At 56.1% G+C, this 41,557-nt stretch carries 42 protein-coding genes; 24 read left to right on the forward strand and 18 right to left on the reverse strand.

Annotation, left to right across the window (positions count from 1 at the left end; translation table 11 throughout):
• The 3 genes from KCR01S_RS19555 to KCR01S_RS19565 form a co-directional block, all read left to right on the forward strand.
• The coding region (locus tag KCR01S_RS19555; RefSeq protein WP_156478793.1) for an oligosaccharide MFS transporter at window positions 1-738 on the forward strand (738 nt) is incomplete at its 5' end.
• A gap of 22 nt (window positions 739-760) precedes the next feature.
• Complete coding sequence (gene lacA, locus KCR01S_RS19560) at window positions 761-1,372, forward strand: galactoside O-acetyltransferase (RefSeq protein ID WP_061284722.1); 612 nt, start codon at window positions 761-763, stop codon at window positions 1,370-1,372.
• Window positions 1,373-1,642 (forward strand): nucleotidyltransferase domain-containing protein, encoded by a 270-nt coding sequence (locus KCR01S_RS19565; protein WP_061284723.1) that lies wholly within the window; start codon window positions 1,373-1,375, stop codon window positions 1,640-1,642.
• Between the two features lie 322 nt (window positions 1,643-1,964).
• On the opposite strand, the gene hycI is transcribed toward KCR01S_RS19565, so the two are convergent.
• The 9 genes from hycI to hycA form a co-directional block, all read right to left on the reverse strand.
• On the reverse strand, window positions 1,965-2,438 hold the full coding sequence (gene hycI / locus KCR01S_RS19570; protein WP_061284724.1) for a hydrogenase maturation peptidase HycI: 474 nt from the start codon (window positions 2,436-2,438) through the stop codon (window positions 1,965-1,967).
• A 23-nt stretch (window positions 2,439-2,461) separates the two neighbouring features.
• Window positions 2,462-2,872 (reverse strand): formate hydrogenlyase maturation HycH family protein, encoded by a 411-nt coding sequence (locus KCR01S_RS19575; protein WP_061284725.1) that lies wholly within the window; start codon window positions 2,870-2,872, stop codon window positions 2,462-2,464.
• Window positions 2,869-3,636 (reverse strand): NADH-quinone oxidoreductase subunit B family protein, encoded by a 768-nt coding sequence (locus KCR01S_RS19580; protein WP_061284726.1) that lies wholly within the window; start codon window positions 3,634-3,636, stop codon window positions 2,869-2,871. The genes KCR01S_RS19575 and KCR01S_RS19580 overlap by 4 nt, the downstream gene beginning before the upstream one ends.
• A complete protein-coding gene (locus tag KCR01S_RS19585; protein WP_061284727.1) occupies window positions 3,636-4,178 on the reverse strand; it encodes a formate hydrogenlyase complex iron-sulfur subunit in 543 nt (180 codons plus the stop codon). Before KCR01S_RS19585 ends, KCR01S_RS19580 begins: the two co-directional genes overlap by 1 nt.
• Window positions 4,179-4,341: 163 nt before the next feature.
• On the reverse strand, window positions 4,342-6,051 hold the full coding sequence (hycE, locus tag KCR01S_RS19590; RefSeq protein WP_061284728.1) for a formate hydrogenlyase subunit HycE: 1,710 nt from the start codon (window positions 6,049-6,051) through the stop codon (window positions 4,342-4,344).
• 16 nt (window positions 6,052-6,067) lie between these two features.
• On the reverse strand, window positions 6,068-6,991 hold the full coding sequence (locus KCR01S_RS19595; protein ID WP_061284729.1) for a respiratory chain complex I subunit 1 family protein: 924 nt from the start codon (window positions 6,989-6,991) through the stop codon (window positions 6,068-6,070).
• Between the two features lie 2 nt (window positions 6,992-6,993).
• Window positions 6,994-8,820 (reverse strand): formate hydrogenlyase subunit 3, encoded by a 1,827-nt coding sequence (gene hycC, locus KCR01S_RS19600; protein WP_061284730.1) that lies wholly within the window; start codon window positions 8,818-8,820, stop codon window positions 6,994-6,996.
• The gene (locus KCR01S_RS19605; protein ID WP_061284731.1) at window positions 8,817-9,425 is read right to left on the reverse strand and encodes a 4Fe-4S dicluster domain-containing protein; all 609 of its coding nucleotides are present in this window, start codon (window positions 9,423-9,425) and stop codon (window positions 8,817-8,819) included. Before KCR01S_RS19605 ends, hycC begins: the two co-directional genes overlap by 4 nt.
• Before the next feature lie 83 nt (window positions 9,426-9,508).
• Entirely contained in the window at window positions 9,509-9,976 is a 468-nt protein-coding gene (gene hycA, locus KCR01S_RS19610) for a formate hydrogenlyase regulator HycA (protein WP_061284732.1), read from the reverse strand.
• A gap of 214 nt (window positions 9,977-10,190) precedes the next feature.
• Here hycA and hypA point away from each other — a divergent pair, with 214 nt between their 5' ends.
• From hypA to KCR01S_RS19660, 10 genes are all read left to right on the forward strand, one after another.
• The gene (gene hypA, locus KCR01S_RS19615) at window positions 10,191-10,541 is read left to right on the forward strand and encodes a hydrogenase maturation nickel metallochaperone HypA (protein WP_061284733.1); all 351 of its coding nucleotides are present in this window, start codon (window positions 10,191-10,193) and stop codon (window positions 10,539-10,541) included.
• A gap of 3 nt (window positions 10,542-10,544) precedes the next feature.
• Window positions 10,545-11,417: a hydrogenase nickel incorporation protein HypB gene (gene hypB, locus KCR01S_RS19620; RefSeq protein ID WP_061284734.1), complete on the forward strand. Its 873-nt coding sequence runs from the start codon at window positions 10,545-10,547 to the stop codon at window positions 11,415-11,417.
• The gene (locus tag KCR01S_RS19625) at window positions 11,408-11,680 is read left to right on the forward strand and encodes a HypC/HybG/HupF family hydrogenase formation chaperone (protein ID WP_035892574.1); all 273 of its coding nucleotides are present in this window, start codon (window positions 11,408-11,410) and stop codon (window positions 11,678-11,680) included. Before hypB ends, KCR01S_RS19625 begins: the two co-directional genes overlap by 10 nt.
• Window positions 11,680-12,801 (forward strand): hydrogenase formation protein HypD, encoded by a 1,122-nt coding sequence (gene hypD / locus KCR01S_RS19630; protein WP_061284735.1) that lies wholly within the window; start codon window positions 11,680-11,682, stop codon window positions 12,799-12,801. Before KCR01S_RS19625 ends, hypD begins: the two co-directional genes overlap by 1 nt.
• Window positions 12,798-13,808 carry a hydrogenase expression/formation protein HypE gene (hypE, locus tag KCR01S_RS19635; RefSeq protein ID WP_061284736.1) on the forward strand — a complete coding sequence of 337 codons (1,011 nt, stop codon included), beginning with the start codon at window positions 12,798-12,800 and terminating at the stop codon, window positions 13,806-13,808. Before hypD ends, hypE begins: the two co-directional genes overlap by 4 nt.
• A gap of 167 nt (window positions 13,809-13,975) precedes the next feature.
• A complete protein-coding gene (flhA, locus tag KCR01S_RS19640) occupies window positions 13,976-16,057 on the forward strand; it encodes a formate hydrogenlyase transcriptional activator FlhA (RefSeq protein ID WP_061284737.1) in 2,082 nt (693 codons plus the stop codon).
• Between the two features lie 56 nt (window positions 16,058-16,113).
• Window positions 16,114-16,542, forward strand: a complete 429-nt coding sequence (locus tag KCR01S_RS19645) for a TOBE domain-containing protein (RefSeq protein WP_061284738.1) — start codon at window positions 16,114-16,116, stop codon at window positions 16,540-16,542.
• A gap of 220 nt (window positions 16,543-16,762) precedes the next feature.
• On the forward strand, window positions 16,763-17,713 hold the full coding sequence (locus KCR01S_RS19650) for an alpha/beta hydrolase (RefSeq protein ID WP_061284739.1): 951 nt from the start codon (window positions 16,763-16,765) through the stop codon (window positions 17,711-17,713).
• A gap of 189 nt (window positions 17,714-17,902) precedes the next feature.
• Window positions 17,903-20,200 (forward strand): formate C-acetyltransferase, encoded by a 2,298-nt coding sequence (locus KCR01S_RS19655; RefSeq protein ID WP_061284740.1) that lies wholly within the window; start codon window positions 17,903-17,905, stop codon window positions 20,198-20,200.
• Window positions 20,166-21,041, forward strand: coding sequence for a [formate-C-acetyltransferase]-activating enzyme (locus KCR01S_RS19660; RefSeq protein WP_061284741.1), 876 nt, complete (start codon window positions 20,166-20,168; stop codon window positions 21,039-21,041). Before KCR01S_RS19655 ends, KCR01S_RS19660 begins: the two co-directional genes overlap by 35 nt.
• A gap of 82 nt (window positions 21,042-21,123) precedes the next feature.
• On the opposite strand, the gene KCR01S_RS19665 is transcribed toward KCR01S_RS19660, so the two are convergent.
• A complete protein-coding gene (locus KCR01S_RS19665) occupies window positions 21,124-21,891 on the reverse strand; it encodes a phytanoyl-CoA dioxygenase family protein (RefSeq protein ID WP_061284742.1) in 768 nt (255 codons plus the stop codon).
• A 160-nt stretch (window positions 21,892-22,051) separates the two neighbouring features.
• Here KCR01S_RS19665 and KCR01S_RS19670 point away from each other — a divergent pair, with 160 nt between their 5' ends.
• Window positions 22,052-22,873 (forward strand): helix-turn-helix transcriptional regulator, encoded by an 822-nt coding sequence (locus KCR01S_RS19670; protein ID WP_061284743.1) that lies wholly within the window; start codon window positions 22,052-22,054, stop codon window positions 22,871-22,873.
• A 3-nt stretch (window positions 22,874-22,876) separates the two neighbouring features.
• On the opposite strand, the gene KCR01S_RS19675 is transcribed toward KCR01S_RS19670, so the two are convergent.
• Together KCR01S_RS19675 and KCR01S_RS19680 are read right to left on the reverse strand one after the other, a co-directional pair.
• Window positions 22,877-23,221 (reverse strand): nitrous oxide-stimulated promoter family protein, encoded by a 345-nt coding sequence (locus KCR01S_RS19675; RefSeq protein WP_061284744.1) that lies wholly within the window; start codon window positions 23,219-23,221, stop codon window positions 22,877-22,879.
• A 64-nt stretch (window positions 23,222-23,285) separates the two neighbouring features.
• On the reverse strand, window positions 23,286-23,573 hold the full coding sequence (locus tag KCR01S_RS19680) for an Rdx family protein (RefSeq protein ID WP_061284745.1): 288 nt from the start codon (window positions 23,571-23,573) through the stop codon (window positions 23,286-23,288).
• A gap of 208 nt (window positions 23,574-23,781) precedes the next feature.
• Here KCR01S_RS19680 and KCR01S_RS19685 point away from each other — a divergent pair, with 208 nt between their 5' ends.
• The 8 genes from KCR01S_RS19685 (at window position 23,782) to tnaB (ending at window position 33,128) form a co-directional block, all read left to right on the forward strand.
• A complete protein-coding gene (locus KCR01S_RS19685; protein WP_061284746.1) occupies window positions 23,782-26,139 on the forward strand; it encodes a TonB-dependent receptor domain-containing protein in 2,358 nt (785 codons plus the stop codon).
• A 61-nt stretch (window positions 26,140-26,200) separates the two neighbouring features.
• Window positions 26,201-27,244, forward strand: coding sequence for a hemin-degrading factor (locus KCR01S_RS19690; RefSeq protein ID WP_082767974.1), 1,044 nt, complete (start codon window positions 26,201-26,203; stop codon window positions 27,242-27,244).
• Entirely contained in the window at window positions 27,241-28,062 is an 822-nt protein-coding gene (locus KCR01S_RS19695) for a heme/hemin ABC transporter substrate-binding protein (RefSeq protein ID WP_061284747.1), read from the forward strand. Before KCR01S_RS19690 ends, KCR01S_RS19695 begins: the two co-directional genes overlap by 4 nt.
• Window positions 28,062-29,057, forward strand: a complete 996-nt coding sequence (locus KCR01S_RS19700; RefSeq protein WP_061284748.1) for a FecCD family ABC transporter permease — start codon at window positions 28,062-28,064, stop codon at window positions 29,055-29,057. Before KCR01S_RS19695 ends, KCR01S_RS19700 begins: the two co-directional genes overlap by 1 nt.
• Window positions 29,050-29,829, forward strand: a complete 780-nt coding sequence (locus tag KCR01S_RS19705; RefSeq protein WP_061284749.1) for a heme ABC transporter ATP-binding protein — start codon at window positions 29,050-29,052, stop codon at window positions 29,827-29,829. Before KCR01S_RS19700 ends, KCR01S_RS19705 begins: the two co-directional genes overlap by 8 nt.
• A 198-nt stretch (window positions 29,830-30,027) precedes the next feature.
• Window positions 30,028-30,105 (forward strand): tryptophanase leader peptide, encoded by a 78-nt coding sequence (gene tnaC / locus KCR01S_RS25845; RefSeq protein ID WP_072277192.1) that lies wholly within the window; start codon window positions 30,028-30,030, stop codon window positions 30,103-30,105.
• A gap of 245 nt (window positions 30,106-30,350) precedes the next feature.
• A complete protein-coding gene (gene tnaA / locus KCR01S_RS19710) occupies window positions 30,351-31,766 on the forward strand; it encodes a tryptophanase (RefSeq protein WP_061284750.1) in 1,416 nt (471 codons plus the stop codon).
• A 114-nt stretch (window positions 31,767-31,880) separates the two neighbouring features.
• Window positions 31,881-33,128: a low affinity tryptophan permease TnaB gene (gene tnaB / locus KCR01S_RS19715; RefSeq protein WP_061284751.1), complete on the forward strand. Its 1,248-nt coding sequence runs from the start codon at window positions 31,881-31,883 to the stop codon at window positions 33,126-33,128.
• Window positions 33,129-33,162: 34 nt separating this feature from the next.
• Here tnaB and yedF read toward each other — a convergent pair whose 3' ends face one another.
• Together yedF and yedE are read right to left on the reverse strand one after the other, a co-directional pair.
• Window positions 33,163-33,396 (reverse strand): sulfurtransferase-like selenium metabolism protein YedF, encoded by a 234-nt coding sequence (gene yedF, locus KCR01S_RS19720; protein ID WP_052282163.1) that lies wholly within the window; start codon window positions 33,394-33,396, stop codon window positions 33,163-33,165.
• On the reverse strand, window positions 33,393-34,604 hold the full coding sequence (yedE, locus tag KCR01S_RS19725; RefSeq protein WP_061284752.1) for a selenium metabolism membrane protein YedE/FdhT: 1,212 nt from the start codon (window positions 34,602-34,604) through the stop codon (window positions 33,393-33,395). Before yedE ends, yedF begins: the two co-directional genes overlap by 4 nt.
• Window positions 34,605-34,914: 310 nt before the next feature.
• Here yedE and mutS point away from each other — a divergent pair, with 310 nt between their 5' ends.
• On the forward strand, window positions 34,915-37,476 hold the full coding sequence (gene mutS / locus KCR01S_RS19730) for a DNA mismatch repair protein MutS (RefSeq protein ID WP_061284753.1): 2,562 nt from the start codon (window positions 34,915-34,917) through the stop codon (window positions 37,474-37,476).
• A 153-nt stretch (window positions 37,477-37,629) separates the two neighbouring features.
• On the opposite strand, the gene KCR01S_RS19735 is transcribed toward mutS, so the two are convergent.
• The 3 genes from KCR01S_RS19735 to KCR01S_RS19745 are packed head-to-tail and all read right to left on the reverse strand — an operon-like array spanning window position 37,630 to window position 39,894.
• On the reverse strand, window positions 37,630-37,866 hold the full coding sequence (locus KCR01S_RS19735; RefSeq protein ID WP_061284754.1) for a non-oxidative hydroxyarylic acid decarboxylases subunit D: 237 nt from the start codon (window positions 37,864-37,866) through the stop codon (window positions 37,630-37,632).
• Window positions 37,867-37,876: 10 nt separating this feature from the next.
• Window positions 37,877-39,304, reverse strand: a complete 1,428-nt coding sequence (locus KCR01S_RS19740; protein ID WP_061284755.1) for a non-oxidative hydroxyarylic acid decarboxylases subunit C — start codon at window positions 39,302-39,304, stop codon at window positions 37,877-37,879.
• Window positions 39,304-39,894 (reverse strand): non-oxidative hydroxyarylic acid decarboxylases subunit B, encoded by a 591-nt coding sequence (locus KCR01S_RS19745; RefSeq protein ID WP_061284756.1) that lies wholly within the window; start codon window positions 39,892-39,894, stop codon window positions 39,304-39,306. The genes KCR01S_RS19740 and KCR01S_RS19745 overlap by 1 nt, the downstream gene beginning before the upstream one ends.
• Window positions 39,895-40,065: 171 nt before the next feature.
• On the opposite strand from KCR01S_RS19745, the gene KCR01S_RS19750 reads away from it, so the two are divergent.
• Window positions 40,066-40,470, forward strand: coding sequence for a MarR family winged helix-turn-helix transcriptional regulator (locus KCR01S_RS19750; protein ID WP_061284757.1), 405 nt, complete (start codon window positions 40,066-40,068; stop codon window positions 40,468-40,470).
• 102 nt (window positions 40,471-40,572) lie between these two features.
• Here KCR01S_RS19750 and rpoS read toward each other — a convergent pair.
• Window positions 40,573-41,557 (reverse strand): RNA polymerase sigma factor RpoS (rpoS, locus tag KCR01S_RS19755; protein WP_061284758.1); only part of this gene is annotated, 985 nt, incomplete at its 5' end.

The following is a 41,557-nucleotide window of genomic DNA, read 5'->3' on the forward strand; positions in this document are numbered from 1 at the left end:
GGCTCGGGCTGCGCGGTCATTCTGGCCTTGTTATTGTTCTTTTCAAAAACAGAAATCCCTTCTTCTGCACAGGTCGCGGACGCGGTAGGCGCCAACCACTCGGCCTTCAGTCTTAAGCTAGCTCTGGAACTGTTCAAACAACCAAAACTCTGGTTTCTTTCACTTTACGTCGTCGGCGTCTCCTGTACTTATGACGTGTTTGACCAACAGTTTGCCAACTTCTTCACTTCGTTCTTCGCCACGGGTGAACAGGGCACCCGCGTGTTTGGCTACGTCACAACCATGGGAGAGTTGCTCAACGCCTCCATCATGTTCTTTGCGCCATTAATTGTGAATCGCATCGGGGGCAAGAACGCCCTGCTGCTGGCAGGGACGATTATGTCGGTGCGAATTATCGGCTCTTCATTTGCCACCTCTGCGCTAGAAGTCGTTATCCTCAAAACGCTGCATATGTTTGAGATACCGTTCCTGATTGTCGGCTGCTTCAAATACATAACCAGCCAGTTTGAGGTGCGTTTCTCTGCGACGATTTATCTGGTGTGCTTCTGTTTCTTCAAACAGCTCGCGATGATTTTTATGTCGGTACTGGCTGGCAACATGTATGAAAGCATTGGTTTCCAGGGCGCTTATCTGGTTCTAGGGATGATTGCGCTGACCTTCACAGCCATTTCGGTGTTCACGCTTAGTGGCACAAAACCTTTTTCCCAGCAGATCGCGAAAAACAGTCAACACATTTAAAACCAAGGATGAAACAAGGCCAATGAAAATATCTATGAGAGATCGAATAAAATCAGGCATGTTATACACCGATATGTGTGAGGGATTGCCAGAAGAAAGATTGCGTGGCAAGGAGTTGATGCATGACTTTAATAACACACGCCCATCCGAAGATAAAAAGAGAATTGAACTCATTTACCAAATGTTCGGTAAAGTGGGGAAAAACCCCTGGATTGAACCACCAATACACTTTGCCTACGGCAGTAATATTTTTATTGGTGACAGCTTTTATGCCAATTTCAATTTTACCATTGTTGATGATCACACGGTAACGATTGGAGATAATGTCCTGATTGCGCCTAACGTCACGATTTCTGTCACCGGACACCCCGTCCACCATGAATTAAGAGAACATGGCGAGATGTTTTCTTTCCCCGTCACAATAGAAAACAATGTGTGGATCGGTAGTCATGTTGTTATCAACCCGGGGGTTACGATTGGAGAGAATACCGTTATCGGCGCGGGCAGCGTCGTCACGAAAGATATCCCCGCCAATGTCGTGGCGGCAGGTGCTCCATGTAAAGTCATCAGGGAGATTACCGACCGGGATAAAGAGTATTACTATAAAGACTTTAAAGTCGAAACGGCGAATTAAATGTATCAGCACCATAGAGATACCATTGAAAAAGCCATCAAGAAGCTCAGCAAGGATAAGAAGATTCTCACAGCCCTTCCTGGCGGATCTGTTGCTCATGGCTTTGCCGCTAAATCTTCCGATATCGACTTAATGCTTATATTGTCTGAGGAAGATTACCCGCAGGCACGTCATCATGGAGACCTGCACTATGTCGATAAGGAATCTGCCAACTATCCAGGAGGGTATTGGAAACCGCTCCCGATAGACCCAGAGATATCATTAAAATAATAAATTCGGCCTTAATAACAAAAAGCGAAAGCGATGTGAGTCATTTATACCATTCAGTCAAAAACTTTCAGGACTGGCCGCAATATCAATATGGTTGGGTCGCTAAGTTTGTTACAGATAGTGAGATAAACTGGCTCAATGGGCCAGTTCCCATTGCTGATTTATAATGATGATGTATGTGCTGACCCCTTCAGGTAACCCGGATATTCACCCGCAGCCCTATTGCTTGAAGAGTTTTGTGTACAACTTATTTCCCCACGGTCTCTTGAGGTGGCGATAGGCTCAAGAGACCATTTATCCTGAGAGGGAGAGCGAAGGAAAACTACTCTTCTTCTTCAACCGCTAACGGTTCAAAACCGCCATTCCCTTCCCAGCCTTCAAGGCGCTGATAAACCACCTCCACCGCCTCTTTAATCGCTTGGGTCATCGGGTAATAAAAACCGACGATATCCGGCTGAATGCCGAGGAAAATCACCTCGCCCACATCCTCTTTAAGCTGGTCGATAAGGTAGTTCAGCGGCATGTTGTGGGTGGTCATCATAAACATCTCGGCGATGTCATCCGGGTCGATGATCCTTATCTCGCCGGGATTTAGCCCCATATCGGTGGCATCCACAAGCAGCAGACGCGACGGGTTCAGTTCGCGAATAGCGACAATATCATTCTCCGGCGCGCTGCCGCCGTCGATCACAACCCACGCCCCTTTCGGCTGGGCCGCGCACATTTCTGCCAGCAGCGGGCCCGCGCCGTCATCGCCCATCATGCTGTTGCCGACACAGAGTAAAACGTCAGTCATGGTCATTCCTCAATCGTTAAAATTCAGTCGCGCAGGCGACGCACCATCAAATAGATAGCGCTCTCCTGGTGGATGGCGTGCAGCATATTGAGCATCGACTGGCTCCACTCCTGCTGCGCTGGCGTTTGTGACGCACGCGCTTTATCAAACGCATTCGCCAGCATCGACACGTGGTTGCTGTCGATGACAATTTCGCCGTACTTCGGCACGCCTTCCATTTTGCGCCGCGCCGTACTGCCCGCCTCCAGCGTGCCAATCCACGCCAGATATTCATCCCACGGGCAGGTCAGCGCGGCTTCCAGGCAATCAATGACCCCGAGGTGGTGGCCAATCGCCAGGCTGTAATAAACGACCTGTTGCGCCTCGTCGGGCGTAGCATCGTTTTCATCAATAAATTTACGGCTCAGTTGACTGAACACCACCTGTTCGCTCATCGAATACGTGCCTCTTCTACTACGTGACTCAGTTGCGTGACGATTTCCGTCAGACGCGGATCATTTTCCGTGGCCAGCCATTGCTGTACCTGGGTTTCCCCCTGGTTCAAACGCAGCATATAGTCATCGGCAATTTGGCGACCATAGCGGTAACCGGCCAGACGGCGCGCAGCGCGGTCAATCTGCACGCGCAGCGGCTGGACCATATCCGGATGCAGAATTTCGGCCGGCTGTGCGTCCAGTTCACCCGGCGCACGGGCGTGGATTTTCTGCTCCAGCAGGCCCAGCGCCATGGCGAAACCGTACAGCGTTGCCGCAGGCGTTGGCGGGCAGCCCGGGATATACACGTCGACCGGCACGATTTTGTCAGTGCCGCCCCAGACGCAGTACAGATCGTGGAAGATACCGCCGCTGTTGCCGCAGGCCCCGTAGGAGATACAGATTTTTGGGTCTGGCGCGGATTGCCAGGCGCGCAGCGCCGGTGAACGCATGGCGCGGGTGACCGCACCAGTGAACAGCAGAATGTCGGCGTGACGCGGCGATGGCACCACTTTGATACCAAAGCGTTCGGCATCGAACAGCGGCGACAGCGTGGCGAAAATTTCGATTTCACAGCCGTTACAGCCGCCGCAGTCTACGCGGTAAACGTAGGCAGAACGTTTGATGTTTTTTAACAGCGACGCTTTCATGCTGGCGATAGACTCATCTACCGTCATCGGCACCGGCATGCCGTTGTCGTCGCGTGGCCCGATTAAGTTGCTCATCAGATAGCCCCTTTCATGTGGCGAGTCAGGTCAATACGGTCGGAAGGCACCAAACATTTCTGACGCTTACATTCCGGGCAGGTTTCAAAGCTCTCGCGGTGATGTTCCGCGCGGCTATCGCCATTGTGTTTGAGGAGCGCAATGGCGTAATCAATCTCTTTTTGCACCGCAAACGGACGCTGGCAGACGCGGCAGTTGCAGATATCAAAGCGCGACTGCTGGAGGAAATCCTCTTTCTTCCACACCGCCAGCTCATATTCCTGCGACAGCTTGATGGCCGCCGTCGGGCACACTTCTTCACAGCGGCCGCAGAAGATGCAGCGGCCGAGGTTGAACTGCCACGCCAGTTGGTTGGTCACGCGATCGGTTTCTACCGTCAGCGCATTCGACGGGCAGGCGTTAACGCACGCCGCACAGCCGATACACTGCTGCGGGTTGTGTTCCGGCTTACCGCGAAAGTTTTTATCAACCGGCATCGGCTCCAGCGGATAGGACGATGTCGTGACGCCGGTTTTTATGGCTTTTTTAATAAAAGTAAACATAGTTGCTCCCAGCTTGTGTGCGGTGTTTTACCCTCACCCAGGCCCTCGTCCTAAAGACAGAGGGGACAGAACCGCGTGACCAGTCAATTCGCACGCGTTCTACCCTTCCCCTTTCCCTTATGGGGAGAGGGGCGAAGTGAGGGGCCCTCACACAAAGGCCCAATTATTTCAGCGGCGAGTTCTTACGCTCGATGCTGTAGCGCTCAAGCTCTTTGTACGGCACGACCTTGCTCTTTTTCTTCCGTACATCAACCACCGTCATACGGTCGGTACAGGAGTAGCAAGGGTCGAGGCTACCGATAATCAGCGGCGCATCGGAGACGGTGTTCCCGCGCAGCATATAGCGCAGGGTCGGCCAGTTGGCGTAGGTCGCCGCGCGGCAGCGCCAGCGGTACAGCTTCTGGTTGTCACCGGTCATGCTCCAGTGGATATCGTCACCGCGCGGTGCTTCGGAGAAGCCCAGTGCAAAGCGATTTGGAATGTAGGTGAAACCTTCCACCGCCAGCGGGCCGCCCGGCAGGTTATCGAGACCGTAGTCAATCATGTTCAGCGCGGTGAACACTTCGTTGATACGCACTTTCAGGCGCGAGATAACGTCGCAGCCCTGCTCGCTGTGCACTTCCATCGGCAGCAGACCATAGCCAACAAACGGGTGATCGGCGCGGGTGTCGCGGGCGTGACCGCTGGCGCGAACCATCGGGCCGACATTGCTGAAGTCACGGGCAATTTGTGGATCCAGGCGGCCGATACCCACGGTGCGCTGCTCCATGTTTGGCGTGCTCAGGAGAATATCGACCAGTTCCTGCACGTCGCGGCGCATCTGCTGCGCCAGCTGGCGAGTCTGGATCATGTCATCTTTCAGGAAGTCACGACGGATACCGCCGATCAGGTTCAGGCCGTAGGTTTTACGCGCACCGGTGAGGATTTCCGCCATTTTCATGGAGGCTTCACGGACGCGGAAGAACTGCATAAAACCGGAGTCAAAACCGGTGAAGTGACAGGCCAGGCCGAGGTTCAACAAGTGCGAGTGCAGGCGTTCAACTTCCAGCAAAATGGCGCGGATCATCTGCGCGCGTTCCGGCACCACGATGCCCATCGCGTTCTCGACGGAAGTGGTATAGGCGGTGCTGTGGGCAAAGCCACAGATGCCGCACACGCGGTCGGATAGGAAGGTCACTTCGTTGTAACCCATACGGGTTTCCGCCAGTTTTTCCATGCCACGGTGAACGTAGAACAGACGGTAGTCGGCGTCGATAATATTTTCGCCGTCGACGAACAGCCGGAAGTGGCCCGGTTCATCAGAGGTTACGTGCAGCGGACCAATCGGTACCACGTTGTTTTTCTTGGTACCCAATTCATTGATGAATTCGTAGGTCTCGGCATCGGTAGTCGGTGCCGGGCGCTGACGATAGTCCATGCTGTCTTTACGCAGTGGATACAGCTCGTCCGGCCAATCGTCCGGCAGCACCAGGCGACGCTCGTCCGGCAGGCCGACCGGGATCAGACCATACATGTCGCGTACTTCACGCTCGCCCCAAACCGCCGCCGGTACGCGCGGCGTAACGGACGGATATTCGAGGGTGTTAGCGTCAACTTCTACGCGCACGGTAATCCAGCATTTGGTGCCACTTTCCATCGACAGCACGTAGTAGACGGCGTAATGGCCGTTCAACTTACGTTCATCGTTGCCGAATAACACCGACAGCCAGCCGCCTTGCTGGTAGTAAAGAAACTCGACGACTTCCGGCAGGTAGTTGACCTTCACGGTAATCGTTAACTGGTCTTTGGTCTGCCAGGCTTCATCCAGCACCACGCCAGGAAAGGCCTGGTGCAGCGCAGCGAGGTAGTGTTGACCCACTTTTTCTTCAGACATGCTCAAAACTCTCTTATCACGCCACCAGCAAGGAGACGAATGCTAAAAAGGCCAAACCGAACCCGGTCCAGGTGATGCGGCCGGTGATATCCAGACGCAGACGCGCCATGCTGTTTTCGAACAGCGCAATAATCAGCACGCCAACCACCAGCTTGACGATGGCGGCAATCACCGCCAGCACCAGACCACCAACGCTAAAGCTGGTCATCTGGCCCCACGGGATAAAGACGCCGACAAACATCTGCAGCACCACCAGCTGTTTCAGGCTGATGCCCCACTTCAGTACACCGAAGCCACTGCCGCTGTATTCAGACAGCGGGCCTTCCTGCAGCTCCTGCTCCGCTTCCGCCAGATCGAACGGCAGTTTGCCCATTTCGATAAAGGTGGCGAAGGCGCAGGCGCAGAACGCCAGCACCAGCGGAATGCTGCGGCTGGCCGGCCAGTGGTAGATAGCATCGGTGATATTGCTGATATGGGTTGAACCGGCGACCAGCGCCGCCACCCACAGACCCAGCAGCAGCATCGGCTCCACCAGCACACCGAGCATCGCTTCACGGCTGGCGCCGATGGCGGTGAACGGGCTACCGGTATCCAGCCCGGCAATGGCGAAGAAGAAGCGCGCCACGGCAAACAGGTAGATAAGCGTAATCAGATCGCCCAAACCCGGCAGCGGCGAAGCCACGGTCACCACCGGCAGCGCGGTGGCGATAGTCAGCATCACGCCAACCATCACAAACGGCGTCAGGCGGAAGACCCAGCCGGAAGCGTCCGGACCAATGCTCTGACGGCCCAGCAGTTTGATAATGTCGCGATACTCCTGCATCACGCCCGGGCCGCGACGGTTATGCAACCGTGCGCGCAGCACGCGAGTAATGCCGGAAAGCAGCGGCGCGACGGCAAACAGCACCAGCGCCTGCAATAAAGCAAATAAGACCGTCATGTTCAGGCTCCTTGAGAGATGACAATCACGACCAGCACCGCCAGTTCAACCAGCGCCAGACGGGCGAGCAGCGGTGCCGCCGCCGCGTTCTGCCAGCCCGGAACCAGGGAGACCGGGTTGAGCCACTGGCGCAATTTCAGTACCGGGGCAAAGGCCTGTTTCACCGGCATGGCAAAGCCGTGCGCGGTAATGACCATTGACTGCTCGTGGTCGTAACCACAGACCCAGGCTGCGCCGCGGGAACGGCTCGGCAGACGGTTGCCTTTGAGCAGAGCGAGAATGATGAACGGCAGCAGCGGACAGGCAATCAGCAGCAGCGTGATCATCGGCTGAGAGACCACGGTGTGAGCGGTTTCGATAGGCAGCGGTACGGCGGTACCCAGCAGCGGCAGCAGCCACGGCGCAGCAACACCGCCAACGATGCACAGCAGCGCCATAACCACCGTACTTGCCGCCATCAACAGCGGCGCGCAGCAGGCGTTTTCCGCCTCTTTAGTGCGCGGTGCGCCAAGGAAAGTCACGCCGTACACCTTCGCCATACACATCACCGCCAGTGCGCCGGTAATCGCCAGGCCAACGGCCAGCAGCGGCCCCAGCAGGCGGCCGACAAACGCGCCGCTATTGCTCAGCTTGAAGAAGGATTGATAGATAACCCACTCACCGGCAAAACCGTTCAGCGGTGGCAGTGCTGCCATCGCCATCAGGCCGATCAGCATCGCCAGTGAAATCATCGGCATACGTTTACCAATGCCGCCCAGCTTCTCGATATCGCGGTGGCCGGTACGGAACCAAACCGCCCCCGCGCCGAGGAACAGCGTGGTTTTAAATAGGCTGTGGTTGAGCAGATGATACAACCCCCCCACCAGACCTAGCGCCACCATCACCGGCTGTTGTAATGCCAAACCGGTGACGCCCACGCCTAAACCCAGCAGGATGATGCCGATATTTTCCAGGGTGTGATACGCCAGCAGACGCTGGATATTGTGTTCCATCAGCGCGTACAGACCGCCGACGAAAGCGGTGATCATGCCGAGAACCAGCAGCGCAATGCCCCACCACAGCGGCTGCGAGTTGCCCAGCAGCGAAATCGTCAGGATACCGAGCAGCCCGACTTTCATCACCACCGCGGAGAACAGTGCCGCCGCCGGTGCGCTGGCGTTGGCGTGCGCCTGTGGCACCCAGCCGTGCAGCGGGATAATCCCGGCCAGCAGGCCGAAGCCGAGTACGCACAGCACCCAGATATCAGAACCGATTGGCAGCATCTGCGCGCGTTCGGCCAGCATCGCCAGATCCAGCGTGCCGTAGCGCTGCCACAGCAACAGGCAGGCAATCGCCAGCAAAATAGTGCCCAGGCGACCGAGCGCAAACCACAGCTTGCCGGAGTTGACGCAGCCGGTCATGAAAGCACCGCACAGGGCCATGATTTCGGCCATCACCACCATGGAGCCAAAGCTTTCAGCCACAATCGCGCAAACGGCAGCCGCCAACAGGACGTTGACCAGCAGGCCATTGTTTTTCACGTTCGGGTGACGGTGCCAGTCAATGTTGTACAGGCTCACGAACAGCCCACACAGACCCAGCGCAATCAACCACACCGCGTTCAGCGGCGTGACCACCACGCTGTAGTGCACCAGCGACAATTGGCCGATGACCGGAAAGGCATGAATCAACACCTGAATGCCGGCTAGCGCGGCGCACAGACTGCCCAGCGCACCGCCAATCCCGGCCACAAAACCACTCAGGGATTTCTTGAACGACAGCAAAAAGGAGAGCACCGCAGTAAAAGCGAACCACGCTACCGCGCTATTGATTAAGGTCATCACGCTCATTTCACCTCTCCTTGTTGCGTCTGGAATAGCGACAGATCGCCTAAATCGGTGTGGAAGGTCAGCTCGCGTTTACGGCGGCTGGCGCGGGCGATGTCGGTGTTATTGACCAGGTGCAGCGCTTTCGTTGGGCAGGTTCGAACACAGGCCGGTCCTTGCTCATCGAAATGGCACAGGTCGCATTTCACCGCGATAGCGCGTACGCCTGGCACCCAATCCAGCAGCGTACTGACGCGTGCCGGAGCCGGCGGCGCGGGCAGCGCTTTCGGGGAGTTGGCATTCGCCGGGATGTCCAGCGGGCGACTGCCGGAAAATTCAATGGCACCAAACGGGCAGGCAATGCCGCAAAGTTTGCAGCTCACGCACAGGCTTTCATTAAGCTGTACGGCCCCATCAACGCGGGTAATGGCATTAACCGGGCACACCCCGGCGCAAGGCGCGTCTTCGCAGTGGTGACACATCTGCGGCGCGGATTCTTTTTCATTGAGCATTACTCTAAGCCGCGGCATCGATTGCAGGCCGTGATGGCGATGCGTTTCCGCGCAGGCCGCTTCACAGGTACGGCAGCCGATACAAACGGTAGAGTCAGCAATTACAAAACGATTCACCAGGTCTTCCTCAGGTGATAGTCATTTTTGACGAAATCATGCAGACCAGGTGTCATTTCGACACCCGTCGACACACCGATAATTCAGGCGAGATTTGCCCGTTGAGGTTCACGAGCCAACTGGCCGAAGTTGACCGGGCTATCGCTCTCCAGCGCGGCATACAAGGTGTTGTATACCGGAGAAATTTTATCCAGGTAGTGTTCCAGAACCTGCTCGCGGTCGCGGATATTGACGGTCCCGTCGATAAAGCCGCCGGCGTTGAGTTCAGCGCGCGCAACGCACTCTTTATTCAGGCCATCGCGGGTTTCCACGAAGTACTCAACGGTATGGCTGTTGAAACCATCAGACAGGCTTACGGACAGTACAAAGTGCTCAAACAGCACAAAGCTCAGCTCTTTCTCCGGCGCGCAGTTCATGGCGTGATGCAGACGCGCTTTGGACAACGTGATCCCCTGAACCAGAGAGTTACAGTACACACGCCATTGATCCTGATGGCGGCGGTGACGATCGGCGATAAAGTCGGCCTTTTCGCTAATTTCCCAAATAGTCATGTCGGTTACCCGGTTAATAGAAACAAGCCTCCTAAGCACTTTTCATGCCATATTTTTAACTTAATGATTTAAATGATTTTTATGTAAATGACATGTCTGCAGTGACATGTCATTTCGTCAAAGTGACATCGTCATCGACAGTCTTTAACGCACCACCTCAATCTCTGGCATCGTTATTGCATTACGTCTGCGAGTAATGAAAACAGGAGGCGTTATGCACGAAATTACGCTCTGCCAGCGCGCGCTGGAGATTGTCGAACAGCAGGCCATGCAGAACGGCGCAAAACGCGTTACCGGCGTCTGGATTAAGGTCGGTGCGTTTTCTTGCGTAGAGACCAGCGCGATGACCTTTTGTTTTGACCTGGTGTGCCGCGGCACGCTGGCTGAAGGCTGTGAACTGCACGTTGAAGAGCAAGAGGCGGAGTGCTGGTGTGAAGCCTGCCAGCAGTATGTCCAGCTGGTGTCGGTACATGTGCGGCGCTGCCCGCAGTGCAACAGTGACAACCTGCGCATCGTCGCCGACGACGGTTTACAGATTCAGCGAATTGAAATTGATCAGGAGTAAAGTATGTGTAGCACCTGTGGTTGTGCCGAAGGCAACCTCTATATAGAGGGCGATGAACGTAACCCGCATTCCCTGTTCCGCAGCGCCCCCTTCGCACCGGCAGGCCGTCCGGCCCTGTCGATTACCGGCGTTCGAACCCAGGAATTCCAGCCGCAGGCGGCCGATAATGGCGATCTGCACTACGGTCACGGCGAAGCCGGGACCCACGCGCCGGGCATGAGCCAGCGGCGGATGCTGGAAGTGGAAATCGACGTGCTGGATAAAAACAACCAGATTGCCGCCCGTAACCGCGCGCGCTTTGCTGCCCGCGAACAGCTGGTGCTAAACCTGGTTTCCAGCCCAGGCTCCGGTAAAACCACCCTGCTCACCGAAACGCTAATGCGCCTGAAAGACAGCGTGTCCTGCGCGGTCATCGAAGGCGACCAGCAGACGGTCAACGACGCCGCGCGCATTCGCGCCACCGGCACGCCGGCGATTCAGGTCAACACCGGTAAGGGCTGCCACCTCGATGCGCAGATGATTGCCGATGCCTCGCCGCGGCTGCCGCTTGAAAACAACGGCATTTTGTTTATCGAAAACGTCGGTAACCTGGTGTGCCCAGCGAGCTTTGACCTCGGCGAACGCCATAAAGTGGCAGTGCTGTCGGTCACCGAAGGCGAAGACAAGCCGCTGAAATACCCGCATATGTTTGCCGCCGCCTCGGTGATGCTGCTGAACAAGGTCGATCTGCTGCCATACCTAAACTTCGACGTCGAGCAGTGCATCGCCTGCGCCCGTGAAGTGAACCCGAATATTGAAATCATCCTTATCTCCGCCACCAGCGGCGAAGGGATGGAGACATGGCTTAACTGGCTGGAGACGCAGCGATGTGCATAGGCATTCCCGGACAAATCTCCGCCATTGACGGTGTGCAGGCGAAAGTTGACGTTTGCGGGATTAAGCGCGACGTCGATCTCACCCTGGTAGGCGCGGTGGACGAAAATGGCCAATCGCGCATTGGCCAATGGGTGCTGGTGCACGTGGGGTTCGCCATGAGCATCATTAACGAAGAAGAGGCGCGCGACACCCTGGCGGCGCTGGAAAATATGTTTGAAGTCGAGCCGGACGTCGGCGCGCTGTTGTTCGGTGAGGAACGGTAATGCGTTTTGTTGATGAATACCGGGCGCCAGAGCAGGTAATGCAGCTTATCGCCCACCTGAAATCCCGCGCGCAGCTGCTGTCTTATACCGCCGAGCGCCCGCTGCGCATTATGGAAGTGTGCGGCGGTCATACCCACGCAATTTTCAAATTCGGCCTCGACCAACTGCTGCCGGAGAATATCGAGTTTATCCACGGCCCAGGTTGCCCGGTGTGCGTGCTGCCGATGGGACGCATCGATACCTGTATTGAAATCGCCAGCCATTCCGAGGTGATTTTCTGCACCTTTGGCGATGCTATGCGCGTACCGGGGAAAAACGGGTCGCTGATGCAGGCCAAAGCGCGCGGCGCGGATATTCGTATCGTTTATTCGCCGATGGACGCTCTAAAACTGGCGCAGCAAAATCCGGATCGCAAAGTGGTGTTCTTCGGTTTAGGCTTTGAAACCACCATGCCGACCACCGCCATCACGCTGCAGCAGGCAAAAGCGCACAATGTCAGCAACTTCTTCTTTTTCTGCCAGCATATTACGCTCATCCCAACGCTGCGTAGCCTGCTCGATCAGCCGGATAACGGCATCGACGCGTTTCTCGCGCCGGGGCACGTCAGCATGGTTATCGGCACTCACGCCTACGGATTTATCGCCAGCGATTATCATCGTCCGCTGGTGGTAGCAGGCTTTGAGCCGGTCGATCTGCTGCAAGGGGTGAATATGCTGGTGGAGCAAAAAATTGCCGACCACAGCTGTGTTGAAAACCAATACCGCCGCGTGGTGCCGGACGATGGCAATCTGCTGGCACAACGGGCGATTGCCGAGGTCTTTGCGGTCAAAGGCGACAGCGAATGGCGCGGCCTGGGGTTAATTAATGACTCCGGCGTGCAGTTGACGCCAGCCTATCAATCCTTTGATGCCGAAGCGCATTTTAAACCGCAGCCGCAGCGCGTGTGCGATGACCCGCGCGCCCGCTGCGGTGACGTGCTTACCGGGCGCTGTAAACCGCATCAGTGCCCGCTGTTTGGCGCGACCTGCAATCCACAAAGCGCATTCGGCGCGCTGATGGTCTCCTCAGAAGGAGCCTGCGCCGCCTGGTATCAATATCGCAGTCAGGAAGCAGAAGTATGAAAAGCATTCAGTTAGCCCACGGCAGCGGCGGCCTGGCCATGCAGCAGTTGATCGACAGCCTGTTTATGAAGGCCTTTAATAACCCGTGGCTCGCCGAGCAAGAGGATCAGGCGCGGATTTCGCTGGCCACGCTTACCGCCCACGGCGATCGTCTAGCCTTTTCCACCGACAGCTACGTTATCGACCCGCTGTTTTTCCCGGGCGGTAATATCGGCAAACTGGCCGTTTGCGGCACCGCCAACGACGTGGCGGTCAGCGGCGCCGTTCCGCGCTACCTCTCCTGCGGCTTTATTATTGAAGAAGGGCTGGAGATGGCAACGCTGGAAGCGGTGGTCAACAGCATGGCGGCTACCGCTAAAGCTGCCGATATCGCTATCGTCACCGGCGACACCAAAGTGGTGGGGCGCGGTGCGGCGGACAAGCTATTCATCAATACCGCCGGGATGGGTGCAATTCCGTCAGATATTCACTGGGGCGCGGCAACCTTAACCCCCGGCGATGTGCTGATTGCCAGCGGTACGCTCGGCGACCACGGGGCCACTATCCTCAATCTGCGCGAACATTTGGGGCTCGATGGTGAGCTGCAAAGCGACTGCGCGGTACTCACGCCGCTGATTCAAAGCCTGCGCCCAATTGCTGGCGTCAAAGCGCTGCGCGACGCCACCCGCGGCGGCGTTAACGCGGTGGCCCACGAGTTTGCCGCCACCAGCGGATACGGGATTGAAATCCACGAACAGAATTTACCGCTTAAGGATTCCGTGCGCGGCGTGTGCGAATTATTAGGACTGGACGCGCTTAACTTCGCTAATGAAGGTAAACTGGTCATCGGCGTCAGCCGGGAAGCGGCCGATGAAGCGCTGGCAACACTGCGCGCCCATCCTTTGGGCTGTGATGCCGCTATCATTGGCGAAGTCACTGAACGTCGTGGAGTACGCGTTGCCGGGCTGTACGGCGTGAAACGGACATTAGACCTCCCTCATGCGGAGCCGCTTCCCCGAATTTGTTAACAGATCTCTCAAGGTCTGAATTTTATTATTATTATTAAACCTTATGGATTTCGCGCAGCAGGAGTTCGCCGCTCAACGAAACCCGGAGCAGCCAATCCTTGCCGCGTGAAATACGGCGGGTTTTATTATTTATTGCGCCCCATGTGGCGCATTTATAGGCAAGCAACATGTCGTATACACCGATGGGCGATCTCGGGCAGCAGGGGCTGTTCGATATTACCCGGACGCTTCTCCAACAACCCGATCTCGCCGCGCTCAGCGAAACGCTGGCACAGTTGGCGAAACAATCTGCGCTGGCGGACAGTGCGGCCATCATTCTGCTACAGCCGGGCAACCAGCGGGCGGGCTATTACGCGACGCGTGAAGCCGGCATCACGCTGGCCTATGAAGACGACAATCTGCTGGCTAACGGCCCCGTTAGACGATTACTGTCGCGCCCCGATGCGCTGCACTGTAGCTATAGCGAATTCAGCGAAGCCTGGCCACAGTTGGCCAAAAGCGAGCTTTATTCCCCCTTTGGCCACTACTGCCTGCTGCCGCTGGCGGCCGAAGGGCGCATTTTTGGTGGCTGCGAATTTATCCGCCAAAACGATCAGCCGTGGACGGAAAAAGAGTACCAGCGCCTGCACACCTTTACGCAAATCATCGCCGTGGTCACCGAGCAGATTCAAAGCCGGGTGACCAATAACGTCGACTACGATCTGCTGTGCCACGAGCGCGATAACTTCCGCATTCTGGTGGCGATCACCAACGCCGTGCTGTCGCGTCTGGATATGGACGAGCTGGTCAGCGCGGTGGCTAAAGAGATCCACTACTACTTCAATATCGACGCCATCAGCGTGGTGCTGCAAAGCAACCGCAAAGGCAAGCTGAACATCTATTCGACGCACTATATCGACGTCAACGATCCGGTTCACGATCAGAGCGAAGTCAATGAGTCGGGCACCCTGACCGAGCGAGTGTTCAAGAGCCAGGAAATGCTGATGCTCAATCTCAACGAACAGGACAAGCTCGCCCCGTACGAGCGTCATTTGTTTGAGATGTGGGACGATAAAATTCAGACGCTGTGCCTGCTGCCGCTGATGTCCGGCGACAAGATGCTCGGCGTGTTGAAGCTTGCCCAGTGTGATGAAAAGGTCTTTTGCGCCGCCAACCTCAAGCTGCTTAAGCAGATTGCGGAACGCGTGTCGATTGCCGTCGACAACGCCCTCGCCTATCAGGAAATCCACCGCCTGAAGGAACGCCTCGTGGACGAAAACCTGGCGCTGACCGAACAGTTGAACAACGTGGACGGCGAGTTTGGTGAAATCATCGGCCGCAGCGAAGCAATGTTCAACGTCCTCAAGCAGGTTGAAATGGTGGCTCCCAGCGACAGCACGGTGCTGATCCTCGGTGAAACCGGCACCGGGAAAGAGCTGATTGCCCGCGCTATCCACAATCTGAGCGGACGTAACGGCCGCCGGATGGTGAAAATGAACTGCGCCGCCATGCCAGCGGGCCTGCTGGAGAGCGATCTGTTCGGTCACGAACGCGGCGCATTCACCGGCGCCAGCACCCAGCGCATTGGCCGCTTTGAGCTGGCGGATAAAAGCTCGATGTTCCTCGATGAAGTCGGCGATATGCCGCTTGAGCTGCAGCCAAAGCTGCTGCGCGTCTTACAGGAGCAGGAATTTGAGCGCCTGGGCAGCAACAAGCTGATCCAGACCGACGTTCGCCTGATCGCCGCCACCAACCGCGATCTCAAACAGATGGTATTGGATCGCGAATTCCGTAGCGATCTCTACTACCGCCTGAACGTCTTCCCGATCCACCTGCCGCCGCTGCGCGAACGCCCAGAAGATATCCCGCTGCTGGTAAAAGCGTTCACCTTCAAAATTGCCCGCCGTTTGGGGCGCAACATCGACAGTATTCCGGCTGAAACCCTGCGTACGCTCTGCCAGATGGAATGGCCGGGTAACGTCCGCGAGCTGGAAAACGTGATTGAGCGTGCGGTGCTGCTGACCCGCGGTAGCGTCTTGCAGCTATCGATGCCTGAACTGGCGTTTGCCAACGAAGAGCCAGAGCCCGCGCCGGTCGCCGAGGCGGCAAAAGAAGGTGAGGACGAGTATCAGTTGATCGTTCGCGTGCTGAAAGAGACCAACGGCGTCGTCGCTGGAGCTAAAGGTGCGGCACAACGGCTGGGGCTCAAGCGTACAACATTGCTTTCCCGAATGAAGCGCCTGGGCATTGATAAAGATGCACTAATGTAATCACTGTGACTATACTGACCGCTGATTCGATAAACAGTGAATGGAGGCAGTATCGTATGGCAGTTTCAGCACGTAACCAACTCACCGGTACCATTAGCGCAGTCGCCACCGGCGCGGTCAACGACGAAGTCGAACTGACCCTGCCGGGTGGGGCAAAGCTGGTCGCTATCGTCACCCACAGCAGTAAAGAAGCACTGGGTCTGGCCAATGGTAAGGAAGCCATTGCCCTGATTAAAGCACCGTGGGTGACTCTGGCGACCGAAGACTGTGGCCTGAAGTTCTCCGCCCGCAACCAGTTCGCAGGCCAGGTTACCCAAGTGACCGAAGGTGCGGTCAATGCGACGGTACACATCAAAGCCGATGCCGGTTTTGACATCGTGGCGGTGATCACCAACGAAAGTCAGCACGAGATGAAGCTGGCTGCAGGCAGCCGCGCTATTGCCTTAATCAAAGCTTCGGCCATTTTGCTGGCGACCCGCGCGTAATCGGATCTCCGCCGGATAAGGTATTTTCGCCGCCTCCGGCAAGGTGTAGCGCCACCATTGATGGCGCTGCACCTACCTCTCTCCACCGTTTCCAGCTCTGCTATACCGCATTGAACTCTCAGCGTTTCGTTTCTCTATTTATGAAACACCGTTTTGTGAATCATTTCGCGTTCTCCCCGATTAATGAATGATAAATAAGCGTTTTCCCTGGGAGATGCTTATGATTCGCTTACCACTGGCCGCCACCATGGCGCTGCTCTTTTCCGCCCAGACGGCCTTCGCCGCCTTGCCCACATTCACTTTCTGGCCCGATGGCGAAGCGCCGGGCGCGAAAAACAGCCCGGTCAGCTTTGCGCAGGTGGAACGCAGCAAAGACCCCACGCTGCCCGACCGTGCCGTCACCGGCATTCGCGCCCCGGAAATAACCGTTTACGCCCCTGAACACCCTAACGGCGTGGCGCTGCTGGTGACTCCCGGCGGCTCATATCAGCGAGTGGTACTCGATAAAGAGGGCAGTGATTTAGCCGCACCGTTTAATGCCCAGGGCTACACCCTGTTTGTGATGACCTACCGGATGCCGGCCGATGGCCACGCTGAGGGCGCAAACGCCCCGCTGGCGGATGTCCAGCGAGCGATGCGCACGCTGCGCGCCCGCGCCGGGGAGTGGAACATCAATCCGCACCGGATTGGCGTGATGGGCTTTTCGGCAGGTGGACACGTGGCAGCCAGCCTTGAAACGCGCTACGACGAACCGGTGTACACCCCGATTGATACCATCGATAAGCACAGCGCCCGGCCCGATTTCGTGGTGCTCGGTTATCCGGTCATTTCCATGGATAAGGCCATCGCCCATCCTGGTTCACGCAAGGCCTTGATTGGCGACACGCCGAACGCTGAGCAAATTAAGCACTATTCACCGGAACTGAACGTGAATGCACAGACGCCGCCAACCTTCATCATGCACGCGGTTGATGATCCTTCGGTGCCGGTGGAAAATTCGCTGGTGATGTTCAACGCCCTGCGCGCTCACAAAATTCCCACCGAGCTGCATCTGTTCGCCGAAGGCAAGCACGGCTTCGGTATTCGCGGGGCGAAAGGGCTGCCCGCCGCCGCGTGGCCGCAGTTGGCCATGCGCTGGATTGACTCACTGCCACCGTCCCCTCAGGGTTAACGCGGCAATCTTATCCCGGCCGAGCGCAGCAACGCCGGGTTTTACCCAGACAAAACTTAGATCTCACTTTTCAGTTTTGATCACAATAATCCAGTAAATCGCCCCATTCTCTTCTGTCTCCCGCTGCCGCATTTGCCTACCGTAGAAGCCATAAGAAACGTCAGGTTAATCTCCCGAGGAGCCAGCACCATGAGCCATAGAATTCAGCGACTGAAAGACGCCCTGTTTGCCAATCCACGCGAAATCTCCCTCGAACGCGCCGTGTTGTATACCGAAAGCCATCGCCAGACCGAAGGCGAGCCGGTGATTATCCGCCGCGCCAAAGCCACCGCGCATATTCTCGATAACGTCGCCATCAGCATTCGCGACGACGAGCTGATTGCCGGCAACCGCACCATCAAACCGCGCGCCGGGATCATGTCACCGGAGATGGATCCTTACTGGCTGCTAAAAGAACTCGACCAGTTCCCGACCCGTCCACAGGACCGCTTTAACATCAGCGACGACGACCAGCGTCTGTACCGCGACGAGCTGTTCCCGTACTGGGAAAAACGCTCGATGAAGGATTTCATTAACGCGCAAATGACCGATGAGGTGAAAGCCGCCGTCAGTACGCAGATTTTCAGCGTGAACCAGACCGATAAAGGCCAGGGCCACATCATCATTGATTATCCACGCCTGCTTAATCACGGGCTTGAGGCGCTGGTCTGCGAGATGCAGGCGCATGTGCAGCAGCAGCCGAATAACGTGTTTTATCGCGCGGTGTTGATTCTGCTTGAGGCTTCTCAGCGCCATATCCTGCGCTATGCCGCGTTGGCTGAAGAAATGGCGGCCACGTGTGACGACCCACAGCGCCGTCAGGAGCTGGAAACCATCGCCCAGGTTTCGCGCCATAACGCGCAGAAGAAGCCACAAAACTTCTGGCAGGCCAGCCAGCTATTCTGGTACATGAACATCATTTTGCAGTATGAATCCAACGCCAGCTCCATTTCGCTGGGGCGATTTGACCAGTACATGCTGCCGTTCTGGCAGGCCTCGCTAAATCACGGTGGAGATCCGGCGTTTATGCAGGAGCTGCTGGAATCATTGTGGGTGAAATGCAACGACATCGTACTGCTGCGTTCCACCAGCAGCGCGCGCTATTTTGCCGGCTTCCCCACCGGCTATACCGCCCTGCTGGGTGGCCTGACGGAAAACGGGCGCAGCGCGGTAAACATTCTCTCCTTCGTCTGTCTTGACGCCTATCAGAACGTTCGCCTGCCGCAGCCCAACCTTGGGGTGCGGGTCAACGAACTGATTGACCGGCCGTTCCTGCGCAAAACGGCAGAAACCGTGCGCTTAGGCACCGGTATTCCACAGATTTTTAACGATGAAGTGGTGGTGCCCGCGTTTCTCAACCGCGGCGTGTCGCTGGAAGATGCCCGCGATTACGCGGTGGTCGGCTGCGTGGAGCTGTCGATTCCTGGCCGCACCTACGGGCTGCACGACATTGCGATGTTCAACCTGCTGAAGGTGATGGAAATCGTCATGCTGGAGCACGAAGGCGATGAGGAGATTAGCTACGACAGCCTGCTGGCAAGCATTCGCCATAAAATCCAGCACTACATTAAGCTGATGGTGGAAGGCAGCAACATCTGCGATATCGGCCATCGCGATTGGGCGCCGGTCCCGCTGCTCTCCTCATTCATTGAAGATTGTATCGCCAACGGTAAGGACATTACCGAAGGCGGCGCACGCTACAATTTTTCTGGCGTACAGGGGATTGGGATTGCCAACCTTAGCGACTCGCTGCACGCGCTCAAAGGCATGGTGTTTGACCAGCAGCGCATGAGCTTCGACGAGCTGCTGGCGGTGCTGAAGGCCAACTTCGCAACGCCTGAAGGCGAAAAAGTGCGCGCCCGTTTGATTAACCGCTTCGAGAAGTACGGCAACGATATCGACGATGTCGACAACATCAGCGCCGATCTGCTGCGTTTTTACTGCAAAGAAGTGGAAAAATATCGCAACCCGCGCGGCGGACAGTTTACGCCGGGTTCATATACCGTATCAGCGCACGTGCCGCTGGGCTCAGTGGTTGGCGCAACGCCGGATGGTCGTTTTGCTGGCGAACAGCTGGCAGACGGCGGCCTGTCCCCGATGGTGGGACAAGACGGTCAGGGGCCGACGGCAGTGCTGAAATCGGTAAGCAAGCTCGACAACTATCTGCTCTCTAACGGCACGCTGTTGAACGTTAAATTTACCCCGGCAACGCTGGAAGGTGAAAGTGGCCTGAACAAACTGGCGGATTTCCTCCACGCCTTTACCAAACTGAAGCTCCAGCACATTCAGTTTAACGTGGTGAATGCCGAGACACTGCGTGAAGCCCAGCAGCGGCCGCAGGATTTTGCCGGGCTGGTGGTTCGCGTGGCGGGCTACAGCGCCTTCTTTGTCGAGCTGTCGAAGGAGATTCAGGATGACATTATCCGCCGCACCGCGCATCAGCTGTGAGGTGATTGAAACGCGCGCCGATACGGCGCGCATTTTCAACATCCAGCGCTATTCATTAAACGATGGCCACGGTATTCGCACGGTCGTTTTTTTTAAAGGCTGCCCGCATCGCTGCCCGTGGTGCGCCAACCCCGAATCCATCTCGCCTAAAATCGACACCGTGCGCCGGGAGAGCAAGTGCCTGCACTGCGCCACCTGTCAGCAGGACGCCGAAGAGTGCCCTTCCGGCGCATGGGAACACATTGGCCGCGACGTGACGCTGGCATCCCTTGAACGGGAGGTGCTAAAAGACGAAGTCTTTTTCCGCGCCTCCGGCGGCGGCGTGACGCTCTCTGGCGGCGAGGTACTGATGCAGGCCGAGTTCGCTAGCCGTTTCTTACTGCGCCTGAAGCAATGGGGGATTCATACCGCCATCGAAACGGCCGGCGACACCTCCCCTCACCGCCTGCTGCCGCTGGCACAAGCCTGTGATGAAGTGCTGTTCGATTTGAAAATCATGGACAGCGAAACGGCACGACGCGTCCTGAACATCAACCAGCCGCGCGTGCTGGAGAACTTTCGCCTGCTGGCTAGCGAGGGGATCAATGTGATCCCAAGACTGCCGTTGATCCCCGGTTTTACCCTCAACGAGGACAATGTCGCGCAGATTCTGGATTTTCTGGCGCCGTTACCGGTGAATGAGGTGCACCTGCTGCCGTTTCATCAATACGGCGAGCCGAAGTATTCGCTGCTGGGCAGCGAGTGGGCAATGGTGGGAATTAAAGCACCGGAGCCTGAAGAGATAGCACCTATTCGGGCGATGGTGGAACGGGCGGGATATCGGGTCGTGGTTGGCGGGTGAATCCTGGCGCGCACCTGTCTGCGGCCGATTACCTTGCCTCCTCTCCCTTAGCCAGGGAGAGGAGGCCATCAGAGCCTGAAGATCACTCCACATCCAACAGCCATTTCTGCGCCGGCGTTAAGCGACTGGCGGTTTCCGGCGTTAGCCAACGGCGCTGATCCTGCTGGGCAGTGTCAGCCCGGTCAATATACAAACCGTGTAGCACCCGGCGGCGTGAACCTTCGCGATTGGTGGTCCCCCCGTGCCAGGCATGCGCGTTATAAATCATCACACTGCCCGCCGGGGCTTCAAAAATCACTTCATCCGGATGCGGTAATCCGACATCTTCCAGCACCTCTTCCGGCAGCTCCGGGCGGAGATGGGTGGCCGGGATTATTCTCGGCGCACCGTTGGCGGCGTAGAGATCGTCAATGGCCCAGATGGTATTAACCAGATGCACTTTCGGGAAGTCCGGACGCGGCTTTTTCCAGTCGGCGTGCAGCGGCTGATGGCCACCGTTGTATAACGCTTCGCGGGCGTTGAGGCTGGAGATTTTAAACTCGCCTTCAAAGATATAGCGACACGCCGAGAGGATCAGCGGATGTGACCACACCTTTTCCCACACCACGCCTTTGTTCACCAGGTTGGCGACGCGGGTGGCGGTCTCCTCCTGGTGGTGTTCAACCGCCAGGTTCTCCCCTTCTTTCTCTACCAGGAAGTCAATACGTTCGCGCATCGCCGCCAGCCAGTCGGCGTCGGCCACGCCATGCACAATCGTGTAGCCCTGGGTATCCAGTTCATGTTTCATCGTTGCTGACAGTTCGCCGTTGGCGCCCAGTGCATCCAGCCAAAATGCCGCTTGCTTGTCCATATCGCCTCTCTTTTGTTAACCATTTCACAACATGTATGAAAAGTTACTGCACGCGGCGGCGGCATTCTGTATGAGATAGCTACACAACACTGGATTTTTGTGTACAGCAAAATAAAGTGTGATGAGATTCAAAATCCAGAATAATAACCAGGACATGAGCATGTCAGAGCAATCCCTCGTCCCCGTGCTGGAGCAGCTATTGCGACAGCAGGGAGACCTTGTCGTGCGTTTCCCGCAAACCGTCCAGCCCGCACCAGAGCTGGCGATGAGCCTGTCATTTCCCCGTCTGGAGATTGTGCTGGAAGGCGAACTGCCGGATGACTGTCTGCACTCACCGCTCGGCCCGCTCCAGGCGCTGTATATTCCCGGCGGCCGCTGGAATGCCCCGCAGTGGCAGGGGCCTGCCACGACGCTAAGTATTTTATTCAGTAAGCAGAAACTGGGGTTTAGCCTGCAGCGCTTTGACGGCCAGAAATTTGTTGAGATCCGCAAGCAGCACGTCGCGCGTTTAGGGCCGCGCGTGGGGTCATATCTTTTGCTGGCGCTCAATGAGCTGGCGATTCGCCCGGTGATGCCAACGGCGCAGATTGTCCTGAGCGGCCTGCTCAGCCACTGCATCGATCAGCTCACCCATCTGGCGGATACGGTCAGCAAAAGCAAAGAGCTGTTTATGGCGATTCAGGAGTATATCGACGAACACGCCGCCGAGGCGCTTAGCCGGGAGACGGTGGCGAGGAAATTCCACATCACCCCGAACTATCTGTCGCACCTTTTTCAGAAATCCAGCACCGTCGGCTTCAACGAATATCTGACCGCCGTCCGCCTGGAGCTGGCGAAGAAATTACTGCGCGGATATGAGATGAAAATTAAAGAGATTGCCCATCACTGCGGCTTTGAGGACAGCAACTACTTCTGCCGGATCTTCCGTAAGCATACGGCGCGATCGCCGTCAGAGTACCGCCGCCACTGTCGTACGATGTAAGCGCTATTTTTTCGGCCGATACTTTTCCGGCAACTCCGGCACGGGACGCCGGTCGTCAATCAAATGGCGAATGGTGAGAATCGGGTGGCGCCAGAGCATTCGCGGCCCCGCCCAGCGCATAATTTGCTTCATCTCTTCGCGCTTCGCAGGCTGGTAGCAGTGGACCGGGCACTGTTTACAGGCCGGTTTTTCTTCACCAAAAACACATTTATCTAGCCGTTTATCGGCATAGGCGTTCAGCGCCTGATAGTGCTCGGCATCATTCTGCGCATCCGGACAACGCCCCTGATATAGCGTAATCATGCTGCGGATAGTCCGTTTTTCACGGTCGATGCGTTTGCCTGCCATAGCCTGTTCCTCACCAATAAAGATGCATTAATAATACACTTTTAATGATGTTTTCGCAGCCGCTTTATCCGCCGTTCTTATCCACATGCCCCAACGGTTTTTCCGGGAAACAGACGTCACGCACCCGGCGCTTTAGCTCCGCGGCATCGGGAAAACCGTCGTCACGCTTGCGATCCCAAATCAGCTCGTCGCCAACGGTAATCGTGAAAATTCCCCCAGAGCCCGGAATCAGCGTTACCGAAGCAATATCGGTGCTAAAGGTATGCAGTAGCTCCTGAGCCATCCAGCTGGCACGAAGCATCCAGTTGCACTGGGAACAGTAGGTGAGCGTAATTGCAGCTTTCTGCGTCATGGCGGTCTCGCGAAGGATGAAAAGCACTAGTGTAAACAAATTGTTTCATATGCCGAGATTAATTTGCAAACTTTATTGCAAATGATAATTCCTATCATTACTATTCGCATCACTATAAAAACGGAAAAACGTCGAATCGCTTAAGGAAAAGCGGACTTCTGGAAGTAACGAGTGGGCCAATACTAATAACGATGAAGGCATGGCAACTATGTACAAATCCATTCAATCAGAGGCGTGGTGCAAGAAAAGCCTACTGGTAACCTCTTTGCTCGCAGCGATTTATCAGACTTCCGCGGGCGCGGCTGACACACAGGACAAAACGGCCGCCGTTGACAGCGCAGAACAAATGACCGTCACGGCACCGGCGCCGGTACTGAAACCGGGCAGCCAGCACGCCGTCAGCGCGCAGGAACTACAGGACAAGGGAGCCAACGATTTTGGTTCCATCATGCGTTATGAACCGCTGATCGGCGCAACCGGTGCCAGCGGTGGATCCGGCAATGGTAAGAGCGGCTTTGACCGCGGTGGCTACACCGGTTACAACATCCGCGGGCTGGAAAGTAACCGCGTTGGCATCGATGTTGACGGTATTGCCCAACCGAATGCCACCGGACGTAGCTACGTTAGCCGCGCCGGGCTGAATTCCTTCGGCATTGGCCGCGACTACATCGACCCGTATATGTATGGCAGCGTCGATATTCAGTCCGGGGCGACCGATACCGAAACCGCCAACACCTCTATCGGTGGTAATGTCTCCTTCCAGCCTAAATCGGCTGATGACTATCTACATCCGGGTAAAACCACCGCCTTTAGCTATCGCAGCGGCTATGACTCTGCCGATCGCAGCTGGCATAACGGCCTGACGGCGGCGGGTGGCGATGAAACGCTGCGCGGTATTTTTGTCTACAGCCGCCGTGACGGCCAGGAAACCACCACCAACAGTGCCAACGTTGATGCTTACCCTGCCAACTGGCACTCCGACGCGTTTATGACTTCCGGCATTTGGCAGCCAAACGATCAGCATAAGCTGACCAGTACCTTCGACTACTACCATAAAACCAACCATACGCACTACGATGTCTGGGACAACGCCGGCGACAGCACCATTGGTAACGCACAGCAGACCAGCCAGACGCGTCGTTGGGGATTGAGTCTGAAGGATGACTGGACGCCGATGAATGACTTCATCGACAGCATGTCGACCAAGGTTTACTACCAGCATACTGAAGCGCACGACCGCACCTACATGCCGGACAGCACCAGCGGTAAGATGGAAACGGTGTACTCCAACTACGATACCGACACCTGGGGCATGCAAACCGCGCTGGCAAAAAGCGTGGGTCGCCACGATCTGAGCGCCGGTTTTAATGCCAGCACCACCAAAACTCAGCGCCCATTCAGCCAGTCGCCGATCCCAAGCGTTTACAGCGAAATCATGCAGCCGGAAGCGGATAGCCGGGATTACACGATCGCGGGCTTCCTGCAAGATCAGATCAACTTCGATCTCGATGGGCACAACTTTGCGGTGATCCCTGGCGTTCGCGTCGTCCATCAGTCAACCAAGCCGGAAAATCTCTCCAGCCTGACAACCAACAGCACCGTGCTGACCGAATCCTCAGTGTCGACACTGTACGGTAAAAACTCAGACACCCAGGCGCTGCCGTCACTGACTTTCCAGTACGACCTCACGCCGCGCATGATGACCTATCTGCAATACAAACGCGGGGCTGAATTCCCGAACACCAGCCAGCTGTACGGTTCATGGAACCTCGGTTCAAGCTATGCGGGACGCGGCCAGTACGCTCTTATCGGCAATACCGATCTGAAAACTGAGACCAGCGATAACTTCGAGTGGGGTATGAAGGGCGAGGTCACGGAAGGGATCACCATGCGTACCGCGCTGTTCTACAACAGCTATAAAAACTTTATCGCCTACACCCGCTACACCCGGGCGAACAACCCAAGTCAGTTCACCAACGTACCGTCCAACATCTATACCATTTATCAGGCAGAAAACCGCGATAAAGCCTATATCTACGGCGGTGAGATCAGCGCGAAGTTCAACTTCGGCACCTGGTTTGAACAGGTGGACGGTCTGAGCGCCACGCTTGCCTACGGTTACAGTGAAGGCCAGTCGAAGTCCAGCTACTACGGTGATAAATACGTTGATCTTGATAGCGTTGCGCCAATGAAAGCCATCGTTGGCGTGGCGTGGGATGATCCAGCTAAACGCTACGGTACTGCGCTGACCGCGACCTTCGTTAAAGGCAAGCGCGCAACCACCACGAACCGTGAAAGCTACACCAACACCGGCAGTGCGCTGACGGATTCCACCAGCGAATACATGCGCGTACCGGGCTACGGTATGCTCGACTGGACAGCCTACTGGCGCGTGACCAAAAACGTTCGCCTCAACGGTGGCGTGTATAACCTGACTGACCGTAAGTACTGGGACTACCTGAGCAGCCGCAACATTGAAACGTCTACTAATCAGGACGCCAATGATAAATCGCTGGCGGTGATGCCAGGCCGTACCTGGCAGTTGGGCGTCAACGTCGATTTCTGATAACAACATAACCAAAACCTGCCCCCGGCCATTGGCCGGGGAAATAATAAGGAAGAGAGCTATGCAAAATGCACCAACCGAACTGTGGCAGCGCTATCAGACCATCAAGACAAGCGGCGCCGCCAAATACGCCCGCGATATCGCGACGGAAATGGGGATTAGCGAGGCCGAATTGACCTCCGCACGCGTGGGCCACGATGCCCAACGTCTGCAGGGTGAAATCCGCGACATTTTAGGCGCGCTGGAAAGCGTCGGCGAAACAAAATGCATCTGCCGCAACGAATATGCGGTGCATGAGCAGGTTGGCGCATTTACCAATCAGCAGCTGAGCGGCCATGCCGGGCTGGTGCTGAACCCGCGGGCGCTCGATTTACGTCTGTTCCTGCATCAGTGGGCCAGCGTTTTCTACGTCAAAGAAGCCACGACTCACGGTGAACGTCAGAGCATTCAGTTCTTTGACCATCATGGCGATGCCCTGCTGAAAGTCTATGCCACCGACAATACCGATATGGCCGCATGGGGCGAGGTTCTGGCACGTTTTCTCAGCACAGAAAACGCGCCGCTGGCACTGAAAGCGAAAGAAGCCGTCGCTTCTACCGCTCAGGCCAATGCGCAGACCGTCGATCAAGAGTGGCGCGCCATGACCGATGTGCACCAGTTCTTCATGCTGATGAAGCGCCATAATCTGACGCGCCAGCAGACCTTCGAGCTGGTGGGCGACGACCTCGCGTGCAAGGTGTCAAACGACGCGCTGGCGCAGGTACTGAACGCCGCCCATCAGGAAGGCAACGAAATTATGGTCTTCGTTGGCAACACCGGCTGCGTACAGATCTTCACCGGCAACATTGAAAAAGTGGTGCCAATGAAAGGCTGGCTGAATATCTTCAACCCGAACTTCACTCTCCATTTGATGGAAGAGCACATCGCGGAAACCTGGGTCACGCGTAAGCCGACCGTTGATGGCCACGTCACCAGCCTGGAGCTGTTCGCGAAAGACGGCACCCAGATTGCACAACTGTTTGGCCAACGCACCGAGGGTCAACCGGAGCAGACCCAGTGGCGCGCCCAGGTTGACGCTCTGACGCCAGAAGGACAGCCTGCATGAGACGCCTGCTTGCCCTGATTGCTGCGCTTCCTCTGATGGCGTTTGCCTCCGCGCAGGAAAGAATCATTACCCTCGGCGGCGACGTCACCGAGATTGTCTACGCACTTGGGGCAAAATCGGCGCTGGTCGCTCGCGACAGCACCAGCCAGTGGCCGCCTGAAGCGGCCGCTCTGCCAGACGTCGGTTATTTGCGCCAACTCAACACGGAAGGCATCCTCTCCCTGCGCCCCACGCTGGTGCTCGCCAGCAGCCAGGCACAGCCTTCGCTGGTACTGCAAAAAATCCAGGACAGCAAGGTGAAGGTGGTCAACGTGCCGGGTGGCTATGACGCTGCGGCGATGGACAGCAAAGTAAGCGTAATTGCCGATGCGCTTGGCAAGCAGGCGCAGGGCGACAGCCTTCGCCAGACGCTGCATGCCGAGATGGCGAAAATTCCCGCCCAGCCGCTGAATAAGCGGGTGCTGTTTATCCTCAGCCACGGTGGCTCCGGCGCACTGGTTGCCGGCCAGCAAACCGCGGCGGACGCTGCTATCAAACTGGCCGGGCTGCAAAACGCCATGCAGGGCTTTGACCACTATCGCACGATGTCGCAGGAAGGGGTCATTGCCAGCCTGCCGGATCTGGTGGTGATCTCCGCCGAGGGGTTGAAAGGCATGGGCGGCGAAGCTTCGTTATGGAAGCTGCCGGGTCTGGCACAGACGCCTGCCGGTCGTCACCAGCAGGTGCTGGTGGTCGATGATATGGCCCTGCTCGGCTTCGGCCCGCGTACGCCGCAGGCGCTGTTGCAGCTACGACAAAAAGCGGAGCAGCTACCCTGATGTTCGCTACCGTCTCCCGCCAACTGTGGCTGATGGCCATTGTGCTGCTCGGCTTGACGCTCTTTGCCACCACGCTCGGCGCAATGCGCCTGCCGCTCGCCAATTTGTGGGGCTCAGGCGATGAAGTGCTGCGCCATATCTGGCTCACCATTCGCCTGCCGCGCGTTTTGCTGGCGCTGCTGGTGGGTAGCGCGCTGGCGCTTTCCGGCTGCGTGATGCAGGGGCTGTTCCGTAATCCACTCGCCGATCCCGGCCTGTTGGGGATCAGCAGCGGCGCGGCGCTGGCCGTCGCTTTTTGGCTGGTGTTACCAATAAGCGTTCCAGCCATTGTCGCGCTGTATGCACCAATGCTGGCGGCATTTATTGGTAGCCTGGCGGTGATGGTGGTCATTTTTGTACTCAGCAAGTCGGGGGACAGTTCGCTCTCCCGCCTGCTGCTGGTGGGTATTGCAATTAACGCCCTGTGCGGCGCGCTGGTGGGCATGCTGTCGTGGATAAGCAACGACACGCAGCTTCGTCAGCTCTCGCTATGGGGCATGGGCAGCCTGGGGCAGGCCGAGTGGTCAACGCTCATCGTTGCCGCCACGCTGATGATCCCCGCGTCTCTGGTGGTGTGGTGGCTGGCCTCGCGCCTCAACCTGCTGCAATTAGGCGATGAAGAGGCCCATTATCTCGGCGTTAACGTGCGTCTGATGCAGCGGATTTTGCTGCTGTGCAGCGCCGTATTGGTCGCGGCGGCGGTCGCTATCAGCGGAGTGATTGGTTTTATCGGCCTGGTTGTTCCACACCTGATGCGCATGTGGCTGGGGCCGGACCACCGTGGATTGGTCCCGGGTTCACTGCTGGCGGGGGCGATTTTGTTGCTCATCGCTGACACCCTCGCCCGCACCGTTGCCGCTCCCGCGGAAATGCCGGTGGGTCTCTTAACCAGCGTGCTCGGCGCGCCGTGGTTCCTGTGGCTCATTTTCCGCCAACAGAGGTCGACTCATGGATAATCATTACACGGCGCGTTCGCTATCGCTGCGCCTTGGGAAACGCCGGGTCATTGATGACGTTTCTGTCCAGCTACGATGCGGCGAAGTCACGGCGCTCATTGGCCCCAACGGGGCGGGGAAATCAACTCTGCTCCGCCTGCTGACCGGCTTTTTATCGCCTGACCGTGGCGAACGGAGCATTGAAGGCCAACCGCTCGATACGTGGTCAGCCAACGCCCTCTCCCGCCGCCGTGCGGTCATGCTGCAGCGTACGCAGCTTACCGCCAACTGGCCGGTGGAAACGGTGATCGCCATGGGGCGCGCTCCGTGGGGGAACGAGGTGGATAGCGCGTTAATTCAACGGGTGATGGCCGAAACCGGCTGTAGCCACCTGGCGGGACGCCTTTACCCTGCCCTTTCCGGCGGAGAGCAGCAGCGCGTGCAGCTGGCGCGCAGCCTGGCGCAGCTGTGGCATGCGGATGGCCCGCAGGGCTGGCTGTTTCTGGATGAACCGACCTCGGCGCTGGATCTATTCTACCAACAGCACCTGCTGCGCCTGTTGAAAAAACTGAGCCGCCGCGGTGAGTTACACGTGTGCATTGTGCTGCACGACCTTAACCTCGCCGCGCTGTGGGCCGATACCATCCTGTTGCTGCACCAGGGTACGCTGGTCGCCGAAGGTAGCCCGCAGGAGGTTATCCAACAGTCGGTGATTCAACGCTGGTACGGCGCGGATATTAGTATGGGCTTACATCCTGAAATTGCAGTACCTCAGGTTTATCTTACCCCCTAATTGTCTGGGCGTGATACGCCGCCCAGACAATTAGTACCGACCGTCATTATTGTTTTATTTATTAAGTGCAGGCGAAACAATAATCTATAAATGCGTAGAAATAAGCATTCGTGACCAATTTCACAAATGAATACATAGCTAATAGACAAATAAAATAATTCTAATAATGTAGGGTGTGTCTAATGGAGAACGTACATTATGAACAGCCTAAATAAAACGTATAAGATTTCAAAATGGTTTAACATTGACAATGTTATTGTCAATCACCGTCCTTAAGTCCTCAAACGCCTCCGCATTAATATCACAGCAAGCAGATTAATTTTCTGTTTGTGATATCCCATACGAATTTTGTGACTCTGAGTTCGCTACGGCTTTCGGCTTAAGCGTGTTTTCAACACGTCTGAGTTAAATATCGCCGTGGTCACCAGACGTCAGGAATAAGCATTCGTATTGCGCAAGATTATGGTTTTCATTACCGATGAATGCCGCGGACGAGTGCGTCTAAATTTAAGGATTACACCATGAACAATTTTAAACATCTGCCAGAACCTTTCCGTATTCGCGTTATTGAACCGGTTAAACGCACCACTCGCGAGCACCGTGATAATGCTATTTTCGAAGCCGGGATGAACCCATTCCTGCTGGACAGTGAAGATGTTTTTATTGACCTGCTGACCGACTCAGGCACCGGTGCCGTCACGCAAAATATGCAGGCGGCAATGCTGCGCGGGGATGAAGCCTATAGCGGCAGCCGCAGCTATTACGCACTGTGCGATGCGGTAAAAGATATTTTCGGTTATCAATATACGATCCCTACCCACCAAGGACGCGGCGCCGAGCAAATTTATATTCCGGTGTTAATTAAGAAACGCGAGCAGGAAAAGGGCCTCGACCGCAGCAAAATGGTGGCCTTCTCCAACTATTTCTTTGATACCACCCAAGGCCACAGCCAAATCAACGGTTGTACCGTGCGGAACGTTTATATTAAAGAAGCCTTTGATACTTCTGCGCGTAATGATTTTAAAGGTGATTTCGATCTCCAGGGGCTGGAAAATGGCATCGAAGAGGTCGGGCCAAAGAACGTCCCTTATATTGTGGCAACCATTACCTGTAACTCTGCAGGTGGCCAACCGGTTTCTCTGGCTAACCTGAAAGCGATGTATGAAATCGCCAGGAAATACGATATTCCGGTGGTGATGGACTCCGCGCGCTTCGCTGAAAACGCCTATTTTATTCAGCAACGAGAGCCGGGGTATCAGGATTGGACGATTGAGCAAATCACCCGCGAAACTTACAAATACGCCGATATGCTGGCCATGTCAGCGAAGAAAGACGCCATGGTGCCGATGGGTGGTCTGCTGTGCATTAAGGACGATGGCTTCTTTGATGTTTACACCGAGTGCCGCACCATTTGCGTGGTACAGGAAGGCTTCCCAACTTACGGTGGCCTGGAAGGCGGCGCCATGGAGCGTCTCGCCGTGGGTCTGTACGATGGCATGGGTCAGGACTGGTTGTCGTATCGCATCACGCAGATCCAATATCTGGTCGATGGACTGGAAGCCATTGGCGTAACCTGCCAGCAGGCGGGTGGGCACGCGGCGTTTGTTGATGCAGGCAAACTGCTGCCGCACATTCCAGCCGATCAGTTCCCGGCGCAGGCGCTGGCCTGCGAGCTGTATAAAGTCGCTGGGATCCGCGCCGTGGAAATTGGCTCCTTCCTGCTGGGCCGTGACCCGAAAACCGGTAAACAGTTGCCGTGTCCGGCCGAGCTGCTACGTTTAACTATTCCACGCGCTACCTATACCCAAACGCATATGGACTTTATTATCGAAGCGTTTGAACACGTTAAAGAGAACGCTGCGAACATTAAAGGCCTGACCTTTACCTATGAGCCAAAAGTGTTGCGTCACTTTACGGCGAAATTAAAAGAAATTTAACCCTCAACTATTCCAATGGCTATATCTCTGATATAGCCATTTTGGATTCTGGCACCTGGCACTATTTTATTCCTGATACAACATCAACTTAACCGTTATTATTAAGGGAAGGCCATGGACGAAGATTCAAAGACAAAACATTCCTCATTCTGGGGAATTATGGTCATTGCCGGTACCGTCATTGGTGGCGGTATGTTTGCATTACCGGTTGACCTTGCTGGGGCCTGGTTTTTTTGGGGCGCATTTATTCTCATCATTTCCTGGTTTTCAATGCTCCACTCCGGACTCCTTTTATTAGAAGCCAATCTTAACTATCCGGTCGGTTCAAGTTTTAACACCATCACCAAAGATTTAATCGGTAATAAATGGAACGTGGTCAGCGGCATTACGGTGGCCTTTGTGCTGTATATTCTTACCTATGCCTACATTTCTGCCAATGGCGCTATTATCAGCGAAACGATCGCTATCAATGCAGGGACGCACGTCAACCCGCGCATCGTCGGGATCGGCAGCGCCATTTTTGTCGCCAGCGTGCTGTGGGTGAGCTCCCTGGCCGCCAGCCGGATCACCTCCTTTTTTCTCGGTATTAAGATCATCGCCTTTATTGTGGTGTTTGGCTCTTTCTTCTTCCAGGTCGACTACTCTATTCTCCGCGATATCGCGGCGCCCGAACATAACAGCCGTTATTTCCCCTATATTCTGATGGCCGTTCCGGTGTGCCTGGCCTCGTTTGGCTTCCATGGCAATATTCCCAGCCTGATCATTTGCTACGGAAAGCGCAAAGATAAGCTGATTAAAAGCATTGTCTTCGGTTCCATTCTGGCGCTGGTGATTTATCTGTTCTGGCTCTATTGCACCATGGGGAATATCCATCGCAGTAACTTTAAAGAGATTATCGCCTCGGGCGGCAACGTGGACTCGCTGGTAAAATCCTTCCTCGGAACCAATCAGCACGGCGTGATTGAGTTCTTCCTGCTGATTTTCTCTAACCTGGCGGTAGCAAGTTCATTCTTTGGCGTCACGCTGGGGTTGTTCGATTATCTCGCCGATCTGTTCAAAATGGGCAATACGCCGTGGGGACGCTTTAAGACGCTGCTATTAACCTTCTTACCGCCGGCGGCTTTGTACCTTATTTTCCCGAACGGCTTTATCTATGCCATCGGCGGCGCCGGGCTGTGTGCCACCATCTGGGCGGTGATTGTGCCTGCATTCCTGGCGCTGAAATCGCGCGAGCGATTCCCGGATAAAAACTTTACCGTCTGGGGCGGCAAAGCTATCCCTGCGGTGGTGATTGCGTTTGGGGTGATGGTGATTCTGTGCTGGTTTGGCAGCACGCTGAACCTGCTGCCGCGCTTTGGCTAAAAACGCGCTCTCGCCGGGAGGCGAGAGCGGCCGATTACTTCTGAATCAGATAGCGAATGGTTGGCCCATCCTGCTGAATGTCCAGCACCGTGTAGCCGTGGTTTTTGGCATCCAGCGGGATATTGTTAATCGACTGCGGACAGTCGCTGACCACTTCCAGTATTTCACCTTTTTTCAGCTGCGGCATCGCCTCAAGGGTCGCCACCGCCGGATACGGGCAAGGCTCTCCGACCATATCCAGACGGTAATCCGGGACTATCGTGTTCATACGCTCTCCTTCGCGGTAACGTTAGCGGTGGCTGCCCGGCGGAAGAAGCGTTTTTCCCAACCGATAATCAGCAGTAGCGCTATCAATAACAGACCGTAGGTGACTAACAGGCCGCCCAGCGGGCCAAAGGTGTTCAGCAGGTTAACTTTATCCCAGTTGGTGGCAAGCGCCGGGGAAATGTCATCCCAGTAGTAGGCCAGAATGGTGGATCCCACCACATTGCCCAGCCCCACCCACCAGTAGTGCACCTGGCCTTCTACCGCACGGTACATCCAGCCGGTTTCGCAGCCGCCGGCCAGCACAATGCCAAAGCCAAACAGCAATCCGCCGATGACCGCATTCGGGCCGGCCCACATAATTTTCGGCGCCACGCCCAACTGGACATAGCTGAAGATCCCAATGGCGCTGACCGCCATACCAAAGATAATCGCTTTTGCCATTTGCGTGCGCCCGGTGATCCACAGGTCGCGAAATGCCGAGGTAAAACAGATTTGCGCGCGTTCAATCAGCAGACCGAAGCCCACGCCAAACAGCATTGCCAGGCCCAGTTTCGGGCTCCCGACGGCGGTTAACAGCGCCCAGCCCACCATCCCAACAAAGATCAGCATTCCAAGACGGAAGCGACGGCGCGCCTGATCCGGACGCTGCGTCAACGGAGAAGCGGCAGAAACTTTGACCATTTTTACCGGAATGCGGAACATCGGCAGCAGCGTAAAGCGGGCGCCAAACCACGAACCAATCGCCGTTGCCAGCGCAAAGAACCAGGCGTGAAGCGAGAACTGCGGAATGCCGGTAAAGAACGCCGCGAGGTTACAGCCCATCGCCAGACGCGCGCCAAAACCGGCAATCATCCCGCCGATAATCGCCTGAAAAATACGAATACGGCTTTTTGGCAAACGCAGCTTGACGTTATTTGCCCACAGCGCCGCGGCAAAGCAGCCGCCGAACATGCCGATAATCATCATGCCGTCGATGCGCGTCAGCGGTGTTCCCTCAAGGCCAATCAGTTTGTAATAGCCCCAGGTTTCCGCATGCACGCCGGCCAGCTGAAGTAATTGCCCGCCCCAACGGGTGAACTCGCCGGTGACGGCCCAGAAGGTGCCGGTAATGCCGAAATAATAGGTCGCGAGAATACCGGCGGCGATCACGGCCGGCACCGGTGACCAGAATTTGATCAAGAAAGTGTGTTTGAATTGTTGCCAGGTCATAACGATGTACCTCTGAACTCAGAAGGATGGTGGTGCGGAAAGCCGGGGATTATAGCGGTAATATCATGCGTATTAATGACAACCTCAGTAAAAGATCGGTTAGATCAATTTACCGTATCGGCAGACGAGACAACCGCCCGACAGCTTTTCGTCCAGATGCCGCCTCTTCTGTTTTCCTGACATTCAGACTCCGTTATCATGCAGCCTACGTACTCATAAAAAACGGCAGGGATCGGATGCGATCCTGCAACGACAAATGAGTCTGCAACAGAACCTTCAAGATTTCTAAGTAAATGGACATCATAAACGGATGAGTACAATCGACAATCTCGACGCCCACACGCCGATGATGCAGCAGTACCTGAAGCTGAAAGCACAGCATCCTGAAATTCTGCTGTTCTACCGAATGGGTGACTTTTACGAGCTGTTTTATGACGATGCGAAGCGCGCATCGCAGCTGCTGGACATCTCCCTGACCAAACGCGGTGCCTCGGCCGGTGAGCCTATCCCGATGGCGGGCATCCCGTATCATGCGGTAGAAAACTATCTTGCCAAGCTGGTAAATCAGGGCGAGTCCGTCGCCATTTGTGAACAAATCGGCGACCCGGCCACCAGCAAAGGGCCGGTGGAACGTAAAGTCGTGCGCATTGTGACGCCGGGCACCATCAGCGACGAAGCGCTGTTGCAAGAACGTCAGGATAACCTGCTGGCCGCTATCTGGCAGGACAGCAAAGGCTTTGGCTACGCCACGCTGGATATCAGCTCCGGGCGTTTTCGCCTGAGTGAGCCCGCGGACCGTGAAACCATGGCCGCCGAGCTGCAGCGCACTAACCCGGCCGAGCTGCTGTATGCCGAAGATTTTGCCGAAACCTCGCTGATTGAGGGCCGCCGCGGCCTGCGCCGTCGCCCGCTGTGGGAATTTGAAATCGACACCGCGCGCCAGCAGCTGAATATGCAGTTTGGCACCCGCGATCTGATTGGCTTCGGCGTTGAAGGCGCACCGCGCGGCCTATGCGCCGCTGGCTGTCTATTGCAGTATGTCAAAGACACTCAGCGCACTTCCCTGCCGCACATTCGCTCCATCACCATGGATCGTCAGCAGGACAGCATCATCATGGATGCCGCCACGCGCCGTAATCTTGAGATTACCCAGAACCTGGCCGGCGGGCTGGAAAATACCCTCGCATCGGTGCTCGATTGCACCGTCACGCCGATGGGCAGCCGAATGCTGAAACGCTGGCTGCATATGCCGGTGCGCGATACCAAAATATTGACCGAACGCCAGCAAACTATCGGCGCCTTGCAGGATGCCACGGCAGATTTGCAGCCAGTATTGCGCCAGGTTGGCGATCTGGAACGTATTCTGGCGCGTCTGGCGCTGCGTACCGCCCGCCCACGCGATCTTGCCCGTATGCGCCATGCCTTCCAGCAACTGCCGGAATTGCGCGCCCAGTTGGAGAGCGTTAACAGCGCGCCAGTACAGGTGCTGCGCGAGAAAATGGGTGAATTTGCCGATCTGCGCGACCTGCTTGAACGCGCGATCATCGATGCACCGCCAGTACTGGTGCGCGACGGCGGCGTGATTGCTCCCGGCTACCATGAAGAGCTGGATGAGTGGCGTGCGCTGGCCGACGGCGCGACCGACTATCTCGACCGTCTGGAGATTCGTGAACGCGAGCGTACCGGGCTTGATACCTTAAAAGTGGGCTTTAACGCAGTACACGGTTACTACATCCAGATCAGCCGTGGACAGAGCCATCTGGCGCCAATCAACTACGTGCGCCGCCAGACGCTAAAAAACGCCGAACGCTACATTATTCCGGAACTGAAAGAGTACGAAGACAAAGTTCTGACTTCGAAAGGGAAAGCGCTGGCGCTGGAAAAACAGCTGTACGATGAGCTGTTTGACCTGCTGCTGCCACATCTGGCCGATCTGCAACAAAGCGCGAGCGCGCTGGCGGAGCTGGACGTGCTGGTTAACCTGGCAGAGCGGGCGTATGCGCTGAACTACACCTGCCCAACGTTTAGCGATAAACCGGGCATCCGGATTATTGAAGGCCGCCATCCGGTGGTGGAGCAGGTGCTAAACGAGCCGTTTATCGCCAACCCGCTGACGCTCTCGCCGCAGCGGCGGATGCTGATCATTACCGGTCCTAACATGGGCGGTAAAAGTACCTATATGCGCCAAACCGCACTGATAGCGCTGCTAGCCTATATCGGTAGCTATGTGCCAGCCCAGAGCGTTGAGATAGGCCCTATCGACCGGATCTTCACCCGCGTGGGCGCGGCTGACGATCTGGCGTCTGGCCGTTCAACCTTCATGGTGGAGATGACCGAAACCGCCAATATCCTGCACAACGCGACCGAACAAAGCCTGGTGCTGATGGATGAAATTGGTCGTGGCACATCCACCTACGATGGCCTGTCGCTGGCTTGGGCCTGTGCGGAGAATCTGGCGAATAAAATCAAAGCGCTAACGCTGTTCGCCACCCACTACTTTGAACTGACCCAGTTGCCGGAGAAAATGGAGGGCGTCGCTAACGTGCATCTGGATGCGCTAGAGCACGGTGAGACTATCGCCTTCATGCACAGCGTGCAGGACGGCGCGGCCAGTAAGAGCTACGGTCTAGCGGTTGCAGCACTGGCCGGCGTGCCAAAAGAGGTGATTAAGCGCGCGCGCCAGAAGCTGCGCGAGCTGGAAAGCTTATCGCCAAATGCCGCGGCGACTCAGGTCGACGGTACGCAGATGTCGCTGCTGGCCGTTCAGGACGAAGTGTCGCCAGCCGTTGAAGCGCTGGAGGGGCTGGATCCGGACTCGCTGACCCCGCGTCAGGCGCTGGAGTGGATTTATCGTTTGAAAGGTATGGTGTAAACACTGCCATGTTAAAACCGGGCCACAAAAGTGGCCCGGTCTTTATGATTAACTCTTCATGGCGCATCGCGCCTGCAATAGACAACTCACCTATTTCCTGCCGTAGTACACCCTATTCGGGATGCGCTAATCGCGGAGGATAAGCCAATTTATTCAGCGCTTATCCTGCGCCAGCAGCGGCGGGATACTCGGCACCATTGGGGCGTCATCAATATCCTTCTGCGTCATTCGGAAGGCTTCCGGGTAGTGCTCGCGGCTGGTGCGGCGCAGTGGTTCGCTATCACGCCAGGTGTACAGGCAATGCTGGCACTGATATACCGTCCAGACATCTTTTACGGGTGACTTCGCCATCACTTCAATATGTTCGTCGGCGCAACGTGGACAAATCATCTTTTCCTCCTTACTTACGGTTAGCCAGCATAGCGGTCAGTTTTGCAGCCCAGGCTTTGGTTTCCGGCAGGTCCTGCACCGGCTGGCTGTAGTGGCCGCGGTTGTCCGGGGCAACCGGCGTGGTCGCGTCGATGACCAGCTTATCGGTGATCCCCGCCGGGCTTGATCCAGGATCAAGTTCCAGCACCGACATGTTCGGCAACTGGACAAGATCCCCCGCTGGATTCACTTTCGACGATAGCGCCCACATCACCTGCGGCAGGTTGAACGGGTCAACGTCTTCATCCACCATAATCACCATTTTCACGTAGCCCAGACCATGCGGTGTGGTCATGGCGCGTAGCCCTACCGCGCGGGCAAAACCGCCGTAGCGCTTTTTGGTGGAGATAATGGCTAATAGGCCGTGGGTGTACATCGCATTGACCGCCTGCACTTCCGGGAATTCGGCTTTCAGCTGCTGGTACAGCGGCACGCAGGTGGCCGGGCCCATCAGATAGTCAATTTCGGTCCACGGCATACCGAGATACAGGGATTCAAAAATGGGCTTCGTGCGGTAAGAGACTTTATCGATGCGCACGACCGTCATGTTGCGGCCGCCCGAATAGTGGCCGGTGAACTCACCAAACGGCCCTTCAATTTCACGTTTACGCCCTTCAATGACCCCTTCTAAGATAACCTCTGAGCCCCACGGCACGTCAAAACCAGTCAGCGGTGCGGTAGCAATTGGGTAGGGGCTCTCGCGCAGTGCACCCGCCATCTCATATTCTGACTGGTCGTATTTCAGCGGCGTGGCCCCCATCAGAGTGATGATAGGATCGTTGCCCAGGGTAATAGCGATCGGCAAATCTTCGCCGCGCTCTTCGGCTTTATGCAGATGCAGCGCGATGTCGTGCATCGGGATAGGCTGTAGGCCAAGCTTACGCTTGCCCTTCACTTCCATTCGGTAGATACCGACGTTTTGCTTACCGAAGTTATCAGGATCAAGCGGATCGCGTGACACCACACAGGCTTTATCGAGATAAAAACCGCCATCGCCGTCGTTCAGACGAAATAGCGGCAGAATATCAAACAGGTTTATTTCTTCGCCATCGACGGTATTTTCAGCCCAGGCAGGATTTGCACGGCGTTCAGGCGCCACGGGAAAGTGATCCCAGCGGCGGATAAATTCATCAATCTGCTTTCTGACCGGCGTGTTGATCGGCAGCCCCATGGATATTGCGTGGTTTTGCCACGAGCCGATAGTATTGAGCGCCACTCGTGCATCGGTAAAGCCGCGAATGTTATCAAACCACAGCGCTGGCGCACCGTCGCCAATTCGCCCTGTCGCATTCGCGGCCGCCGCCAGATCCGGCTCGGCATTCACCTCTTCACTGATTTTGAGCAGTTGCCCCTGGTCTTCCAGCGCCTGCAAAAAACTGCGTAAATCATCAAAAGCCATTATGCATCCTCCTGTGAAAATTTCTCTGCCCTCAGGCCGTTCCAGCGCCGTGCTTTGCGGTACTCAAGGCCAAACTGATCCAGCACCCGCGTCACGACATGATGCGTAACGTCATCAATGGTTTGCGGATGGTTGTAATACGCAGGCATAGGCGGCACCATCGCCACGCCCATACGCGACAGCGCCAGCATGTTTTCCAGATGAATGGTGCTGAGCGGCATTTCACGCGGCACCAGCACCAGCTTGCGCCCCTCTTTGAGCACCACATCGGCGGCGCGGCCAACCAGCCCATCGGCATAACCCGCGCGGATCCCCGCCAGCGTTTTCATGGAGCAAGGGATAACAATCATGCCGTCGGTACGAAAAGAGCCCGATGAGATAATGGCGGCCTGATCCGCTGGGCTATGACAAACATCGGCCAGTTCAGCCACTTCACGCACGCTATACGGCGTCTCCAGTTCAACGGTGGTTTTGGCCCATTTCGACATCACCAGATGCGTCTCTACATCGGGCATGTCACGCAGCGCCTGCAAAAGCGCAACGCCGAGCGGCGCACCGGTGGCGCCGGTCATTCCAACAATCAATCTCATTTACGCCTCAATATTTGTTCGTGTACGAACGTTTGTCATAAAACTACGCCTGAACGCACCCAGTGGCAATATTGTTCGTACACGATCGCACTTAAAGCTTAAAAATGAAGGATTATAAAAGCCGCCAGGAGCGGCTATCATAAAGAACACGTATTTTAAGATGGGGTTTTCATGGAGTTAAGAAACGAAGCATTTCACCTGCTACGCCAGCTTTTCCAACAGCATACGGCACGCTGGCAGCACGAATTGCCGGAATTGACCAAACCCCAGTACGCGGTCATGCGCTCGATTGCCGAGCATCCAGGGATTGAACAGGTCGAACTCACCGAAGTGGCCGTCAGCACAAAAGCCACGCTGGCAGAGATGCTCAGTCGAATGGAGAGCCGTAATCTGGTTAAGCGGGAACACGATCCGGCGGACAAACGTCGGCGATTTGTCTTTCTCACCCCTGAGGGAGAAGCGTTGTTGAATGCCCGAAAACCTGTCGGTAACGCCGTTGATGAGGAATTTCTCGGCAGGTTGAGCGATGAGGAGCGCGCGCTGTTTACCAAACTGGTGCGTAAAATGATGGGCTAGAGACGCGGCCTTTGTCGGCTGCCAGCGCCTGGTGTGGTTATTCATCTGGCGGTACAAAAGAAAAAGGCCAGTCGCAGACTGGCCTTTTTGACGAATGTTCACTTACTCACGGAACAGCGCTTCGATGTTAAGCCCCTGACCCTGCAGGATTTCCCGCAGACGGCGCAGACCTTCAACCTGAATCTGACGCACGCGTTCGCGGGTCAGACCGATTTCACGGCCCACATCTTCCAGCGTTGCCGCTTCATAGCCCAGCAGGCCAAAGCGACGAGCCAGCACCTCACGCTGCTTGGCGTTCAGTTCGAACAGCCATTTGACGATGCTTTGTTTCATATCATCGTCCTGCGTGGTGTCTTCCGGGCCGTTTTCATTTTCATCGGCCAGGATATCCAGCAGCGCTTTTTCAGAATCTCCGCCCAGCGGCGTATCAACTGAAGTGATGCGTTCATTAAGACGCAGCATCCGGCTAACGTCATCAACTGGCTTATCCAACTGCTCGGCTATCTCTTCAGCGCTCGGCTCGTGATCCAGCTTGTGCGACAGTTCACGCGCGGTGCGCAGATAGACGTTGAGTTCTTTAACGATATGGATTGGCAGACGAATTGTGCGGGTTTGGTTCATGATAGCCCGTTCAATAGTCTGACGGATCCACCACGTGGCATAGGTTGAAAAGCGGAACCCACGCTCCGGGTCGAACTTCTCTACGGCACGAATCAGCCCCAGGTTGCCCTCTTCGATAAGATCCAGCAGAGCCAGACCACGATTGCCATAACGGCGGGCAATTTTCACTACCAGACGGAGGTTGCTTTCAATCATCCGGCGGCGTGAGGCGACATCGCCACGCAGAGCACGGCGAGCAAAGTAAACTTCTTCTTCTGCGGTTAATAATGGAGAATAACCGATCTCACCCAGATAAAGCTGAGTCGCATCGAGTACACGTTGAGTGGCACCCTGCGAGAGAAGCTCCTCTTCGGCGAGTTCGCTGTCACTGGGTTCCTCTTCATTCAGGACTTTCTCATCGAAAGTCTCTGCTCCATTCTCATCAAACTCCGCATCTTCATTTAAATCATGAACTTTCAGCGTATTC

This window comes from Kluyvera cryocrescens NBRC 102467 (assembly GCF_001571285.1).
GTDB classification, from domain to species: Bacteria; Pseudomonadota; Gammaproteobacteria; order Enterobacterales; family Enterobacteriaceae; genus Kluyvera; species Kluyvera cryocrescens.

Bases quoted from the DNA above. Each gene is read 5' to 3' on its own strand.
- lacA (WP_061284722.1), top strand. From the start codon at position 761: ATGAAAATATCTATGAGAGATCGAATAAAATCAGGCATGTTATACACC.
- KCR01S_RS19565 (WP_061284723.1), top strand. From the start codon at position 1,373: ATGTATCAGCACCATAGAGATACCATTGAAAAAGCCATCAAGAAGCTC.
- hycI (WP_061284724.1), bottom strand. From the start codon at position 2,438: ATGACTGACGTTTTACTCTGTGTCGGCAACAGCATGATGGGCGATGAC.
- KCR01S_RS19575 (WP_061284725.1), bottom strand. From the start codon at position 2,872: ATGAGCGAACAGGTGGTGTTCAGTCAACTGAGCCGTAAATTTATTGAT.
- KCR01S_RS19580 (WP_061284726.1), bottom strand. From the start codon at position 3,636: ATGAGCAACTTAATCGGGCCACGCGACGACAACGGCATGCCGGTGCCG.
- KCR01S_RS19585 (WP_061284727.1), bottom strand. From the start codon at position 4,178: ATGTTTACTTTTATTAAAAAAGCCATAAAAACCGGCGTCACGACATCG.
- hycE (WP_061284728.1), bottom strand. From the start codon at position 6,051: ATGTCTGAAGAAAAAGTGGGTCAACACTACCTCGCTGCGCTGCACCAG.
- KCR01S_RS19595 (WP_061284729.1), bottom strand. From the start codon at position 6,991: ATGACGGTCTTATTTGCTTTATTGCAGGCGCTGGTGCTGTTTGCCGTC.
- hycC (WP_061284730.1), bottom strand. From the start codon at position 8,820: ATGAGCGTGATGACCTTAATCAATAGCGCGGTAGCGTGGTTCGCTTTT.
- hycA (WP_061284732.1), bottom strand. From the start codon at position 9,976: ATGACTATTTGGGAAATTAGCGAAAAGGCCGACTTTATCGCCGATCGT.
- hypA (WP_061284733.1), top strand. From the start codon at position 10,191: ATGCACGAAATTACGCTCTGCCAGCGCGCGCTGGAGATTGTCGAACAG.
- hypB (WP_061284734.1), top strand. From the start codon at position 10,545: ATGTGTAGCACCTGTGGTTGTGCCGAAGGCAACCTCTATATAGAGGGC.
- KCR01S_RS19625 (WP_035892574.1), top strand. From the start codon at position 11,408: ATGTGCATAGGCATTCCCGGACAAATCTCCGCCATTGACGGTGTGCAG.
- hypD (WP_061284735.1), top strand. From the start codon at position 11,680: ATGCGTTTTGTTGATGAATACCGGGCGCCAGAGCAGGTAATGCAGCTT.
- hypE (WP_061284736.1), top strand. From the start codon at position 12,798: ATGAAAAGCATTCAGTTAGCCCACGGCAGCGGCGGCCTGGCCATGCAG.
- flhA (WP_061284737.1), top strand. From the start codon at position 13,976: ATGTCGTATACACCGATGGGCGATCTCGGGCAGCAGGGGCTGTTCGAT.
- KCR01S_RS19645 (WP_061284738.1), top strand. From the start codon at position 16,114: ATGGCAGTTTCAGCACGTAACCAACTCACCGGTACCATTAGCGCAGTC.
- KCR01S_RS19650 (WP_061284739.1), top strand. From the start codon at position 16,763: ATGATTCGCTTACCACTGGCCGCCACCATGGCGCTGCTCTTTTCCGCC.
- KCR01S_RS19655 (WP_061284740.1), top strand. From the start codon at position 17,903: ATGAGCCATAGAATTCAGCGACTGAAAGACGCCCTGTTTGCCAATCCA.
- KCR01S_RS19660 (WP_061284741.1), top strand. From the start codon at position 20,166: ATGACATTATCCGCCGCACCGCGCATCAGCTGTGAGGTGATTGAAACG.
- KCR01S_RS19665 (WP_061284742.1), bottom strand. From the start codon at position 21,891: ATGGACAAGCAAGCGGCATTTTGGCTGGATGCACTGGGCGCCAACGGC.
- KCR01S_RS19670 (WP_061284743.1), top strand. From the start codon at position 22,052: ATGTCAGAGCAATCCCTCGTCCCCGTGCTGGAGCAGCTATTGCGACAG.
- KCR01S_RS19675 (WP_061284744.1), bottom strand. From the start codon at position 23,221: ATGGCAGGCAAACGCATCGACCGTGAAAAACGGACTATCCGCAGCATG.
- KCR01S_RS19680 (WP_061284745.1), bottom strand. From the start codon at position 23,573: ATGACGCAGAAAGCTGCAATTACGCTCACCTACTGTTCCCAGTGCAAC.
- KCR01S_RS19685 (WP_061284746.1), top strand. From the start codon at position 23,782: ATGTACAAATCCATTCAATCAGAGGCGTGGTGCAAGAAAAGCCTACTG.
- KCR01S_RS19690 (WP_082767974.1), top strand. From the start codon at position 26,201: ATGCAAAATGCACCAACCGAACTGTGGCAGCGCTATCAGACCATCAAG.
- KCR01S_RS19695 (WP_061284747.1), top strand. From the start codon at position 27,241: ATGAGACGCCTGCTTGCCCTGATTGCTGCGCTTCCTCTGATGGCGTTT.
- KCR01S_RS19700 (WP_061284748.1), top strand. From the start codon at position 28,062: ATGTTCGCTACCGTCTCCCGCCAACTGTGGCTGATGGCCATTGTGCTG.
- KCR01S_RS19705 (WP_061284749.1), top strand. From the start codon at position 29,050: ATGGATAATCATTACACGGCGCGTTCGCTATCGCTGCGCCTTGGGAAA.
- tnaC (WP_072277192.1), top strand. From the start codon at position 30,028: ATGAACAGCCTAAATAAAACGTATAAGATTTCAAAATGGTTTAACATT.
- tnaA (WP_061284750.1), top strand. From the start codon at position 30,351: ATGAACAATTTTAAACATCTGCCAGAACCTTTCCGTATTCGCGTTATT.
- tnaB (WP_061284751.1), top strand. From the start codon at position 31,881: ATGGACGAAGATTCAAAGACAAAACATTCCTCATTCTGGGGAATTATG.
- yedF (WP_052282163.1), bottom strand. From the start codon at position 33,396: ATGAACACGATAGTCCCGGATTACCGTCTGGATATGGTCGGAGAGCCT.
- yedE (WP_061284752.1), bottom strand. From the start codon at position 34,604: ATGACCTGGCAACAATTCAAACACACTTTCTTGATCAAATTCTGGTCA.
- mutS (WP_061284753.1), top strand. From the start codon at position 34,915: ATGAGTACAATCGACAATCTCGACGCCCACACGCCGATGATGCAGCAG.
- KCR01S_RS19735 (WP_061284754.1), bottom strand. From the start codon at position 37,866: ATGATTTGTCCACGTTGCGCCGACGAACATATTGAAGTGATGGCGAAG.
- KCR01S_RS19740 (WP_061284755.1), bottom strand. From the start codon at position 39,304: ATGGCTTTTGATGATTTACGCAGTTTTTTGCAGGCGCTGGAAGACCAG.
- KCR01S_RS19745 (WP_061284756.1), bottom strand. From the start codon at position 39,894: ATGAGATTGATTGTTGGAATGACCGGCGCCACCGGTGCGCCGCTCGGC.
- KCR01S_RS19750 (WP_061284757.1), top strand. From the start codon at position 40,066: ATGGAGTTAAGAAACGAAGCATTTCACCTGCTACGCCAGCTTTTCCAA.